The sequence below is a fragment of the Cryobacterium sp. Hz7 genome (assembly GCF_004402815.1).
In the GTDB taxonomy this organism is placed as follows: Bacteria; Actinomycetota; Actinomycetes; order Actinomycetales; family Microbacteriaceae; genus Cryobacterium; species Cryobacterium sandaracinum.
In genome coordinates this window covers 57,672-100,389 of sequence record NZ_SOFB01000045.1, presented here as the reverse complement: position 1 = coordinate 100,389, position 42,718 = coordinate 57,672, and the positions used below count along the sequence as shown (strand labels likewise).

Below are 42,718 nucleotides of genomic sequence, written 5' to 3'. Positions count from 1 at the left end.
AGGGCCTCCGTTGCATCGTGTTGAGTGTGGTAACCCAATCGATACCGGAGGTCCTCACCTTTTTAGCTCACGCCACGCTCACAACCTGTGTGGGAACAACAGCTAGATCACGTCGGCGTCGACCCAGTCCAGGGACTTGGTGACGGCCTTCTTCCAGTTGCGCAGCAGACGGTCGCGCTCGGCGATGTCCAGGCTCGGCTCCCAGCGGGCGTCCTCCTGCCAGTTGGACCGCAGCTCACCGAGGTTGTTCCAGAAACCGACCGCCAGGCCGGCCGCGTAGGCGGCACCCAGGGCGGTCGTCTCCGCCACCACCGGGCGCACGACAGACACGCCGAGGATGTCGGCCTGGAACTGCATCAGCAGGTCGTTGGCCGAGGCCCCGCCGTCGACCTTGAGCTCGGTCAACGGAACACCGGCGTCGGCGTTGACCGCGTCCAGCACCTCGCGGGTCTGGTACGCGATCGCCTCGAGGGCGGCGCGGGCGATGTGGCCCTTGTTCACGTAGCTGGTGAGGCCGACCAGGGCACCACGGGCATCCGCACGCCAGTACGGCGCGAACAGGCCGGAGAAGGCGGGCACGAAGTAGGCGCCGCCGTTGTCCTCGACCGACAGGGCGAGTGCCTCGATCTCCTCCGCAGAGTTGATGATGCCCAGGTTGTCCCGCAGCCACTGCACGAGCGAGCCGGTGACCGCGATCGAGCCCTCCAGGGCGTAGTGCGGTTCGGCGTCGCCGAGCTTGTAGCCGACCGTGGTGAGCAGACCGTTCTTGGAGTGGATGATTTCGGTGCCCGTATTGAAGATCAGGAAGTTACCGGTGCCATAAGTGTTCTTCGCCTCACCCTGGTCGAAGGCAGCCTGCCCGAACGTCGCGGCCTGCTGGTCACCCAGGATGCTCGCAATCGGGGTTTCGCGCAGCAGGCTGTGGCCGCTGGCGATGCCGTAGACCTCGGAGGAGGAACGGATCTCGGGCAGCATCGACTTGGGCACGTCGAACGCCGCGAGGATCTCGTCGTCCCACTGCAGGGTTTTCAGGTCCATGAACATGGTGCGGCTGGCGTTGGTGACGTCGGTTGCGTGCACACCGTCCTCGAGGCCGCCGGTCAGGTTCCAGAGAATCCAGGTGTCGGTCGTGCCGAACATGAGGTCGCCGGCCTCAGCCTTCTCTCGCGCCCCTTCGACGTTCTCGAGGATCCAGACGATTTTGGTGCCGGAGAAGTAAGTCGCCAGCGGCAGGCCGACCTGGGCCTTGAAACGATCAACACCGCCGTCGGCGGCGAGCCGGTCGACGATGGGCTGGGTGCGGGTGTCTTGCCAGACAATGGCGTTGTAGACGGGGATACCGGTGTGACGGTCCCAGACGACGGCGGTCTCGCGCTGGTTCGTGATGCCCACGGCCGCGATGTCGTGGCGGGTCAGGTTGGCCTTGGCCAGAGCCTGACCGATGACCTCACGGGTGTTGCTCCAGATCTCCAACGGGTCGTGTTCGACCCAGCCTGCCCGGGGAAAGATCTGTTCGTGTTCGAGCTGACCGGTCGAAATGATCGACCCGGCCTTGTCGAAAATGATCGCACGGGAACTGGTGGTTCCCTGGTCGATTGCGATGACGTACTGTGCCATTTTTAACTCCTTTGTCAATGCTGGGTACACGGGTATTCAGGAATGGAAAAAGAAGAAGCGAGCGGCGCCTACGCGAGGATCGGCAGGAGGAACGCGGAGGTCCAGCCGGCCAGCAGGCCACCGATGACGGGACCGACGACGGGCACCCACGAGTAGGCCCAGTCGGAGGAACGCTTGCCCTTGATCGGCAACAGGAAATGCGCGATGCGCGGGCCGAGGTCACGGGCGGGGTTGATCGCGTAGCCGGTCGGTCCACCCAGCGAGGTGCCAATCACGATCACGAGCAGGGCAACCGGAAGGGCGCCAAGGGCGGCCAGGCCGCCGCTCTCGCCCTGGCGCCCGCCGCCGAACGCGATGACGACGAAGACGAGCACGAAGGTGCCGATGATCTCGGTAATGAGGTTCCAGCCGTAGGAACGGATGGCCGGACCGGTCGCGAACACGCCGAGCTTGTTGGCCGGCTCCGGTTCCTGGTCGAAGTGCTGCTTGTAGGCGAGCCAGACGACGGTGGCACCCAGGATGGCACCAATCAACTGAGCCCCGATGTACGCCGCCACGGACACAGCATTGACCGGAACCCCCGAGCCGAACTCGGTTGCCCCGGACGACACGAGTCCCAAGGTGACGGCGGGGTTCAAGTGAGCGCCCGAGTTATAGGAGACGATCACGCCGGCGTACACCGCGAGGCCCCAGCCGATGGTGACCATCAGGAATCCGCCGCCGAAGCCCTTGTTCTTGGTCAGGGCGACGTTGGCGACCACCCCGCAGCCCAGCAGGATCAGGAGAGCGGTTCCCACCACTTCCGAGAGGAATACGATACCGAGATTGTCCACGTTGACATCCTTTTAGATTATTGAAATGAAGAAAGCGAAGGAAACGGATAGTAGAAAACCTAGCGACTCGAGACCGCCGGTGGTCCTGACCTTTCTGCACGTTTGTGCAGATCAGCCTTCAAGTCTGCGGGTACGGAGCCGGGCCGGAGGGCAGGCTGCGGGCAGGCGACCGCAGCGCCCGCCCGCCCGCAGGGCAGTCCCGAGCAGTCCCTAGACGGCCGGCACGGCCGGCGTTTCCGCCGGGGCCAGGTGCACGCCGTACATGTCGCGCAGTGTATGCACCGCGGTGTCGACCTCATGCGCGCTCCGGGCGGCGTCCCAGCCGAGGACTGGTGCGAGCACGCCGGCCAGCTCGGTGAGCAGCGGCAGAGTCACTTCGCCGCGGAAAGCGATGCTGGTGCGGCGCAGCAGCAGGTCCATCAGGTGCATGACCGATTCCGCCCGGGCGATGAGCTCGATTTCGCGCCGGGTGTAGCCGGGGTGCTGCATGAGCGGCGCGTCCGGTTCGGCGGTGAGCCAGGTGATCACCTCGGTGGCGCGCGTGCCGTACCGGGTCAGCAGCACATCGGCACGCTCGGCGCCGACCTTGTCGCCGTTGGCGGCAACCCAGACCCCGCGTGCGGCATCCGTCGCCGGGAAGTCTCGACCACCACCGATGGGCAGGCCGACCGTCGAGACGGTGCGCGGCAGGCCGAGCAGGGTCAGGATGTCGCCGCTCAGGTGTTCGGCCAGGGCGCGGAAGGTCGTCCACTTGCCGCCGACCAAGCTCAGCAGGGTGCCGTGCCGGGCGCCGAGCGGGCGCGATTCGATGCGGTAGTCGCGCGAGACGAAACCGGGCGCCTCGTCGTCGTGGCGGGGCAGCGGGCGCACGCCGGCGAACCGGAACACTATCTGCGACCGGTCGACGGCCACCTTTGGGAAAACGTGGTTGACGAGTTCGAAGAAGTAGTCAACCTCGGCCTCGGTGCAGCGCGCCGGCTGAGTCATGTCGTGCTCGAGGTCGGTCGTGCCGACGAGAACGCGGCCCGCAAGCGGGAAGATCAGCACGATGCGGCCGTCTTTGTGCTCGAAAAAGATCTCGCGACCGCCGGTCGCGGCGAGCAGTTCGGGGTTGTCGAGCACGACGTGCGACCCCTTGGTGCCGCCCATATAGGTGCTGGCCTGGCCGAGGGCCGTGTTCGTGAGGTCGGTCCACGGTCCGGACGTGTTGACCACGATGTCGGCCTCGAAGCTGAATTCGGCGCCGGAGACCGTGTTGCGCAGGCGCACACCCGCAGCATCCATGCCGACGGCCTCGATGTAGTTGGCGCTCCGGGCGTGGGTGCCGGCGGCCAGGCCGTCGGCCAGCACGTCGAGGGCGAGGCGCTCCGGGTCGTGCATGGAGGCGTCGTAGTAGGTGGCCGTGTACTTAAGACCCGGGTTTATCTGCGGCAGCACTTCGAGCGACGCCTTCTTGCCGAGAAATTCATGCCGGGGCACATTGCCGCCGTCGCGGGAGAAGGAATCGTAGAGCATCATGCCGATCTTGATCAGTAGAGCTCCGCGCTCCTGGGCCGCACCCTGTTTGTGGGTGAGGAACCGCATCGGCGCCGACATCACTCCGGAAAAGGTGGAGTAGATCGGAATGGTCGTCTTGAGCGGCTTGACGTAATGGGGGGCGATCTTGAGAAGGCTGTTGCGCTCCTCCACAGACTCCTTGACCAAGCGGAATTCGCCGTTCTCGAGGTAGCGCACACCGCCGTGGATCATGTGCGAGGAGGCCGAGGATGCGCCGGAAACGTAGTCGCCCTTGTCGACGATGGCGACGTCCACGCCCTGCAGGGCCAGATCGCGGAAGGTCGCGATGCCGTTGATGCCGGCTCCGATGATGAGAACTTGAGCGCGGGGGCGGTCCTGGATGGCGGCCTGGGCGGCGGCACCACTGGACTGTGACGGTGCGGAAGATGACTGATCGGGTGTGGACAGCACTGTTCGCTCACTTCTCTGTGGGTGGAGGGGAATTGCTTCTACCCTGCTAGGTTCGACACAAACGGTCAAGAGGTTTGAACATACGTGCAAGGAGTTAAAATGGCCCATCCAGACGATCCGTCCCTGTCGGACCGAACCAGTGACGCGCTCACGGCGGCCCACCTGTATTACATGCAGGACCTGACCATGGAGGCCATCGCGCGGGAACTGCACACCTCCCGCTCCTCGGTGTCCCGTCTGCTCAGCCAGGCCAGAACCAGCGGGTTGGTCGACATCCAGATCCGGTCCCCGCTCGACGCGACGAGCCGGGTGGAGAAGCTCATCCTGAACCGCTTCCAGGTCACCGCGCACGTCGTGCCGGTGCCCGACCACGCCAGCGACGTCGATCGGTTGGAGCGCGTGGCCCTCTCGGTTGCACGGATTCTCGGCGAGTTCTTCGACTCGAACATGATCATGGGCATCGCCTGGGGCTCCACGATGAATGCGGTCAGCCGCCACGTGACCCCTAAACGCACTCACAACGCACAGATCGTGCAGCTGAACGGCGCCGGCAACACACGCAGCACCGGCCTCGACTACGCCAACGAGATCCTGCAGCGGTTCAGCAACGCGTTCGGCGCCCGCCTGGAACAGTTCCCGGTTCCCACCTTCTTCGACGACCCGGCCACACGCACGGCGTACTGGCGGGAGCGCGGCTTGCGCCGGCTGTTGGAAATGCAGAGGAACATGGACGTCGCGCTCTTCAGCGTGGGTTCGCCCTTCTCCAACGTCCCCAGCCACGTCTACGTCGGAGGCTACCTGGACGACGACGAGCTCACCGCTCTTAGCGACGCCGGGGTCGTCGGCGACGTCGCGACAGTCTTCTACCGCGCGGACGGCTCGACCGATGGCATCCCGCTCAATGATCGCGGCACCGGCCCGGAACTGTCGGTGCTGCGCCGCACCCCCCGGCGCATCTGCGTCGTCTCGGGCCAGTCCAAGGTGGACAGTCTCCGCGGCGCGCTGGCCGCGAACCTGATCACCGACCTGTTCATCGACGAGAGCAGCGCCCGGGCACTGTGCGAGTGAGCAGACGGAGGCCCGCCGGCGGCCACTGAGGGTTCGTGGCGACCGGCGGGCCGATGGATCAATGCTTCTGCACGTACTTGACGGGAGCGGGCAGGCCGCGCGCCGCGCGCACGGACCGCGAGAGCCCCTCGATCGACTTGAGGGCGTCGAGAACGTCGTCTGCAGTGACCACGAACGGCATGTTGTGAATCGTCTCACCCGGCAGGGTTGACGCCGTGGCGATGGCCCTCAGCTCCTTCTCGTCGTCCAGGCTGAGACCGATCTCGGTCAGCGTGGTGGGCAATCCGACGAGAGTGGTGAACTCGATGAAGTCTTCCACCTCGGTCCGTGGCGCGCCCTCGAGGACCAGCTGGGTCAGCGAGCCGATGTTCACCTTCTGACCGTGGGTGAGACCGTGGGTCTGCGGGGCCGCGGTCAGGCCGTTGTGGATGGCGTGGGCGGCGGCCAGACCGCCCGACTCGAAACCGAGTCCGGACAGAAGCGTGTTCGCCTCCACCAGCTTCTCGAGAGCAGGTGTGACCAGGTTGTCACGCACGGCATCGAGGGCCGGAAGGGCGTTCTCCCAGATGACGTCCCACGACAACTTGGCCAGCGCGGTGCCGGTCTGGGTCGGCAGCCCCCCGGCCATCGTGGTCGCATGGGCAGCCGCCGTGGCCCGGGCTTCGAGCCAGGTCGCCAGCGCGTCGCCGACTCCGGCGATGAGGAACTCGACCGGCGCGTTGGCCACGATCTGGGTGTCGATCAGCACGAGGTCGGGGTTGCGCGGGAAGAAACGGTATTCGACAAACTCGCCCTCCTCCGTGTAGATCACCGAGAGCGCGGAGGTGGGAGCGTCGGTCGACGCCACGGTGGGCACGCTGACCCAACGAATTCCAGCCAGGAAGCCGGCGGCCTTAGCCGAGTCGATCGTGCTTCCGCCGCCCAAGCCGATGATCACGTCGGCCGTGGTTACGCGGATCTTCTCGACCAGCGCGTCGACCGCGGACGCAGTCGCAAAGCGGTCGAATTCGACCCGTTCGACGCGGAGGCCGGCAGCAGCGAAGCTCGCCGAGACCTGCTGCCCTGCGAAACCCCACACGACGTCATCAGCGACGATCAGGGGGGCGGAGCCGATCTGGGATACGAATTCGCCGAGGCGATCGATCGCTCCCTTGCCTTGGACGTAACGTCCGGGGCTCATGACTGTGCGGATTGAAGTGGTCATCGTGGAACTTCTTCCTGGTCGAACTGCGTCTACATCTTTGTGGGACGGTGGCGGTGAACCGGTCTTCCGGGGCACAGATTTCACATTACGCCCGCCGATTCGACCGACATCGGCTGCCCTGCAGCGGGCGACCGTGCGAGCGCACCCTCCGAGCGGTTTCCGGCACATCCGCCCAGTCTGATGTCACGGCTCAAAGATCGGATCTGACGCACAAACACGCGCTCTTGGCCAATTTTTTGAATGCTATTCAGGATTTACAGGAAATACGTCGCTGTTTCTGAAAGCCAGCGTTGCACATTTGTGCAGATCGGACGCCCGGGAGGGGCCGACACCGGCAGCTACGCCCGTGTCGGCTCCAGCAGGAGCGCGGCGGCGGATCGCGCCGCGCCGGCGCTGCCGGCGGCGACCGCGGCGAGTGCGGCATCCCGGCACTGGTCCACCGTCACGCCGCGTAGGAACTCGGCCACGCCGCCCAGGGCTCGCGGGGACATCGACAGGCTGGTCGCCCCGAGCCCCACCAGGATGGCGGCAAGCATCGGATCTGCCGCGGCCTCACCGCAGACCCCGACCGGCTTGCCGGCCGCCAGACCGGCCTGGCAGGCCTCCCGGATCATCCGCAAGACCGCCGGCTGCCAGGGGTCGTTGAGCAGGGCGAGCTCCCCCATCAGCCGATCGGCCGCCATGGTGTACTGGGCGAGGTCGTTGGTCCCCAGACTCGCGAAGTCCACCCGTTCGAGGATGGGGCCAGCCGTGATAGCGGCGGCGGGAGTCTCGATCATCACGCCCACGTTGTGCAGGCCGTGCGCGGCACAGCGGGCCGCGAAGTCCACGGACTCGTCGACGGTCGCGATCATCGGCGCCATGACGCCGACGTCGGCGTCTTCCGCGGCGGCCGCCGCTGCGATGGCCTGCAGCTGGGTGTCCAGCAGTTCCGGCCGCTGCCACGCTGTGCGATACCCCCGGATGCCCAGGGCAGGGTTGACTTCGTCGGCCGCCGTGACGAAGGCCAGCGGCTTGTCGGCTCCCGCATCCAGCGTTCGGATAGTGACCTTCTTCCCGGGGAATCCGGCGAACACCTGCCGGTACGCGGCGACCTGTTCGTCGAGTCCCGGAGCCTCGGCGTGGTCGAGGAAGCAGAATTCGGTGCGAAAGAGGCCGACACCCTCGGCGTTCGCCTCGATCGCGGCGGCAACGCTGTCAGGCGAAGCCACGTTCGCGAGGAGCTGCACGCGGTGCCCGTCCCTGGTCCTTCCCGTACCGTCGAAGGTGATCACCCGGCGGATCTGTTCCTCGGCTCGCAACACTTGGTCGTCGGTGGGGTCCACGACGATCTCACCGGTCGTGCCGTCAACGATCACCATGCTTCCCTCGGGCAGGTCCATCGCATCGCGGGCCGCCACCACGGCAGGCAAGCCAAGCGCCCGCGCGAGAATGGCCGTATGGGAGGTGGGCCCGCCCTCGACGGTGACGATCGCCCGACACACCGTGGGGTCGATCAGCGCCGTGTCGGCGGGGGCCAGGTCCCGGGCCACGAGCACATACGGCTCCACACGATCCGGCAGGCCCGGTGCCGGTCGGCCGAGCAACTCGGACACGATGCGGTTGCGCACGTCGTGCAGGTCCGAGACACGTTCGGCGAGGAGCCCACCCTGCTCCTTAAAAACCGCTGTGACCTCGCTCACAGCCGCCCAGACGGCACGCTCCGGAGTGTGGCCCCGCCCGGTCACTCGGGAAACGGCAGCATCGATCAGCCCGGGATCCGCCGCCATCAGCGCCGTTGCCTCCAGGATCCCACGCGCCGCTCCCGACACCCGGGCCGCCTTGTCCCGCAGGGCCAGGGCTACGGATGCCGCGGCGGCCACGATCCTCTCCGCGGCCGCCGCTCGCTCGCGCAGGGGGAGTGCGACTGCCGGCCCCGGCTCGTCCACCGGTTCCTGCATCCGCACGATCGGACCGACGGCGAAGCCGGGGCTCACGCCCAGAGGCCCGCTCGACGGCGCCCCGCCCTGCGGCCGCGCCTGCGACCGCGACGCGGAACGCGCCGGCCTGGGCGCGCGAGCGTGGGCGGCCGCGAGCTCGCCGAAGCCCTTCCCGACCAGTTCGCTCACGGCCTCGAGCGCCTCCACAGCCTGCCGCCCGGCCGCCGCGACGGAGATCGTGTCGCCCTTCCGGGCGCCGACGGTCAACAGGGCAGTCGGGCTGTTAGCCGGCACCGGGGGCCGGCCGGTGCGGAGGTTGGCGACCGTCACCGTCGCCTCAAAGGCGCTGATGGCGGTGACGAGCATCGAGACCGGTCTCGCGTGCAGGCCGTCGGGGTTCAGCAACGTCACCTCGATCGTGTGTTCCGCCGCCGGGCCGGAGTCGACCGGCAGGCCGGCCGGGTCCTCGTCGCCCAGGTGACTCTGCTTGGCGCGAAGAGCACCTCGGGCCTCACGTTCCACTTCGTCAAGGGTGGCGCCACCCGCCGCGCGCACCACTGCCGCCATCAGGCCCTCTACGAAGGGACCGCTGCTGAGCCGGACGGGCAGGTCGGGGTCGTCCGAGAACTCCAGCGCCATTTCCGCGCTCATCACAGCCGATCCCAGATCCATCATCACGAGCACGCCCTCGGGAGAGGAAACCTCGGCGATGGCCTCGGCGACTTTGGACGCGTCCGTTCCGATCACCCCTGCGCCGGCACCGGCTGCGATCGCGATGGCCGGGCCGTTGACCCCGACCATTTCCACTGCGAGGTCCACTGCTGCCTGCGCGAGCCGGGGGCTGTGCGATACCACTACGATTCCGATCACGATCTACTCCTTGTCGAGGATCTCGGCCAGAGCCTGGAAAAGCAGCGACGTCGACGCGGCTCCCGGGTCGATGTGGCCGATGCTGCGTTCCCCCAGGTAACTGGCCCTGCCCTTGCGGGCGATCAGGGGTGCGGTGGCATCCCGCCCCGCTTGTGCAGCGGAGTAGGCAGCACGGGCCGCCGAGGAGATATCGGAGAAAACGACGAGGTCGGCGTCGAACGCGTCGAGCGCGGGAGCGAGGACGTCGAACATGGTCTTATCCCCGGCCTCGGCCTTGCCGCGGGCAACGACGCCGCCCAGCCCTGCACGAAGCGCGGCCGCCAGGCCGGGCGCGTCCAGGGTGCTGACCGGTCCTGCCGAGGTACCGATCCGCAGGAAGAAGGTGCCGTACAGGGGGCCGCTGGCACCACCCACGGACGTCACCAGGGTCATGCCCACGCCCTTGAACAGTTCGTCGACGGCCACGACCGGTGAGGCCTGGATTTTCTCGAGGACCGCATCCATGCCGCGGGTCATGTTCGAGCCGTGGTCCGCGTCGCCGATGGCCGAATCCAGTTCGGTGAGGTAGGAGACCTGCTCGGTCACCAAGTCGCGAAAACGGGTGAGCCAGCCGGTGAGCTGGTCAAGGCTGATCGTGTCATTCGTCATGGTGCTAGATTCCCCAGCGCAGCCCGGCGGTGTTCACCGGCGCATCCCACAGATGAAGCAGGTCCTCGTCGGCCTTGAGGATCGTGACGGAGCAGCCCGCCATGTCCAGCGCGGTGATGTAGTTGCCCACGAGGGAGCGGGCAACCGTGATGCCGGCGGCGTCGAGGATCTTCCTGACTTCGGCATACATGACATAGAGCTCGATCAACGGGGTTCCGCCCAGCCCATTCACCATCACGATCGTCGGGGCGCCGGTGAAGTCCAGGTCGGCGAGGATCGGCTCGACGAGCAGACGGGCAACCTCGGCGGCCCCGGCCAGCGGCACCCGGCGGCGGCCCGGCTCCCCGTGAATGCCCACGCCGATCTCCATCTCGCCTTCGGCAAGTTCGAAGGTCGGTTTCCCGGCCGCGGGAACCGTGCAGCTGCTGAGGGCCACGCCCATGGAACGGCCGGACTCATTGACCTGGCGGGCCACCGCGGTGACGGCCGCGAGGTCGCGGCCTTCCTCGGCTGCCGCACCCGCGATCTTCTCGAGCAGGACAGTGGTTCCGACGCCCCGGCGGCCTGCGGTGAAGGTGGAATCCTCGACCGCGACGTCGTCGTTGACGACCACGACGGCAACCTCGATCCCGGTCTCAGCCGCGGCCAGTTCCGCGCCCATTTCGAAGTTCATCACGTCGCCCGTGTAGTTCTTGACGATGTGCAGCACGCCCGCTCCGCTGTCCACGACTTTCGTGGCCTCGAGCATCTGGTCGGGTGTCGGCGAGGTGAAGACCGCCCCGGCGCAGGCCGCGTCAAGCATTCCCACACCGACGAAACCGCCGTGGAGCGGCTCATGGCCGGTTCCCCCACCAGAGAGCAGGGCGACTTTGCCTGCTCTGGTCGGGTCTGTCCGGTAGATGATGCGGTTGACGTGGTCGACGCGAAGTTCCGGGTGTGCGGCCGCCACGCCGATGAGGGAATCGGCGAGAACCGTCTCCGGGGAATTGATTAGTTTCTTCATGTTGAGACCTCCAGGATTATCTTCATGTTTGCTCTCCGTTGAACTTTTCGAGCTGGATCCGCGAGACACTTTCCCTCGCGACTCAAAGAAATACAGAACGCAATTCGATAATGTCGAATATCCTCCAGAGAGTGGCCCAATGTCAACACGTCGCATGAAGACGCGTTGGTGACGCGGCATACTTAAGGAATCAACCGGAGGTGCAGCTGTGATTCAAGCCATCGATCGTGCGGCGAAAGTGCTGTCGACGTTGCAGGGCGCACGCCACCTCGGCATCACCGAACTCGCCACCGAACTCTGGTTGCCGGTCTCGACCGTGCACGGCATCGTCAAATCGCTGCAGGGCCACGGTCTTGTCGCGCAGGAGCCTGGCGGCACCCGGTACATGCTCGGCCCGGCCCTGCTCAAACTCTCGAATGTCTACCTCGACACGCTCGACGTGCGCGCGCGGGCCATGCGCTGGACCCTCGAACTCGCGCGCAGAACCGGACTGTCCACACGTCTGGGGGTGCAATTGTTCGACGAGGTCATCATCATTCACCACAACCAGCGGCCTGACGGCAGCCAGCAGATGCCCGAAACGGGCCTGTCCATCCCGGCCCACGCCTCGGCAATGGGCAAAGTCCTCCTCGCATACAGTCCGGAATACGCCTCCGGACTGCTGGGGAGGCCCCTGCGCAGTCTCACCGGCGCCACGATCACCGACCCGGCTCAGCTGGCCATCCAATTCGTGTCGATCGTGAGCGACGGCATCGCCACCGAAGAGGACGAGGCCGTGCTGGGCGAGTCGTCGATCGCGGCGCCCGTGGTCGACACCCGCGGCAATGTCATAGCCGCGGTCGCCGTTGTCGTACCGTCGAGCGAGTGGCCTCCCGACTCCAGCGTGCTGAACGGATTGCGTGAGACGGCCCGGAACATCTCCCGGGAACTCGGCGCCAGCACCTGGCCGCCGCGGGCCCTCCAACCGGCCGTCGCCGCGCATCCGCAGTCGTGAGCGCCCATCGCAGGCCGCACTCTCGAACGGGAATTTTTCTATGGCCGACGCGTTGGGATATAACTAGTAGTAGTTATATGAAACGTGCTCCGGGGTCGGTGTAAGTCCGAACCGGCGGTGAAAGTCCGCGACCCGTGCCGCTCCCAAAGCGGAACGGTTGAGCTGGTGAAATTCCAGCACCGACGGTTAAAGTCCGGATGAGAGGCGCACGAGTCGATGGACCATTCCGGTCGGTCGGCGGGTTTCGCAACCCACATGGTGTTCGCCGCACCGAAAACCCGGAGTTCGTTGCACCAACGGACAGGACGGGAATGACGGACCAAGCGGCGCTCGAGGCCACCATGCGGCGTGCGCTCGCGCTGGCCGCGAATGGGCCGGCCACAGGCCCGAACCCCCGCGTCGGCTGTGTTCTCCTCGACGATTCCGGGCAGGTCCTGGCCGAAGGCTGGCATCTCGGCGCCGGAACCCCCCACGCCGAGGTTGTCGCCCTGAGCCGGCTCGCCGCCGGCGCCGCCCGCGGTGCCACCGCCGTCGTCACCCTCGAACCCTGCAACCACACCGGCCGCACCGGCCCCTGCTCGCTCGCCCTGATCGACGCCGGCGTCCGCCGGGTCGTCTACGCCGTCGCCGACCCCGGCGTCGGCTCTTCGGGCGGGGCCGACCGGCTCCACGGCGCCGGAATCGACGTCACCGGCGGGCTGCTCGCCGACGAGGTCGAACCATTCCTCGCCGACTGGCTCGTCGCCGCCCGTCTCGGGCGCCCGTTCGTGACGCTCAAGTGGGCGTCGAGCCTCGACGGGCGCGCGGCGGCCGACGACGGGACCAGCCGCTGGATCACCGGACCGGAGGCCCGGCAGGACGTGCACCGGCGGCGCGCGGCAGCCGGCGCCATCCTCGTCGGCACCGGCACCGCGCTCGCCGACGACCCTGCCCTGACCGCCCGCGACGCCGCTGGAAAGCTTCTGCCCACGCAGCCGGTGCCGGTCGTGATCGGCACCCGCGGCATCCCCAACGACGCCGCCCTCCGCGCCCACCCGCATCCGCCCCTCTTCTTCGCCACCGACGATCTGCTGGCCGTGCTGCACGACCTGCACCGGCGCGGCATCCGTCACGCCTTCATCGAGGGTGGGCCCACTCTCGCCAGTGCGTTCGTCGCGGCCGGGCTGGTCGACGAGTACCTCGTGTACCTCGCGCCCACGCTGCTCGGCGGCGCCCGGCTCGCCCTGGGCGACATCGGGGTGGCCGGCATCACCGACCAGCGCCGCCTGGCCATCGACCATTACGACCGACTCGGCGACGACCTCCTCGTCGTCGCCCGGCCGAGATAGGACAATCATGTTCACCGGAATCATCGAGGAACTCGGCCAGGTCGAGAAGGTGGAGCGATCCACGGATGCCGCCCGCCTCACCATCCGCGGCCCTAGAGTCGTAGCCGACGCCGGCCACGGCGACTCGATCGCGGTCAACGGCGTCTGCCTCACCGTGGTGGAGCGGACCGGCGACACCTTCACCGCCGACGTGATGGCCCAGACCCTCCTCATGTCCACCCTCGATGCCGCCCGCGCCGGCAGCCCGGTCAACCTCGAGCGCGCCGCCCTCGTCGGCGACCGCCTGGGCGGCCACATCGTGCAGGGCCACATCGACGGCACCAGCACCCTGCTGGCCGTCACCCCCGGTGAGGCCTGGCGGGTGCTGCGGTTCAGCCTCTCCGCCGAACTCGCCCCGCTCGTGGTAGGCAAGGGCTCCATCGCCGTGGACGGCGTCTCGCTGACCGTCAGCAACATCAGCCCGGCGAGCGAACCGGACCAGTGGTTCGAAGTCTCTCTCATCCCCGAAACCCTCACCGTTACGACGCTGGGACAGCGCACGATCGGCGATCACGTCAACATCGAAACCGACATCCTGGCCCGCCACGTGGAGCGCATGCTCGCCCTGGCGGACGCCGGATCGAAAAGGAGCCACTCATGAGCCTCGCCGACATTCCTACCGCGCTGGATGCCCTCCGGCTCGGGAAACCGGTCATCGTCGCCGACGACGAGGGCCGTGAGAATGAGGGCGATGTGATCATCTCCGCCCAGATGGCCACGCAGGAGTGGATCGCCTGGACCGTGCGGTACTCCTCCGGCTTCATCTGCGCGCCGATGACCAACGACCTAGCCGACAAGCTCGATCTGCCGGTGATGGTGCCGAACAATGAGGACCCCCGCGGCACGAACTACACGGTGTCGGTCGACGCGGCCGACCGGCTCAGCACCGGGATCAGCGCGGCCGACCGCGCGCACACCCTGCGAGTGCTGGCCGATCCGGCCTCGACGCCGTCCAGCCTGCACCGGCCCGGCCACATCATGCCGCTGCGCGCGAGGGATGGCGGTGTGCGCGAGCGGGACGGCCACACGGAGGCGGCCGTCGACCTGATGAAACTGGCCGGCCTCGTACCGGTCGCCGGAATTTGCGAGATCGTCGCCGAAGACGGCGAGATGATGCGCCTGCCCGGGCTCCTCGCCCTCGGCGAGCGCGAGGGCGTGCTGGTGATCACCATCAAGGACCTGATCGCCTACCTGCAGGAGTTCCACACCGACACCGAGCTGCCCACAGTCAGCCCGATCCTCGAATCGCCGCGGGTGGACTTCGAAGTGGAGACCACGGTGCCCACCCGGCACGGCTACTTCCAGGTGCGCGCCTACCGGGACCGGATGACCGGCGCCGACCACGTGGCCATCGTCTCCGGCACCCCCGCCGACGGCGCGATCGTGCGGGTGCACTCCGAGTGTCTCACCGGTGAGGCGTTCGGCTCGCTCAAATGCGAGTGCGGGCCTCAACTGGATGCCGCCCTGGAGACCATTCAGGAGCTCGGCGGCGTCGTCGTCTACCTGCGCGGCCAGGAGGGCCGCGGCATCGGGCTGATCAACAAGCTGCGCGCCTACAAGCTGCAGGAGGACGGCCTGGACACCTTCGACGCCAACGTGGCGCTGGGCCTTCCCGCCGACTCCCGAGACTACGGCGCCGCCACGGCCATCCTGCACGACCTGGGCCTGTCCGCCGTGCGGCTGCTGACCAACAACCCGGAGAAGGTGCGCCAGCTCGAGGCGCACGGCATCACCGTGACCGAGCGAGTGCCGCTCGTCGTCGGCGTCGGCACGCACAATCAGGACTACCTGGCCGTCAAGCGCGACCGGATGGGCCACCACATCACAGAAGCAGACATGCTGAAAGGAATCGCACTATGAGCGGAGCAGGCTCCCCGGAGATCGAGATCGACGGAACCGGGCTGGACATCGTGATCGTCGCCGGACGCTGGCATGACGTGATCACCGACGGGCTGATCGCCGGTGCGACCCGGGTGCTCGAGGCATCCGGTGCCCGCTACTCGCTCGTGCGGGTTCCCGGCAGCTTCGAGCTGCCGGTTGCGTGCAAGGTGGCCCTCGACAACGGCGCCGACGCGGTTGTCGCGCTCGGCGTGATCATTCGTGGCGGCACCCCGCACTTCGAGTACGTGTCGTCGGCGGCAACGGATGGCCTCACCCGGGTGGCGCTGGACACCGGCAAGCCGGTGGGTTTCGGCGTGCTCACCCTCGACGACGAGCAGCAGGGCCTGGACCGGGCGGGCCTGCCCGGCTCGAAGGAGGACAAGGGCGAGGAGGCGGCCGCGGCGGCCATCGCGACCGCTCAGCTGCTGCAGAAGCTGCGCGAGTAAGACACGACCATAATGCGGCGGCATCCGTATCGTTTCCGGAGCGTGAGCCGAGGATTAGCGGAGCCGAGACTCCGGACGTAGCGTGCAAAGGCGGCTGTCACAAACGGCCGCCCTTCTCGACTTCCCGCACCTGTTCTCTCGACCGGAAACGAGACCACGGCGCTGCCGGCGTCGTTCGCCGTCTTCGGCGCGGCCATGGTGGCCCGCCCCATCGGCGCGCTGGTCTTCGGCCACTTCGGCGACAAGAGGGGCCGCAAGGCCACTCTCGTCGGGGCACTGCTGACCATGGGCATCGCGACCTTCCTGATCGGGGTGCTGCCCACCTACGCCATGATCGGCTGGCGCACGCCGGACCTGCTCGTGGTCCTGCGCCTCGCCCAGGGCTTCGCACTCGGCGGGGAGTGGTCCGGCGCCGCGCTGGTCGCGACCGAGAACGCCCCGGTCGGCAAGCGCGCCTGGTACGGCACGTTCCCGCAGGTCGGCGCCCCGCTCGGCTTCATCATCGCCAAGGGCCTGTTCCTGGCCATCGCACTGGCCCTGCCCGGTGATGACCCGACCCGCTGACGACCCGACCCGCCCCTCGGACGCGTTCCTCGAGTGGGCGTGGCGCATCCCGTTCCTCTTCTCCGCGGTGATGGTCGTCGTCGGCCTCTGGGTACGCCCGCGCCTGGTCGAATCCGACGCCTTCACGAAGGTCGTCGCCACCAAGCGTGTGGAGAAACTGCCGGTCGCGGCCGTGTTCCGGTCGCACTGGCGCCAGCTGATCCTCGGCACCTTCATCATGCTGGCCACTTACGTGCTGTTCTTCGGCGTGTTCACGTTGGCCTCCGGCCCCTGGGCTGACAGGCACGGGCGCCGCAAGACCCTGATCTTCGTGACCCTGGCGATCATCGGATTCGGCCTGCTCTTCGTGCCGCTGATGGGAATGACCTTCGGGCCGATGGGCGCGCTGCTGCCCGAATTGTTCCCGACCAGCGTGCGCTACACCGGCTCCGCTTTCGCGTACAACATGAGCTCGATCCTCGGGGCGGCGGTGGCTCCGTTCATCGCGATCTGGCTGTGGACCCTCGGCGAGGGCAGCCCGTTCTGGGTCGGCGTCTACCTCTCGGTGATGGCCGTGATCGCCCTGGTCGCCCTGCTGCTGAGCCGCGAGACCCGCGACATCGACATCGAGCACTGACCTGGCTCTCGGCCGGCTCTCGGCCAGCTCTCGACCAGCTCTCGACCACCGGTGGTCGAACCTGTCGAGACCCGGGTCAGTCGAGGAACAGGGTGCGCAGGCGCCGGGTCGTGAAGGCCAGGCCGAGCAGGATCATAGGTCTCGCCGGTGCGGGTCGAGACGGCGCCCAGCCTGCGCATGGTGGTGGACTTGCCGGCCCCGTTCGGGCCGAGCAGTCCGAAGGATTCGTCGGGCGCCACCTCGAAGGAGATGCCGTCCACGGCGGCGAAATCCTGGTGCCTCGTGACGAGATTCCGGGCCACGACGACGGGCTCCGACACGGTTCCCTGCTGGAGACCGCCGGGCCCATCCCAAGCGGGATGCGGTTAAGATCATTCAGTGAGTACCCCCAGCAACCCCCGTTCCGCCGCCCGCCCGCCCACCAGCACGGCCGGTCGCACGGCCGGTCGCGGTCGCCTCGGCCGGATGGGGCGCCGCGACGATGCCGGCGGACCCCGCGCGACGTTCAGCCAGTTGGTCCCGTATCTGCTCGAGCACAAGAAGGTGCTCGGCTTCGTCATCGTACTCAGCATCCTCGGCGCCCTCGCCAGCCTCGCCCAGCCGCTCCTGGTCAGCCAGGTCATCACCATCGTGCAGGAGGGTGACGCGCTCGGCAGCCTGGTGTGGGCGCTGGTCGCACTCGTCGTCATCTCCGCCCTGATCAGCGGCTACCAGCACTATCTGCTGCAGCGCACCGGTGAGGGCGTCGTGCTCTCCAGCCGCCGCAAACTGATCGAGCGGATGCTCCGCCTTCCGATCAGCGAATTCGACACCCGCCGCACCGGCGACCTGGTCTCCCGGGTGGGGTCGGACACCACGCTGCTGCGGGCCGTGCTCACCCAGGGTTTGGTCGAGGCGATCGGCGGGTCGCTCACGTTCGTCGGCGCGCTCATCGCCATGCTCGTGATCGATCCGGTGCTGCTCGGCCTGACGGTACTGGTGATCGCCGTGTCGGTGGTCACCGTCACACTGCTGTCGCAGCGCATCCGTGCCGCCAGCCTCGCCGCGCAGGCCAAGGTCGGCGACCTCGCCGCCAGTGTCGAGCGCGCCATCAGCGCGGTGCGCACCGTGCGTGCCTCGAACGCCACCGACCGGGAGATCGCCGCCGTCGAGGAGGACGCCAAGGGCGCCTGGCGGATGGGCATCCAGGTCGCGAGGATCTCGGCCCTCGTCGTGCCGATCGCCGGCATCGCCATGCAGGTGTCGTTCCTGGTCGTGCTGGGCGTGGGCGGCTTCCGCGTGGCCAGCGGCACCATCACGATCGCGGACCTGATCGCGTTCATCCTGTTCCTGTTTCTGATGATCGTGCCGCTCGGCCAGGCGTTCGGCGCGATCACCTCCGTGAACGCCGCGCTCGGCGCCCTCGGCCGCATCCAGGAGATCATCGACCTGCCCACCGAGGACCAGTTCGACCGCGACATCGCCCCTCTGGCCATCACGGTCGGCGCCGCCAACGAGTCCGTGCGGCCGGATGCCCCGGCGATCTCGTTCGAGAACGTGCAGTTCGGCTACCTGGTCGCCTCGGCAGCGACGGATGCCGCGGGTGCGGAGGCCGGGTCGCAGGCCGGGTCGCAGGCCGGTGCTGCCGGTGTCGGCCGTGTTGCCGGCGCCGCAGCCGGTGCGGGGACTATCGGCTCTGTTGCGGCCGCGTCGGCGGATTCCGCCGCTCTTTCCGGTGCCGGGCGTTCCGCTCACACGGCTTCCGATGCCGAGCTCGTCGCCGCCGAGAACGCGATGATCGAGACCGCCGTCGCGGCTCCGTTCGTGCTCGAGACCGCCATCGTGGTTCCGGCCGTGATGGAGGCCGTGCTGGCCGAACCCGACCTCGTCGAGGCAGATCTCGCGGCCGCTGACCGCTCCGCGGCCGCGGCCGACCGTGCTGCCGAGCAGGCGACCGAACGGGCGACCGAGCGCAGCGACGCCGACGCCGCCGGCAAGCCCCGCCCGGTGCTCCGCGGCGTCTCCTTCGACGCCCCGCGCGGCAAGCGCACCGCCCTGGTCGGCCCGTCCGGTGCCGGCAAGAGCACCATCCTGGCCCTGATCGAGCGCTTCTACGACCCGACCGGAGGCGTTGTGCGCATGGGGGGACTGGACATCCGCACCCTCGACCGCACCGCGCTGCGCTCGCAGATCGGCTACGTCGAACAGGACGCCCCCGTGCTGGCCGGTTCGCTGAGAGACAACCTGACCCTGTCCACGCCCGACGCCACCGACGAGGAGTGCATCGCCGTGCTGCACGCCGTGAACCTCTCCGAGGTGCTCGAGCGCGACCCGGCCGGGCTGGGCGCGGCGGTCGGCGAGTCCGGCGTGATGCTCTCCGGCGGCGAACGCCAGCGGCTGGCGATCGCGCGCGCCCTGCTGGCCGCGCCGCCCATCCTGCTGCTGGACGAGTCCACCTCGAGTCTCGACGGCGTCAACGAGCAGAAGATGCGGGCCGCGATCGACGCGGTCGCCGTGGACCGTACCCTGATCGTGATCGCGCACCGCTTGTCGACCGTGGTCGACTCCGACCAGATCGTGGTGCTCGACCACGGTCAGGTCATCGGCACCGGCACGCACTCCGAGCTGGTCGCCTCGACGCCGCTCTACCGCGAGCTCGCCAAGCACCAGCTACTCGTTTAGCCTGGACTGCCCGAACCAATTCGACGGAGAATTTAGTCGAAACCGCCAGTTTTGGGCCTGAAACACCCGATCTAGCCAAAATCTCCGTCGAATTCGTAAGGCGCATGTGGCCCTGTCAGCGCGCGGACAGCGGGTAGGTGGGCGGGTAACAGGGCGGGTAACAGGGCGGGTAACAGGGCGGGTAGTAGTGCGGCCGGGACCGCGGGCGGTCAGCGGCGCGCGAAGCGCAGGGTGACCAGTTGGAAGGGACGCAGCTCGAGCGTCAGCGCGGAGCCATCGGCGGCGAACGGAGCCCGCGGCGCGGTCAGGGGGCGTTCCAGCAGGTCGGTTTCGGTGGCATCCGTCGCGGCGAAGTGACGGATGACCCGCACCCGCACCCGCGACCCGTGCGCCTCGTAGAGCCGCACGATCAGATCCCCGCTGCGGTCCTCGGCCAGCTTGACCGCCTCGACCATGACGGCCGGGTGGTCGACCTCGATCAACGGATCCACGCGGGCCGCTCTCACCCCGGTCACCGAACAAAGCGGCAGGTTCAGTCGGTACCCCTCCGCGACCGCCTCGGGGATACCGGCGCCGGCCCGCAGCGACACGGATGCCCGGTGCACCGCCGGGCGCAGCCGCGCCCGCACGAACCGGTCGATGCGTTTCTCCACGAGTCCGCCGTCGTGTTGCACCGCACCTGCGACTTCCCGCCGGGCACCGCCGCCCGACTGGCAGCATCGTACGACCGCCCCCGGCCCCGCACGTCCGCCACTGCGGGCGCTCGTGAACCAATTCGACGGAGATTTTCGGATTTGAAGCGGTTCACACACCCGAAACAGCCCCACGGGAGCAAAATCTCCGTCGAATTCGTCAGGCAACGGATGCCGCAGTGCACGAGCGGCGCCGAGCTCCGCTACGCGTTTCGGAGGTTGTAGCGCACGCTCGCGAGCTCGGAGAGCAGCGCCGGCGGCACCCGGTCGCCGAACTTGGCGAAGTACTCCTCGGTGAGGTCGCACTCGGCCAGCCAGGAGGCCGGGTCGATCGCGAAGAGCTGCTCGACATCCGCGTCGGCCAGGTCCAGACCCTTCAGGTCGAGGCCACCCTGGACCGGGAGGTGTCCGATCGGGGTGTCCACGGCATCCGCGAAGCCTTCGACGCGGCGCACGATCCACTCGATCACGCGGGAGTTCTCGCCGAAACCGGGCCAGAGGAAGCTTCCGTCCGCGCCCTTGCGGAACCAGTTCACCTGGAAGATCTCCGGCGCCTTGCCGCCGAGACCACGGCCAACCTTGAGCCAGTGCGCCCAGTAGTCCGCCATGTTGTAGCCGCAAAAGGGGAGCATCGCGAACGGGTCGCGGCGCAACTCGCCGACGGTGCCCTCGGCGGCCGCGGTCTTCTCCGAGGAGATGGTCGCGCCCATGAACACGCCGTGCTTCCAGCTGCGGGCCTGGGCCACCAGCGGCACGTTCGTCGCGCGGCGTCCGCCGAAGAGGATGGCGTCGATCGGCACGCCGCCGAAGGCCTCCCAGTCGTCGGCGATCGACGGGCACTGCGCCGCAGCAACCGTGAAGCGGGAGTTGGGGTGGGCGGCCGGGCGGCCGGAGGCGGGCGTCCAATCCTTGCCCTCCCAGTCGATCAGGTGGCTGGGAGTGGTCTCGGTCAGACCCTCCCACCACACGTCGCCGTCGTCGCGCAGTGCGACGTTCGTGAAGATCGTGTTGCCCCAGACGGTGGCCACGGCGGTCGGGTTGGTGACCTCGCCGGTTCCGGGGGCCACACCGAAGAAGCCGGCCTCCGGGTTGATCGCGTACAGCCTCCCGTCGGGCCCGGGGCGCAGCCAGGCGATGTCGTCGCCAATGGTCTCGACCTTCCACCCGGGGATGGTCGGACGCAGCATCGACAGGTTCGTCTTGCCGCAGGCCGACGGGAACGCCGCGGCCAGGTGCGAGACGCCGCCCTCCGGGGAGGTGACCTTGATCAGGAGCATGTGCTCGGCCAGCCAGCCCTCGTCGCGGGCCATGACGGATGCGATCCGCAGCGCGAACGACTTCTTCGAGAGCAGCGCGTTGCCGCCGTAGCCCGAGCCGAAGGACCACACCTCGCGGGTCTCCGGGAACTGCACGATGTACTTGGTGTCGTTGCACGGCCAGGAGACGTCCCCACGGCGGCGCCCCTCGGCGTCGACCAGCGGGTAGCCCACGCTGTGCACGGTGTGCACCCAGGGGGCTCCGGCCTCGATCATGTGCAGCACCTTCTGGCCCATGCGCGTCATGATGCCCATGTTCAGCACCACGTAGGGCGAGTCGGTGATCTCCACGCCGAGCTGGGAGATGGGGCCGCCAAGCGGGCCCATCGAGAACGGCACGATGTACATCGTGCGCCCGCGCATGCTGCCCGCGAAGACTCCCTGCAGCTCGCCCCGCATCGCGTTCGGGTCGGCCCAGTTGTTGGTGGGGCCGGCATCGCCCGGGTCGACCGAGCAGATGAAGGTGCGGTCCTCGACGCGCGCCACGTCCGACGGGCTCGTGCGGGCCAGGTAGCTGTTGGGGCGCCACTCCGGGTTCAGGTGGATGAGCTTGCCCTCGGCTACGAGCTGTTTCGCGAGCACATCGGCTTCGCGCAACGATCCGTCGCACCAGACGACGGCGTCGGGCTGGGTCAGCCGGGCAATTTCGTCCACCCAGGCCTGAAGGTTGGGGTCGGTGGTGCCGGCGACGTAGCGGGACTCGCCCCCGCCGGTCTCAAGTCGGGAATTCGCGATTGTCATCTCCTGGCCTTTCGTGGTCAATCCGGCGTGAACCAGTGGTCTGCAGTCGTGGGGGGACGCAAATACGCCCGCTCTCTCCACAATGATCCACCGATGCCACCGGTGCCGGAAGTGCTCAGGTTAAGAACAGCGAATCTTTCGTTATCGTTAAGGAATGTCGACACGTGCCGCTGATCTGATCACCCTGGGACTCCGTGTCCGTCATTTCCGGGCCGAGCGCGGCTTCACGCTCGACCAGCTCGGCGAGCAGGTCGGCATGGCCGGGAGCCAGCTCTCCCTGATCGAGAACGGCCGCCGCTCCCCCAAGCTGTCGACGTTGCAGGACATTGCCACCGCCGTCGACGTGGAGCTCACCGACCTGCTCAAAAACGAAGCGCCGAACACGCGGGCCGCACTCGAGATCGAGCTGGAGCGCGCGCAGCGCAATCCGCTCTACGGCGCCCTCGGCCTGCCGCGGGTGAAGATGACCAAGGGCATGCCGATGGCGGCGCTCGAGTCCCTTCTCGGTCTGCACCGCGAACTCGCTCGCCGCGCCAGCGAAGCCATCGCCACGCCGGAAGAGGCCCGCCGCGCGAACACGGAACTGCGCGAACAGATGCGCGAACAAGATAATTTCATGCCCGACATCGAGCAGCTCGCCGAAGACCGAGTGCGGGCATCCGGGCATGTGTCGGGCGCCCTCACCCACCGGGAGGTCAGCGTGATGGCCGAGCAGCTCGGCTTCAACCTCATCTACGTCAATGACCTGCCCGGCTCGACCCGGTCGGTCACCGACCTGGTCAATCACCGCATCTACCTGCCGCCGGCGTCGATCCCCGGCGGTCACGGCTTGCGCTCGATGGCGCTGCAGGCCATGGGGCACCGGCTGCTCGGCCACGAGCGGCCGGGCAGCTACGCCGAGTTCCTCTGGCAGAGGCTGCAGATCAACTACTTCGCGGCCGCCTGCCTGATGCCGCAGGCGGCATCAGTCGCGTTCCTCTCCCACGCCAAGCGCGAACGCGAGCTCTCGGTCGAGGACTTCCGCGACGCCTTCGGGGTGACCCACGAGGCCGCGGCGCTACGACTGACGAACCTGGCCACCTCGCACCTGGACATGCCGCTGCACTTCCTGCGCGTCACCGGCGACGGCGCCCTGCAGAAGGGCTACGAGAACGACGACCTTCCCCTGCCGGCCGACGTGACCGGCTCGATCGAGGGCCAGTTCGTCTGCAAGCAGTGGAGCGCCCGCAGCGCCTTCACCCACACCAACCGCACCACCGAGTTCTACCAGTACACCGACACGCCGGCCGGCACCTTCTGGTGCGCCACCCAGACCGGGGCGACGGATGCCGGCGAGTTCTCGATCAGCGTCGGCGTGCCCTTCGTGCAGGCCAAGTGGTTCCGCGGCCGGGAGACCACGCAGCGGGCGGTGTCCCGCTGCCCGGACGAGTCCTGCTGTCGCCGCCCGGCCTCCGAGGTCTCCTCGCGCTGGGCCGGCAAGGCCTGGCCGAGCGCCCGGCTGCACGCGCACGTGCTGTCGCCGCTGCCCAGCGGCACCTTCCCCGGCGTCGACGACACCGAGGTCTACGAGTTCCTCGAGGCGCACGCCGCGGAGTAGTGGGGATCCTGGCACTGAGCCACTTACGTCGTCGGGTCATTCGTCGACGAAGACGACTTCGTCTCCGTCTCCGTCTCCGTCTCCGTCTCCGTCGAACGAATTCGACGGAGATTTTGCCAGAAACGGTCCCGAACGCTCCGAAACTGCTTCTTTTTGCGAGAATCTCCGTCGAATTGGTTCGATACCGGACACGGCGCTCCATCTGTGATGAACAGCGTACGCTCGGCGCGGACAGGAGACGACGGGCGGCTCGGCGCGGACAGGGCACGACGGAGCGGCCCGACGGGCGGCAGGGCGAGGGTCAGGGGCGGGCGGCGAACGCGGTGGCGGTGCCACGGGCGGTGAGGCTGACCCGGCTGCCCACGACGGTGCCCATCGTGCCGTGCTGCCTTACGTGCACCAGCGTCCCGGGGCTCTGCGTCCCTGGGCTCTGGGGGAAGCCGGACGCCGGGGCGCCCACGCAGAACAGGCGCACCGCCAGCTGCACCTCGGGCCCGTAGAAATCGACCGCTTCGACCTGGCCGGTACAGGAGGCGGCGGCATCCGACCCTCCGGACTCGCAGTGCTCGACCATGATCTGCTCCGGGCGCAGCATGATGCAGGCGTCGCCGCGCAGGCTGGTGGGGGCGACCGCGACTGTGCCCAGCGCGCAGGCGGCGAAACCGTCCGAGATGGTGGCCGGTAGCACGACCGCGTCGCCGAGGAACCGGGCCGTGAACAGGTCGACGGGGCGCCAGTAGACCTCGCGCGGCGGCCCGACCTGGCAGAGGTTGCCGTCGCGGAGCACCGCGAGCTGGTGGGCGAAGCTCATCGCCTCCGCCTGGTCGTGGGTGACGAGCACCGTGGTGATGCCGGCGCGCTCCAGCGTTTCGGCGACGATGTCGCGGGTTGCCGCCCGCAGTCCGGCATCGAGGGAGGAGAACGGTTCGTCGAGGAGCATCACCCGCGGCTGGCGGGCGAGGGCCCGCGCCAGGGCCACGCGCTGCTGCTGGCCGCCGGACAGTTCGTCGGGGCGGCGGGCGGCGAAGTCGGGCCTCAGCGACACCATCTCGAGCAGCTCGCTCACGGCGCGGGCGCGTTGCTTGCGGGTGCCGCCGCGGAGCGCCGGGCCGAGGCCGAACGCGATGTTCTGCCCCACGGTGAGGTGCGGGAACAGGGCGCCGTCCTGCGCGACGAAGCCGATCCCGCGCCGATGCGCGGCCACGGCCGCGCCCGGGGCGGCCACGGTTCGACCGAGCACGCTGATGGTGCCCGAGTCGGGCAGCTCGAAGCCGCTGATCAGGCGCAGCAGGGTGGTCTTGCCCGACCCGGACGAGCCGACCACGACCGTGCGGCTACCCTCCGGCACCGAGAGGGCGATGTCCTCGAGGATACGGGTGCTGCCGAAGCTCTTGTTGACCCCGGACAGTTCGACGGCGGCGGTCATGACACGCTCGTCAGCCGGGAGCGGGCGAACAGCAGGTAGGTGACCGGCAGGCTCAGCACGATCATCATCAGGGCGTAGGGCGCGGCGCCGACGTAGTTGATGTCGTTCACCTTCGACCAGAACTGGATCGCGAGGGTGCGGGTGCCGCTCGGGGCCAGCAGCAGCGTAGCGGTCAGCTCGGTGACGATGCCAAGGAACACGAGCGCCCCCGCGGCCAGGGCCGAGGGCGCGAAGAAGCGGGTGGTGACACTCAGGAACGCGGCGAACGGATGCTTGCCGAGCGACCGGGCCGCCTCCTCCAGTCCGACCGGAACCTGTGCGAGCCCGGCCCGGAGGTTCACCAGCGCGCGCGGCAGGAACATCAGCAAGTACGTCACGATCACCAGCACGGTGGTCTGGTAGAGCGGCTGCACGAAACGGATGCTGATGGTCACCAACGCGAGGGCCGTGACGATCCCAGGGAGGGAACTGGTGAGGTAGTTGACCGATTCGAGGCCGCGGGACAGCCGGCTCGGGTAGCGCACCGCGAGGAACGCGATCGGGAACGCGAGTACACAGGTGACCGCGGCGCCGACGAGGCCGTAGCCCACGGTCTGCAGCAGGGCCTGGACCAGCACGGCATCGGTCCACACGATTGCGCCGCCCTGGTAGAGCCAGCGGATGACGCTCCAGAACGGGACTCCGATCGCGAGTGCGAACAGCCCACCGAGGAACAGGTAGCCGACCGGCGTGAAGGCGCGGAGGGAGCGCCGCGGCGTGACCCGGGCCACACCCGAGCCAATGCGGGCGTACCGGGAACGTCCGCGGGCACCGGACTCCCCGATCAACAGGAACAGGCACAGCAGCACGAGAACGCCGGCGAGGGCGTTGGCCGCGGGGCCGTTGAACGTGGACCGGTACTGCTCCACGATGGCGGTGGTGAAGGTGTCAAAGCGGATCATCGCGAACGCGCCGTATTCGGAGAGCAGGTGCAGCCCTACCAGCAGGGCGCCGCCGAGGATCGGCAGCCGCAACTGGGGCAGGATGACGCGGAAGAAGACGCCCCAGGCACCGCTGCCGAGCGACTCTGCTGCCTCTTCGACCGTGGGGTCCAGCCGACGGAGCGCGGCGACGCAGGGCAGGTAGACCAACGGGAAGTACGACAGGGTGGCGATCAGAACCCCGGACCAGAGCCCGTTCAAGGAGGGTACGGCGCTTACCCAGCCGTAGCTGTTGACGAAGGCCGGCACCGCGAGCGGCGTCGCCAGGAGCACGGCGAACACCCGGTGGCCGCGCAGGGAGGTGCGGCCGACCAGCCACGCGGCGGCCACCCCGATCGCCGCGGTCAGCGGCACCGTGATCACGACCAGCCCGATCGTGTTCAGTAGCAGTTCGCCGACCCGCGGCCGGAACACGAGCGCCGAGAGGGTCGGCCAACCGGTCAGGATACCGGTGACGATGACGTAGCCCAGCGGCAGCAGCCCGAGCACGGACACGGTGACGGCGGCCGCCACGATGAATGGTGACGGTCGTTTGCCGACCCGGCCGGCGGCATCCGTGCGCCCCGCAAGCCCCGTTGCGCCGGTTTCGGCGACGGCTCCGCGACCGGTGTCCGACGGGTCGGGCGCCGGTTTCGCGGTCGGGGGGGCTGCAGGTATCACCAGTTTCAGCCTAGAGGAAACCGGCCTCGGTCATCAGATCGGTGACCTTGGTGCTGTTGAGTTTGGACGGGTCGATGACGGGGGCGTCGAGTTCGCGAAGCGGCACCATCGCGGGGTTCGCGTCGACCGCGTCGGAAACGGGGTACTCGAACGAGGTGCCGGTCTTCAGGATTTCCTGGCCGGCCTTGCCGGTGATGAAAGCGAGGAACGCCTGAGCGGCCACGGGGTTCGCGCTGGTCTCAAGCACTCCGCCGCCGGAGACGCTGACGAACGCACCGGGATCCTGGTTCTTGAAGTAGTGCATCTGGGTGCTGGAGCTGTTCTCGCCCGTACCGGCCTGGTCTGCGAACCAGTAGTAGTGGTAGATCACGCCGCCGGGGATCTCACCCGCGTTGACGGCCTTCATCACGGTGCTGTTGCCTTTATAGACGACCGCGTTCTCCTTCATGGCCGCGAGCCAGTCGCTCGTTGCGGCTTCGCCCTTGAGCTCGAGGAGCGCACTGACGATGGCTTGGAAGTCGGCGCCGGAGGGCGACGCGGCCCAGCGGCCGGCCCAGGCCGGGTCGGCGAGGTCGAGCAGCGAGGCCGGCAGTTCGCCCGCGCTGATCATGCTCGGGTTGTAGGCGAACACGGTCGAGCGGGCGGCAATGCCGGTCCAGGTGCCGGTGGACGGCTGGAACTGCTTGGGAACTTGGGCCAGCGTGGCGTCGTCGACCGGGGCGAACAGGCCGGCCTTGTCGACGAGGCTGATCGCAGGCGAGTTCTCGGTGAGGAACACGTCGGCCTTCGACGCGGCGCCTTCCTGCACGAGCTGGTTGCCGAGTTCCGAGTCGTCGCCGTTGCGGAGCGTGACGGTGACGCCGGTCTCCGCGGTGAATTCGTCGGCCCAGGCCTGGGTCAGTTCCTCGTGCTGGGCGTTGTAGACCGTGATCGAACCCGACGGGGTGGACGCGTCGGTAGCACCAGGACTGGATTCCTCAGGTGCGCTGCACCCGGTCACCCCGAGCAGGGCCACCGTTCCGATAGCGGTAAGCAGTGCCCAGCGGCGTGTCAAGATCATCGTGTTGCGTCCCTACTGTCGTGCGGGCATGACCCGCAGTGCTTTTAGGTAAGCCTACCCTAAAGAAATTGGCGTCGTCGGGGCCGCAGGGGAATACACAGGCTCGGCCCCGGTCAGCGGGGCGGCATCCGGATGGCGCCGTCGAGCCGGATGGTGTCGCCGTTAAGCATCGGGTTCTCGACGATGTGCCGCACGAGCGCGGCGAACGCGGCCGGGTTGCCGAGCCGGGAAGGGTGTGGAACCTGCGCCGCGAGGGACTCGCGCACGTTCTCGGGGAGCCCCTGAAGCAGCGGGGTGTCGAAGATGCCGGGCGCGATCGCCACCACCCGGATCAACGATCGGGCGAATTCGCGGGCGAGCGGCAGGGTCATCGCGGCGACGCCGCCCTTCGAGGCGGCATAGGCCGCCTGACCGATCTGCCCGTCGAAGGCTGCGACGGATGCCGTGTTCACGATCACACCGCGCTCCGGGACGGTGCCTGCCGTCTGGTCGATCGTGCCGGGAGTGCCGTCCGTGCCGTTCGTCCCGGGGGCTCCGTCCGTGCCGCCGACCGGGTCGGTAGCCTGCATGGCGGCCGCGGCCAGCCGGATCACGTTATACGTGCCGACGAGGTTGATGCGAATGACCCGGTCGAAGTCGTCCAGCGGCAGCGGGGCCCCGGTGCGGTCGACGGTGCGCTCGCCGGGGGCGATGCCGGCACAGTTGACCACGATGCGCAGCGGGGCGATCGCGGCGGCGGCGTCGACGGCGGCCTGCACGTCCTCGGTGCGGGTGACGTCACCCGGCACGAAACACGCCCGGCCGCCGATCACGACCGCCGCCTGCTCCCCTCTGGTGCCGGGCAGGTCGAGCAGCACGACCGCTGCCCCAGCGTGGGCTAGGGCGGTGGCGGTGGCCAGCCCGAGGCCGGAGGCGGCTCCGGTGACGAGGGCGGAGCATCCGTCGACGCGCATCTCAGAGCCGTTCGATGATGGTGGCGTTGGCCATGCCGCCGCCCTCGCACATGGTCTGCAGGCCCCAGCGGCCGCCGGTCAGTTCGAGGTGGTTGAGCAGGGTGCCGAGGAGCCGGGTGCCCGAGGAGCCGAGCGCGTGGCCGAGCGCGATGGCCCCGCCGCGCGGATTGAGCAGGGCCGGGTCGGCGCCGAGTTCGCGCAGCCAGACCAGCGGCACGGTGGCGAACGCCTCGTTGACCTCGTAGGCGTCGAGGTCGTCGATGCTGAGACCGGAGCGCTCCAGGATGCGCCGGGTCGCCGGGATCACGCCCGTGAGCATCAAGAGCGGGTCGCTTCCGGTCACCGCGAAGCTGTGGAACCGGGCGCGCGGGTTGAGGCCGAGCTGGGCGGCGCGTTTGGCGCTCATGATCAGAGCCGCGGAGGCGCCGTCGGTGAGCGGCGACGAGTTGCCGGCGGTGATGTGCCAGTCGAGTTTTGGGAAGCGGGCGGCGAGGGCGTCGGTGCGGAACGCCGGCGGCAGGGCGGCCAGGGAATCGAGGGTAGTGCCGGGGCGGATGGTCTCGTCGGCGGCCACGACCCGGCCGTCCCGCAGAGTCGTCGGCCGCAGTTCGCCGTCGAAATCGCCGCGTTCGGCGGCGGCCGCGGCGAGCCGGTGCGAGCGGGCGGCGAAGGCATCCAGTTCGCCGCGGCCCAGTTTCCACTTCTGGTTCATCAGCTCGGCCGAGACGCCCTGGTTGACGAGCCCGTCAGGGTAGCGGTCGCGCATCAGCGTGCCGTGCGGATTCGGGATCTGTACACTCTGCTGGTTCTGGTGGCTCTGCCCGCCTTGCTGGTTCAGCGGGCTCTGCCCGCCTTGCTGGTTCTGCGGGCTCTGCCCGCCTTGCTGGTTCTGCGGGCTCTGCCCGCCTTGCTGGTTCTGCGGGCTCTGCCCGCCTTGCTGGTTCTGCGGGCTCTGGGCCGTGCCGAGCGACGAGCCCAGCGGCACGCGGCTCATCGATTCGACGCCGCAGGCGATGACGATGTCGTAGCTGCCGGCCATCACGCCCTGCGCGGCGAACGTGGCCGCCTGCTGGCTGGATCCGCACTGCCGGTCGATGGTCGCGCCGGGCACCGAGTCGGGAAAACCCGCGCTGAGCAGGGCGGTGCGGGTCAGGTTGTAGCCCTGCTCGCCGACCTGGCTGACGCAGCCGCCGATCACGTCGTCGACGAGCGCGGGATCGAGCCCGTTGCGGGTGACCAGTTCGCTCAGCACCCCGGCCAGCAGGTCCGCGGGGTGCACGCCCGAGAGGGCGCCGCCCGGTTTGCCTCGACCCGACGCGGTGCGCACGACATCGACAATGACAGCCTCGTTGCTCATGACCTCAGCCTAGGCTTCTGGTGCCACCGCGGCGCGGAGCGGGGAGCGCGTGTGGGCTGCAGGCTGCAGGCTGCGGGCTGCGGGCTGCAGGCTGCGGGCTGCAGGCTGCGGGCTGCGGGCTGCGGGCTGCGGGCTGCGCGTGTGATTCGGGCTGCGCATCTGGTACGGGCTGCGCATCTGGTACGGGCTGCGCGTGTGATTCGGGCTGCGCATGGGGTACGGGCTGCGCATGGGGTACGGGCTGCGCATCTGGTACGGGCTGCGCATCTGGTACGGGCTGCGCGTGTGATTCGGGCTGCGCATGGGGTACGGGCTGCGCATGGGGTACGGGCTGCGCATGGGGTACGGGCTGCGCGTGGGGCTAACTCAGGAGATCCGGTGGGGAAGCCGTCGTCCGGCGGGTTCCGCCGCACTGGTCCGGGGGCTAACAGAACGCGGCCGACGTATCTCCTGAGTTGGCCACAAACGCGGCAGGACAGGGACGTGCGGGTGTGGCGTGCGGGTGTGGCGCGCGGGTGTGGCGCGCGGGTGTGGCGTGCGGCGGTGAGCCGTGCAGGTGCGGGTGTGACGTACGGATGTGGCGCGCGGGTGTGGCGCGCGGGTGTGGCGTGCGGCGGTGAGCCGTGCAGGTTCGGGTGTGGCAGGCGGGGCGTCAGCCCGAGAACGCCCACATCGCGACGGCGCTGGCGGCGGCCACGTTGAGGGAGTCGATGCCGTGCTTCATCGGGATCTGCACCACGGTGTCGGAGGCCGCCAATGCGTCCGGGGTGAGCCCCTCACCCTCCGCGCCGAGCAGCAGCGCCAGCCGCTCGTGCTCGTGCCCGGGGAAGTCGCGCAGGCTCACGGCATCCGTTGTCAGGGCGAGCGCGGCGAGGTGGAAACCGTGCCGAGTGAGCAGCGCGCGGGTACTCGGCCAGTCGCCGACGCGGGTCCAGGGCACCTGCAGCACGGTGCCCATCGAGACGCGGATGGCGCGACGGTAGAAGGGGTCGGAGCAGCGCGGTGTGACCAGGATCGCGTCGGCGCCGATGGCCCCGGCGGAGCGGAAGATCGCGCCGACGTTCGTGGGGTCGGACACATTCTCGAGGATCACGATGCGGCGGGCGCCGGCGAGTAGCGACTCCGGGTCGGGCAGCTCGGGCCGGTGCATCGAGGCGATCACGCCGCGGTGCAGCACGTAGCCGGTGAGCTCGGCGAGAAGCGCCCCCGGGCCGACGAAGACCGGCACGTCCTCGCCGACGAGGGCGCCGGCCTCCGGGGCGGTGTTGCCGAGTGTGAGCACCGACCGCGGCCGGTGTCCGGCGCGCAGGGCCCGCTCGAGAACCAATGCCGATTCGGCTATATACAGGCCGTGTTCGGTACCGCGCGCCTTTTTCAGTGCCACATCGGTGAGATGGGCGTAGTCCACAAGCCGCGGATCGCTGAGGTCGCTGATCTCGATGACGGGCATCCGATCAGTCTAATCGCGAGGCGGGGGCGGGTGGCGGGATGCGGGGCGCCTCGGGGCTAACTCAGGAGATCCGGGCGGCGGATGGCAGCCGGCACCCGGACCAGTGCGGCGATCCCACGGATGCCGCGGCGCGTCTCCGGAGTTAGCCGCACCTTTCATCCGCCCGTCGGGCACGGACAGCCTGGGTGCCCCGGCGCCCGAGTGGCCCCGCCGGCAGCGGATTCACGGCCCCCGGAGCACAGGCAACGGCTTCGGCCGGGCTACGATTTGCAGGAGTTATGTACCGGTAAGGGTTGCGCCCTGGGGCTAACTCAGGAGATCCGGGCGGGGGACGGCAGCCGGCACCCGGACCAGTGCGGCGATCCAACGGATGCGGCGGCGCATCTCCTGAGTTAGCCGCACCGCTCGACGTGTCGGCACGGTCCCGTGTGACCGGTCCTGGGTGATCGGTCCTGGCGGCACTGTGCTGTCGGCCGGGTCGTGTGATGGTGAGATCATGGCTGCGGATTCCTCCCGGCCAGGGGGGTGCCCGGCATCCGTCAGCAACCGGTCAGCGGCAGGAACATCCCCGCGGCCATCAACGTCATCGTCAGCGCCATACTCAGGTGCTGGGCCGACTCCAGTCGGAGCGTGGCCGGCTCGACCCCCGACCCGGTCGGGCGGCGCGCCGACCGCACGGCGCTGGCCGCGGGGGCAACGGATGCCGCAGCCAGCAGCACCACAAGCCAGGCCGGCAGCGTTCCGCCGTCGGTGATCGCCGGCGCGTGCCCGGCATGGGCGCCGTTTCCCACAGCGGTCCCGGCGGCAACGGGCGCAGCGGCAACGGGCGCAGCGGCAGCCGTGGCACTAGCCGTGGCACTGGTTCCGGCGCCAGCGCCGGCCACCGCGACCGAGCCAACCGAGCGGACCACCGCGACCGAGCCGACCGAAGCCGCCGTAGCCTCAGTCGACGCCGCCGGCAGCATCGCGACCCACATTACGGACATCAGTAGCAGCGATACGGCGTGATGCGCGGCGGGCATGCGGTGCCGCCGGTCAAGTAGGGACAGCAGCGCCGCCCCGACCAGGAGCCCCGCCCAGGAGCCCCGCCCAGGCCAAGGAGCCGAGCAGCTTCATGCCCGGCAGCACCATGTCGGAGCACGAGACGGTCATGACGACCATGGTGGGAGCCGCGACCAGGGCGCGGCCCGGCATCCGGAGCCCGGTGAGCGCACACGCCGCTCCCAGGCCGGACGCCGCGACGGCAGCGACCAGGCACACGGACACCCAGATCGCGGTCATTTCGGCTCACGATAGGCCGGTCTCCCCCGTGGGTCTTGCCTGTCAGCGCACGGATGCGCGCAGCGAGGCGACAGCGCTCCGTGTGGCTAACTCAGGAGATTCACCGCGGCGAAACCACCATCCCGCACCTGTGGCGCACGGGTCCGCACTGGCCCGTGCCGAATCGGCCGCCCCGATCCCGGAACTCCTGAGTTAGCCTCCGCGAACCCGGCATGACTTCTGCACGCTGGTGGGGGCGCCGGCCCGGGCCGCCGAAAGACCCGGACGGGGGCGCGATGCGGCCCCCCACAATTTGCAGGAGATATGCACGAGGAGGATTCGGACCCGAGGACCGGGAACCCTCGCGCGCGGGCGCGCCGTCACGGTGGTGTGGCCAACTCAGGAGACGCGCCGCACCACCCCCTCGCTCCCCGCACTGGTCCGGGCGACAGATGCCGCGCGGCACCCGAGTCTCCTGAGTTGGCCACACACACGCACACACGCACACACGCACACACACGCACGCACACTCCGAGTGCATAGCTCCTGGGGCGACCGCGGGCCCTGAACCACGAATGCGAGAATGGCACCGTGTCGACGTCAATGAGCGGGGTAACGGGATGAGCGAGCAGAGGAAGCCCAGCGGGCCCAGTGCCAACGGCCCGAACGGTGCGCCGCATTCGCAGACCCTGTCGCGCGGCATCCGCGTGCTCGAGATTCTCGCCGACGCCGACGAGGCCCTGACCATTGCCGACGTGGCCGCCGCCCTCGGCGTGCACCGCTCGATCGCCTACCGAATATTACGCACGTTGGAGGACCATGGGGTCGTGATCCGGGATGCCGCGGGCGCCGTACGCCTCGGCCCACGGATGGCCGCGCTCGCCCGCGGCGTCTCCCGCGGTCTGCAGGCCGCGGCGCTGCCCGAGCTGACGAGCGTCGCGAACGAGTTGGGGATGACAGCCTTCGTGACCGTGCTGGACCGGGCGGAGGTCGTCACTCTGGTCAGCGTGGAACCGCGGCAGGCGCACGCCACGGTCGCGCAGCGCCCCGGCACGCGGCATCCGCTCGGCCGGGGTGCACCCGGGATCGCCATCCAGTCCCTGCTCACGGCGACCCAGTGGGTGAACCTCGGCGAGGGAGCCCGCCGAGGCGAGGCCGCCGACGTGCGCGCACGCGGCTTCGCCACCAGTCATGACGAGGTCATTCCGGGGCTGGCCTCCGTGGCGGTGCCGCTGATCGTGCCCGGCGAGGCACCGGCGGCTCTGGCGGTCGTCTACCTCGGCACCGGGCAGAGTGACGCCGCGATCGGCGCGCGCCTTGTGACGGCCGCGGCCGTGATTGCAGCCGACCTGCGCTAATTGCCGCCACACCGGGCCAGACGCGGGCGCTTTGACCGGGCGCCGCCGACCGGGCGCCGGCAGCCGGCCCGGCGCACGGCGGCATCCGGACCACGAGACGGCGGCACCATCCAGGCCCCCCGGACGACCCCGTTCCTAGCCCTGTAGATAATATACGATCTGTGATACCGTTTCGAGATCGCACGATTCCAGCACCACACAGGGAAATACAAAGGGGTATTCCATGGCATTGACGACCGACCGAGCGAGCGCCGCGAAAGCGACCGCCGCGAAACGACACGAGGAACGCCGGGTCCTCGCAGGCACCATGGTGGGCACCACCATCGAGTGGTACGACTTCTTCATCTACGCGCAGGCCGCCGGCCTCGTGCTGGCCGGGCTGTACTTCGCCCCGCTCGCCAACGACAACGCCGGTCTGGCGCAGCTCGTGGCCTGGGCCTCCCTCGGCATCAGCTTCCTCTTCCGCCCGCTGGGCGCGGTCGTGGCCGGCCACCTCGGTGACCGCCTCGGCCGCAAGGCCATGCTCGTGCTGACCCTCGTCATCATGGGCGCGGCCACGGCACTGATCGGCCTCCTGCCGACCTTCGAGCAGATCGGCGTCTGGGCGCCGATCCTGCTGATCGTGCTGCGCATCCTGCAGGGCTTCTCGGCCGGCGGGGAATGGGGCGGTGCCGCCCTGATGTCGGTTGAGCACGCCCCGGTCAACAAGCGCGGATTCTTCGGCGCGTACCCGCAGATCGGCGTGCCGACCGGGCTCATCCTCGCCACCGGCGTCATGCTCCTGGTGACCAGCACGATGAGCGAGGAGGCCTTCCTCGCCTGGGGCTGGCGCATCCCGTTCCTCGTCTCGGTGCTGCTTATCGTGGTCGGCTTCATCATTCGCCGCTCGGTCGACGAGAGCCCCGTCTTCAAGGAGATGCAGGATCGCAAGAAGGAATCGGCCGCCCCCCTCCGCCAGCTCTTCCGCGGCCACTGGCGCCAGGTCATCCTGACCGCCCTGATCTTCATCGCCAACAACGCCGCCGGCTACCTGTTGATCGCGTTCTTCTCCTCCTACGCCACCAAGCCGGTCGAGGCCGGCGGCCTGGGCATGGAACGCTCCCCCGTGCTGCTGGCCAGCACCATCGCCGCCGCGTTCTGGCTCGCGTCGACGATGATCGGCGGCATCCTCTCCGACAAGATCGGGCGCATCCGCACGTTCCAGTTCGGCTACGCCTGGCTGTTCCTCTGGGCCATCCCGATGTTCCTGCTGATCGACACCGGCGAGATCCTCTGGTTCACGGTGGCGCTCGTCGTGCTGGCCAGCGGGCTCGGCTTCTCGTACGGTCCACAGGCGGCGCTCTACGCGGAGATGTTCCCGGCTCAGGTACGCTACTCGGGCGTGTCCATCGGCTACGCCATGGGTGCCATCCTCGGTGGGGCGTTCGCTCCCCTGATCGCGCAGCTGCTGCTGGACGAGACCGCCTGGTCACCGTCGATCGGCATCTACATCATGGTGCTGGCCACGATCTCCTTCGTCGCGGTCTCCGTGGTGAAGGAAACCCGTGGAGTCCCGCTCGGCATTTCCCAGCACGACTAGAAAGCCGCAAAACATGCCGAACTCGACCTCCGTGGGCGCCGCCGACGTCACCGCAAGCAACAGCGCAAGCACCAGCGCGACCGGCAGCGCAAGCAACAGCGCGGGTATCAGCGTCACCGCCACCACCGATCTCGCCACACCGGGCAAGATCATTGCGGTGCACCTCAACTACCCGAGCCGGGCCGCCCAGCGCGGCCGCACGCCGGAGCAGCCGTCGTACTTCCTCAAGCCGGCGTCGTCGCGGAGTTCCAGCGGCACGCCGGTGGAACGGCCCGACGGATGCGAGCTGCTGGTGTTCGAGGGCGAGATCGCGCTGGTGATCGGGCGCCGCACCCGCGGCGTCTCGCCCGAGGAGGGCTGGGCGGCGGTCTCGCACGTGACCTGTGCCAACGACTTCGGCGTGTACGACCTGCGCTACGCCGACAAGGGCTCGAACCTGCGCTCGAAGGGCGCCGACGGCTTCACCCCCGTCGGGCCGACACTGCTGCCGGCGGCCGGCCTCGACCCGGCAGCGCTGCGCATCCGCACCTGGGTCAACGGCACGCTCGTACAGGAGGACACGACCGCCGACCTGCTCTTCGGGTTCGGCCGGCTCGTCGCCGACCTCTCGCAGCTGCTCACGCTCGAGCCCGGCGACCTGATCCTCACCGGCACGCCGGCCGGATCGTCGGTCGTCGTGCCCGGCGACATCGTCGAGGTCGAAGTGGATGCCCCAGGAGCCCCGGGCGCACCCCGCACCGGCCGCCTCGTCAGCCCGATTCGGCAGGGCACGGTGCCGTTCGGCGCGTTCGGGGCCGGCCCGCGGGTCGACGATCTGCAGCGCACCGAGGCGTGGGGTTCGGCGGAGGCGGCCGGGCTCGCACCGACATCCGTCACCGCACCCACAGCGGAGCAGACGCCCCCGCCGTTCGCCCTCACCCCCGAGCTGAAGGCCCGGATCAACAGTGTGGGCACCGCCACCCTCAGCGCCCAGTTGCGCAAGCGCGGGCTCAACTCGGTGTCGATCGACGGCCTCGGCTCGACCCGGCCGGGCGCCCGTCTCGTCGGCCGGGCCCGCACACTCCGGTACATTCCGGCGCGGGAGGACCTGTTCGAGTCGCACGGCGGCGGCTACAACGCCCAGAAGCGCGCCTTCGACTCGCTCGGACAGGGCGACGTGCTCGTGATCGAGGCCCGCGGCGAGCGCGGCACGGGCACGGTCGGCGACATCCTCGCCCTGCGCGCCCAGATGCGCGGCGCGGCCGGCATCGTGACGGATGGCGGTGTGCGCGATCTCGCGGCCGTCACCGCCCTGGAGATCCCGACCTACCACGCCGGACCGCACCCTGCCGTGCTCGGACGCCGGCACGTGCCGTGGGACACGGACCTGACCGTGGCCTGCGGCGGGGCATCCGTGCAGCCCGGCGACGTGATCGTCGGGGACGCCGACGGGCTGATCGTGATCCCGCCGCACCTGGTTGAGGAGGTGGTCGCCGCAGCCATCGTGCAGGAGCGCGAGGAGACCTTCATCGCCGCCATGGTCACGGCCGGGCACGGCGTCGACGGGCTCTACCCGATGAACGCCGAGTGGAAGGCCCGTTATCGGGTCTGGCTGGAGGAGCAGGCATGACGGCCTCGGTCTCGACAGGATCGACTGGATCGACAGGCTCGGCGGGCTCGACTGGCGTTGCGACTGGCTCGACCACCGGCGGCTCGACCACCGGCGCGGAGGCGTCGCTGAGCAAGGCGCAGCTCGCCCACCGGTGGATCCGGGCCCGCATCTCCGACGGCAGCTTCAGCCCGGGCTACCGCCTGGTGCTCGGGCAGATCGCCCGGGAGATCGGTGTCAGCACCGTGCCGGTGCGGGAGGCCATCCGCCTGCTGGAGGCAGAGGGTCTGGTCACGTTCGAGCGCAACGTCGGCGCCCAGGTGGCCATGCTCGACGTCACCGAGTACACCCACACGATGCAGACGCTGGCCCTCGTCGAGGGCTACGCCACCGCCCTGTCGGCGCCGCGGCTCGACCCGGAGACGCTGCTGCGCGCCCGGGAGATCAACCTGGAGATGGACGAGTGCCTGCACCACTTCGACCCGGTGCGTTTCACCAGCCTGAACCGCGAGTTCCACTCGGCCCTGTTCGAGGCCTGCAGCAATGCGCATATCCTCGACCTGGTGCAGCGGGGCTGGAGCCGGCTCGGCACCCTTCGCGAATCCACGTTCAGCTTCGTGCCCGGTCGGGCGCACGAGTCCGTCGCCGAGCACACCGCGCTGCTCGACCTGATCAAGGACGGCGCCGATCCCCTGCAGATCGAACTGGCCGCGCGCGACCACCGGCTCGGCACCCTGAACGCCTTCCTCGCCCAGCAGCACACCGCCCCCACCGCCTCCACCCCCTGACAGCCAATCCCGCAACTGTTCCCGTAGCGGACGACTGTTGCCCGCACACCGGGAACATTCGTCCGATTCGGCAACAGTCGCGGACGCATCCGTTGCCCTCGAAAGGAAGAACAATGAAGTTCCGCACCGACCCGAGTCAGATCACAGGCTCTATCGCGCCCCTGATGAGCCCGTTCACGGCCGACGGCGCCGTCGACCACGCCGGCCTCACCAACCTCGTGAACTGGCAGCTCGCCTCCGGCACGCACGGGATCTCGCTCGGCGGCTCCACCGGCGAGCCGAGCTCGCAGACCATCATCGAACGTGCCAGCGCGATCCGCACCGTGGCCGCCGCGGTCGGCGACCGGGTGCCGTTCATGCCCGGCACCGGCTCGGCCAAGCTCGACGAGACCCTCGAGCTCACCGCCGCGGCCCAGGACGCCGGCGTCGACGCCGCCCTGATCATCACCCCCTACTACGCCCGCCCCACCCAGGAAGCCCTCTACTTCTGGTACAAGACCGTGGCCGAGGAATTTCCGGACCTGCCCATCGTCGCCTACAACGTGCCCAGCCGCACCGCCGTGGACATCGCACCGGAGACCATCGCCCGCCTCTACCGCGATTTCGACAACTTCGTCGGCGTCAAGGAGACCACCAAGGACTTCGAGCACTTCTCCCGGGTGCTGCAGCTCTGCGGCCCCGAACTGCTGGTCTGGAGCGGCATCGAACTGCTCTGCCTGCCTCTGCTGGCCCTCGGCGGCGTGGGATACATCAGCGCCACGAGCAACATCGCCCCGGTCGCGCACGTCGAGATGTACAACGCGTGGATGGCCGGCGACATCGAGACGGCCCGGCGCATCCACTACGGCCTGCACCCACTCGTCGACCTGCTTTTCGTCGAGACGAACCCGGCCCCGGGCAAATGGGTGCTCGAGCAGCGCGGCCTGATCGAGAGCGGCTTCGTGCGCCCGCCGCTGATCACCCCGACGGATGCGGGCATCGCCAAAATGCAGGCGCTCCTGGCCGCCGGCGAGCAGTACCTCTCCCCCGTCGACGGCTTCACTGTCGCCGGCTTCACCCCGAAAGCAGCCTGAGCCATGACCGACACCACCATGACCGAGACCACCGTGACCGACACCACCACCACGAGAACCCGCGCGCAGCATGTGCCCGAGAACCTGCCGACCCGCATCCAGCACTTCATCGGCGGCCGGTTCGTCGACAGCGTCTCCGGCGCGACCTTCAACGTGCTCGACCCGGTGTCGAACCAGACCTACGCCACCGCCGCAGCCGGCCAGAAGGAAGACGTGGACCTCGCCGTCGCCGCCGCGACCGACGCCTTCGTGGCCGGGCCGTGGCCGAGGATGAAGCCGCGCGAACGCTCCCGCATCCTGAACAAGATCGCCGACGCCGTCGAGGCCCAGGATGCCCGCCTCGCCGAACTCGAGACGTTCGACACCGGCCTGCCGATCACCCAGGCCCTCGGCCAGGCCAAGCGGGCGGCCGAGAACTTCCGCTTCTTCGCCGACCTGATCGTGGCGCAGACCGACGACACCTACCAGGTGCCAGGCAGCCAGATCAACTACGTCTTCCGCAAACCGGTCGGCGTGGCCGGGCTGATCACCCCGTGGAACACCCCGTTCATGCTGGAGAGCTGGAAGCTCGCCCCCGCACTGGCCGCCGGCTGCACGGTCGTGCTCAAGCCGGCCGAGTTCACGCCGCTGTCGGCGAGCCTGTGGGCGGAGATCTTCCGCTCCGCCGGGCTGCCCGACGGGGTCTTCAACCTGGTCAACGGGCTGGGTGAGGAGGCCGGGGACGCGCTGGTCAAGCATCCGGATGTCCCCCTCATCTCGTTCACGGGCGAGACCACCACGGGCCAGACCATCTACCGCAACTGCGCCGCGAACCTCAAGGGCATGTCGATGGAGCTCGGCGGCAAGTCCCCCGCCGTGGTCTTCGCCGACGCCGACCTCGAGGCCGCGCTCGACTCGACCCTGTTCGGGGTGTTCTCGCTCAACGGCGAGCGCTGCACCGCCAGCAGCCGCATCCTGGTGGAACGCCCGATCTACGACGACTTCTGCGCCCGCTATGCGGCCCGGGCACAGAACATCGTCGTCGGCGACCCACACGACCCTGCCACCGAGGTCGGCGCGCTCGTGCACCCCGAGCACTACGCCAAGGTGATGAGCTACGTCGAGATCGGCAAGAGCGAGGGCCGCCTGCTCGCCGGCGGCGGCCGCCCCCAGAACCTGCCAGAGGGCAACTACGTGTCCCCGACCGTGTTCGCGGATGTCGCCCCGACGGCCCGCATCTTCCAGGAGGAGATCTTCGGACCGGTCGTGGCGATCACGCCGTTCGACACCGACGAAGAAGCCCTCGAGCTGGCCAACGGCGTCAAGTATGGCCTGGCCGCATACATCTGGACCAGCAACCTCACCCGGGCGCACACCTTCGCGCAGTCGATCGAGGCGGGCATGGTCTGGCTCAACTCACACAACGTGCGGGACCTGCGCACCCCGTTCGGAGGGGTCAAGGCCTCGGGCCTCGGCCACGAGGGCGGCTACCGCTCGATCGACTTCTACACCGAGCAGCAGGCCGTGCACGTTTCCCTCGGGCCTGTGCACACCGCCCGCTTCGGCGCCCACTGATCTCGGGTCCCCGGTCCCGGGTCCCGACACGCTCGACCACCGACACGCTCGACCACCGCGACATCTCAATGAGGAGGATTCCATGACCACCACCCCCATCCCCACGCCGACCGCGACCCCGCCGGACATCCTGCGCTGCGCCTACATGGACATCGTCGTCACCGACCTGGCCCGTTCGCGCGCGTTCTACGTCGACGTGCTCGGCCTCGTCGTGACCGAGGAGAGCGACACCGAGATCTACCTGCGCAGCTTCGAGGAGTTCATCCACCACAACCTGGTGCTGCGCCAGGGCCCGGTCGCCGCAGTCGCCGCGATGGCCTTCCGGGTGCGCGCCCCCGAAGACGTGGGTCTGGCCGAGGCCTGGTATCAGGAGCTCGGCTGCCGCACCGAACGCCGCATCAACGGGTTCGTGAAGGGTGTCGGTGACTCCGTGCGCGTCGAAGACCCGCTCGGCTTCCCCTACGAGTTCTTCTACTCGGTCGACCACGTCGAACGCCTGGCCTGGCGCTACGACTTGCAGGGTCCCGGCGCCCTCGTGCGCCTGGACCACTTCAACCAGGTCACCCCCGACGTGGGACTCGGCCGCGGCTACCTCGAGGACCTCGGCTTCCGCGTCACCGAGGACATCCAGGACGAAGACGGCGTCACCTACGCTGCCTGGATGCGCCGCAAGGACACCGTGCACGACACCGCCCTGACCGGCGGCGACGGCCCGCGGATGCACCACATCGCCTTCTCCACGCACGAGAAGCACAACATCATCTACATCTGCGACAAGCTCGGCGCCCTGCGGATGTCGGACGTCATCGAGCGCGGCCCCGGCCGCCACGGCGTCTCGAACGCGTTCTACCTCTACCTGCGCGACCCCGACGGCCACCGGGTCGAGATCTACACCCAGGACTACTACACCGGCGACCCCGACAACCCCGTCGTCACCTGGGACGTGCACGACAATCAGCGCCGCGACTGGTGGGGCAACGCGGTCGTGCCGAGCTGGTACACGGATGCCTCACTGGTGCTCGATCTGGACGGCAACCCCCAGCCGGTCATGGCCCGCACCGAGTCCAGCGAGATGGCCGTCACGGTCGGCGCCGACGGGTTCTCGTACACCCGCAAGAACGACGTGGAGCACGGCTTCAAGCTCGGCAATACGCTCTGACACTCACGTGCGGGTGGTGTCAGGCCGTACGCAGTTCCCCGCGCAGGATCGACTCGCCGGAGTGCTGCGGGTCGCCGTCGTCGGGTTCCGCGGAGACGTCGACCAGCGGGTACTGCGACAGGTCGACGCCGTCGGGGATGGCGAAGCGCCCGGACTCACCGTCGAGCAGTCCGATGCTGATCAGCCCGGACGCATCCGCCTTGATCAGCCACACCTCGCGCAGATCGGTGTCGGCGCTCACCCCGGTGACGTCGAGCACGACCTCCCGGTGGCCGTCGGCCGTCTTCGCGACGTAGGCGCTGCCGGCGGCGTCCCAGCCGGGGTACGGGTCCAGCTGGGCCTCGGCGAGTAGCACCGGCGCGGGTTCCTGCTGCTGTGCGGGCTGCCACCAGATGCCGCCGCCGAGGCCGCCGAGCAGTCCGGCGATGCCGGCGGCCACGGCCATCGGCATCCAGTTGCGGCGTCGTG

Annotated in this window: 35 protein-coding genes, 2 pseudogenes and 1 riboswitch (1 of these 38 running past the window's edge); of the genes and pseudogenes, 16 read left to right on the top strand and 21 right to left on the bottom strand. The window is 68.9% G+C overall.

The window, feature by feature from the left end; genetic code table 11:
- Positions 1 to 102: 102 nt before the first annotated feature.
- From glpK to E3N86_RS09570, 3 genes are all read right to left on the bottom strand, one after another.
- On the bottom strand, positions 103 to 1,617 hold the full coding sequence (glpK, locus tag E3N86_RS09580; RefSeq protein WP_104100354.1) for a glycerol kinase GlpK: 1,515 nt from the start codon (positions 1,615 to 1,617) through the stop codon (positions 103 to 105).
- 68 nt (positions 1,618 to 1,685) lie between these two features.
- Positions 1,686 to 2,450 (bottom strand): MIP/aquaporin family protein, encoded by a 765-nt coding sequence (locus E3N86_RS09575; RefSeq protein ID WP_134401231.1) that lies wholly within the window; start codon positions 2,448 to 2,450, stop codon positions 1,686 to 1,688.
- A gap of 210 nt (positions 2,451 to 2,660) precedes the next feature.
- Positions 2,661 to 4,349, bottom strand: coding sequence for a glycerol-3-phosphate dehydrogenase/oxidase (locus E3N86_RS09570; RefSeq protein ID WP_241986009.1), 1,689 nt, complete (start codon positions 4,347 to 4,349; stop codon positions 2,661 to 2,663).
- A 168-nt stretch (positions 4,350 to 4,517) separates the two neighbouring features.
- On the opposite strand from E3N86_RS09570, the gene E3N86_RS09565 reads away from it, so the two are divergent.
- Positions 4,518 to 5,486, top strand: a complete 969-nt coding sequence (locus E3N86_RS09565; protein WP_104100381.1) for a sugar-binding transcriptional regulator — start codon at positions 4,518 to 4,520, stop codon at positions 5,484 to 5,486.
- A gap of 58 nt (positions 5,487 to 5,544) precedes the next feature.
- On the opposite strand, the gene E3N86_RS09560 is transcribed toward E3N86_RS09565, so the two are convergent.
- From E3N86_RS09560 to dhaK, 4 genes are all read right to left on the bottom strand, one after another.
- Complete coding sequence (locus E3N86_RS09560; RefSeq protein ID WP_104100357.1) at positions 5,545 to 6,690, bottom strand: glycerol dehydrogenase; 1,146 nt, start codon at positions 6,688 to 6,690, stop codon at positions 5,545 to 5,547.
- Between the two features lie 338 nt (positions 6,691 to 7,028).
- A complete protein-coding gene (ptsP, locus tag E3N86_RS09555) occupies positions 7,029 to 9,479 on the bottom strand; it encodes a phosphoenolpyruvate--protein phosphotransferase (RefSeq protein WP_134511848.1) in 2,451 nt (816 codons plus the stop codon).
- Between the two features lie 3 nt (positions 9,480 to 9,482).
- Positions 9,483 to 10,127, bottom strand: a complete 645-nt coding sequence (gene dhaL, locus E3N86_RS09550; RefSeq protein WP_104100359.1) for a dihydroxyacetone kinase subunit DhaL — start codon at positions 10,125 to 10,127, stop codon at positions 9,483 to 9,485.
- A gap of 4 nt (positions 10,128 to 10,131) precedes the next feature.
- Positions 10,132 to 11,130, bottom strand: a complete 999-nt coding sequence (gene dhaK, locus E3N86_RS09545) for a dihydroxyacetone kinase subunit DhaK (RefSeq protein WP_134342677.1) — start codon at positions 11,128 to 11,130, stop codon at positions 10,132 to 10,134.
- Positions 11,131 to 11,338: 208 nt separating this feature from the next.
- Here dhaK and E3N86_RS09540 point away from each other — a divergent pair, with 208 nt between their 5' ends.
- The 6 genes and pseudogenes from E3N86_RS09540 (at position 11,339) to E3N86_RS09515 (ending at position 16,998) form a co-directional block, all read left to right on the top strand.
- Positions 11,339 to 12,124, top strand: coding sequence for an IclR family transcriptional regulator (locus tag E3N86_RS09540; RefSeq protein WP_104100361.1), 786 nt, complete (start codon positions 11,339 to 11,341; stop codon positions 12,122 to 12,124).
- 81 nt (positions 12,125 to 12,205) lie between these two features.
- Positions 12,206 to 12,337: riboswitch (FMN riboswitch) on the top strand.
- A gap of 98 nt (positions 12,338 to 12,435) precedes the next feature.
- Complete coding sequence (gene ribD, locus E3N86_RS09535) at positions 12,436 to 13,452, top strand: bifunctional diaminohydroxyphosphoribosylaminopyrimidine deaminase/5-amino-6-(5-phosphoribosylamino)uracil reductase RibD (protein ID WP_104100362.1); 1,017 nt, start codon at positions 12,436 to 12,438, stop codon at positions 13,450 to 13,452.
- A 7-nt stretch (positions 13,453 to 13,459) separates the two neighbouring features.
- Positions 13,460 to 14,092, top strand: a complete 633-nt coding sequence (locus E3N86_RS09530; RefSeq protein WP_104100363.1) for a riboflavin synthase — start codon at positions 13,460 to 13,462, stop codon at positions 14,090 to 14,092.
- Positions 14,089 to 15,351 (top strand): 3,4-dihydroxy-2-butanone-4-phosphate synthase, encoded by a 1,263-nt coding sequence (ribB, locus tag E3N86_RS09525; protein WP_104100364.1) that lies wholly within the window; start codon positions 14,089 to 14,091, stop codon positions 15,349 to 15,351. Before E3N86_RS09530 ends, ribB begins: the two co-directional genes overlap by 4 nt.
- The gene (gene ribH, locus E3N86_RS09520; protein WP_104100365.1) at positions 15,348 to 15,818 is read left to right on the top strand and encodes a 6,7-dimethyl-8-ribityllumazine synthase; all 471 of its coding nucleotides are present in this window, start codon (positions 15,348 to 15,350) and stop codon (positions 15,816 to 15,818) included. The genes ribB and ribH overlap by 4 nt, the downstream gene beginning before the upstream one ends.
- A 94-nt stretch (positions 15,819 to 15,912) precedes the next feature.
- Positions 15,913 to 16,998, top strand: a pseudogene (locus E3N86_RS09515) (MFS transporter).
- A gap of 143 nt (positions 16,999 to 17,141) precedes the next feature.
- Here the strand turns inward: E3N86_RS09515 and E3N86_RS09510 are convergent.
- A pseudogene (locus tag E3N86_RS09510) lies at positions 17,142 to 17,318 on the bottom strand (ATP-binding cassette domain-containing protein); the annotation flags it as partial.
- A 145-nt stretch (positions 17,319 to 17,463) separates the two neighbouring features.
- Between E3N86_RS09510 and E3N86_RS09505 the strand changes: the two are divergent.
- The gene (locus E3N86_RS09505; RefSeq protein WP_134511857.1) at positions 17,464 to 19,659 is read left to right on the top strand and encodes an ABC transporter ATP-binding protein; all 2,196 of its coding nucleotides are present in this window, start codon (positions 17,464 to 17,466) and stop codon (positions 19,657 to 19,659) included.
- Between the two features lie 209 nt (positions 19,660 to 19,868).
- On the opposite strand, the gene E3N86_RS17130 is transcribed toward E3N86_RS09505, so the two are convergent.
- Both E3N86_RS17130 and E3N86_RS09495 read right to left on the bottom strand, forming a co-directional pair.
- Positions 19,869 to 20,312, bottom strand: a complete 444-nt coding sequence (locus E3N86_RS17130; protein ID WP_198412903.1) for a glycosyl hydrolase-related protein — start codon at positions 20,310 to 20,312, stop codon at positions 19,869 to 19,871.
- A gap of 242 nt (positions 20,313 to 20,554) precedes the next feature.
- Entirely contained in the window at positions 20,555 to 22,408 is a 1,854-nt protein-coding gene (locus E3N86_RS09495) for a phosphoenolpyruvate carboxykinase (GTP) (protein ID WP_134511846.1), read from the bottom strand.
- 154 nt (positions 22,409 to 22,562) lie between these two features.
- On the opposite strand from E3N86_RS09495, the gene E3N86_RS09490 reads away from it, so the two are divergent.
- Positions 22,563 to 24,005 carry a helix-turn-helix domain-containing protein gene (locus E3N86_RS09490; RefSeq protein WP_104099202.1) on the top strand — a complete coding sequence of 481 codons (1,443 nt, stop codon included), beginning with the start codon at positions 22,563 to 22,565 and terminating at the stop codon, positions 24,003 to 24,005.
- Positions 24,006 to 24,306: 301 nt separating this feature from the next.
- On the opposite strand, the gene E3N86_RS09485 is transcribed toward E3N86_RS09490, so the two are convergent.
- From E3N86_RS09485 to E3N86_RS09440, 10 genes are all read right to left on the bottom strand, one after another.
- Complete coding sequence (locus E3N86_RS09485) at positions 24,307 to 25,431, bottom strand: ABC transporter ATP-binding protein (protein WP_134511845.1); 1,125 nt, start codon at positions 25,429 to 25,431, stop codon at positions 24,307 to 24,309.
- On the bottom strand, positions 25,428 to 26,924 hold the full coding sequence (locus tag E3N86_RS09480; RefSeq protein WP_370295405.1) for an ABC transporter permease: 1,497 nt from the start codon (positions 26,922 to 26,924) through the stop codon (positions 25,428 to 25,430). The genes E3N86_RS09485 and E3N86_RS09480 overlap by 4 nt, the downstream gene beginning before the upstream one ends.
- A gap of 157 nt (positions 26,925 to 27,081) precedes the next feature.
- Positions 27,082 to 28,131, bottom strand: coding sequence for an iron ABC transporter substrate-binding protein (locus tag E3N86_RS09475; RefSeq protein WP_104099200.1), 1,050 nt, complete (start codon positions 28,129 to 28,131; stop codon positions 27,082 to 27,084).
- A gap of 113 nt (positions 28,132 to 28,244) precedes the next feature.
- Positions 28,245 to 29,084: an SDR family NAD(P)-dependent oxidoreductase gene (locus tag E3N86_RS09470; RefSeq protein WP_134511844.1), complete on the bottom strand. Its 840-nt coding sequence runs from the start codon at positions 29,082 to 29,084 to the stop codon at positions 28,245 to 28,247.
- 1 nt (position 29,085) lies between these two features.
- A complete protein-coding gene (locus tag E3N86_RS09465) occupies positions 29,086 to 30,441 on the bottom strand; it encodes a thiolase family protein (RefSeq protein ID WP_134511843.1) in 1,356 nt (451 codons plus the stop codon).
- 9 nt (positions 30,442 to 30,450) lie between these two features.
- Positions 30,451 to 30,780, bottom strand: a complete 330-nt coding sequence (locus tag E3N86_RS16840) for a DUF2457 domain-containing protein (RefSeq protein ID WP_166785068.1) — start codon at positions 30,778 to 30,780, stop codon at positions 30,451 to 30,453.
- 313 nt (positions 30,781 to 31,093) lie between these two features.
- Positions 31,094 to 31,891, bottom strand: a complete 798-nt coding sequence (locus E3N86_RS09455) for an RNA methyltransferase (protein WP_134371439.1) — start codon at positions 31,889 to 31,891, stop codon at positions 31,094 to 31,096.
- Between the two features lie 306 nt (positions 31,892 to 32,197).
- The gene (locus tag E3N86_RS09450) at positions 32,198 to 32,389 is read right to left on the bottom strand and encodes a hypothetical protein (RefSeq protein ID WP_134511841.1); all 192 of its coding nucleotides are present in this window, start codon (positions 32,387 to 32,389) and stop codon (positions 32,198 to 32,200) included.
- A 41-nt stretch (positions 32,390 to 32,430) separates the two neighbouring features.
- The gene (locus E3N86_RS09445; RefSeq protein WP_134511840.1) at positions 32,431 to 32,877 is read right to left on the bottom strand and encodes a hypothetical protein; all 447 of its coding nucleotides are present in this window, start codon (positions 32,875 to 32,877) and stop codon (positions 32,431 to 32,433) included.
- A 49-nt stretch (positions 32,878 to 32,926) separates the two neighbouring features.
- Positions 32,927 to 33,172, bottom strand: a complete 246-nt coding sequence (locus E3N86_RS09440) for a hypothetical protein (RefSeq protein WP_134511839.1) — start codon at positions 33,170 to 33,172, stop codon at positions 32,927 to 32,929.
- Between the two features lie 599 nt (positions 33,173 to 33,771).
- Here E3N86_RS09440 and E3N86_RS09435 point away from each other — a divergent pair.
- From E3N86_RS09435 to hpaD, 7 genes are all read left to right on the top strand, one after another.
- A complete protein-coding gene (locus E3N86_RS09435) occupies positions 33,772 to 34,509 on the top strand; it encodes an IclR family transcriptional regulator (RefSeq protein ID WP_134511838.1) in 738 nt (245 codons plus the stop codon).
- A gap of 223 nt (positions 34,510 to 34,732) precedes the next feature.
- A complete protein-coding gene (locus E3N86_RS09430; RefSeq protein ID WP_104099416.1) occupies positions 34,733 to 36,088 on the top strand; it encodes an MFS transporter in 1,356 nt (451 codons plus the stop codon).
- A gap of 13 nt (positions 36,089 to 36,101) precedes the next feature.
- Complete coding sequence (locus tag E3N86_RS09425; protein ID WP_134511837.1) at positions 36,102 to 37,697, top strand: fumarylacetoacetate hydrolase family protein; 1,596 nt, start codon at positions 36,102 to 36,104, stop codon at positions 37,695 to 37,697.
- On the top strand, positions 37,694 to 38,464 hold the full coding sequence (locus E3N86_RS09420; RefSeq protein WP_134511836.1) for a GntR family transcriptional regulator: 771 nt from the start codon (positions 37,694 to 37,696) through the stop codon (positions 38,462 to 38,464). Before E3N86_RS09425 ends, E3N86_RS09420 begins: the two co-directional genes overlap by 4 nt.
- Before the next feature lie 113 nt (positions 38,465 to 38,577).
- Positions 38,578 to 39,537 (top strand): 4-hydroxy-tetrahydrodipicolinate synthase, encoded by a 960-nt coding sequence (dapA, locus tag E3N86_RS09415; RefSeq protein ID WP_134401245.1) that lies wholly within the window; start codon positions 38,578 to 38,580, stop codon positions 39,535 to 39,537.
- A gap of 18 nt (positions 39,538 to 39,555) precedes the next feature.
- On the top strand, positions 39,556 to 41,091 hold the full coding sequence (gene hpaE / locus E3N86_RS09410) for a 5-carboxymethyl-2-hydroxymuconate semialdehyde dehydrogenase (RefSeq protein WP_134511856.1): 1,536 nt from the start codon (positions 39,556 to 39,558) through the stop codon (positions 41,089 to 41,091).
- A gap of 82 nt (positions 41,092 to 41,173) precedes the next feature.
- Positions 41,174 to 42,250, top strand: coding sequence for a 3,4-dihydroxyphenylacetate 2,3-dioxygenase (gene hpaD / locus E3N86_RS09405; protein ID WP_104194199.1), 1,077 nt, complete (start codon positions 41,174 to 41,176; stop codon positions 42,248 to 42,250).
- 19 nt (positions 42,251 to 42,269) lie between these two features.
- Here the strand turns inward: hpaD and E3N86_RS09400 are convergent, their stop codons facing one another.
- Positions 42,270 to 42,718, bottom strand: partial view of an anti-sigma factor domain-containing protein gene (locus tag E3N86_RS09400; protein WP_134511835.1) — the 3' portion only. 376 nt of this gene lie beyond the right edge of the window; only the last 449 of its 825 coding nucleotides appear in the window; its start codon lies beyond the right edge, outside the window; the stop codon is at positions 42,270 to 42,272.

Bases quoted from the DNA above. Each gene is read 5' to 3' on its own strand.
- ribB (WP_104100364.1), top strand. From the start codon at position 14,089: ATGAGCCTCGCCGACATTCCTACCGCGCTGGATGCCCTCCGGCTCGGG.
- dhaL (WP_104100359.1), bottom strand. From the start codon at position 10,127: ATGACGAATGACACGATCAGCCTTGACCAGCTCACCGGCTGGCTCACC.
- E3N86_RS09560 (WP_104100357.1), bottom strand. From the start codon at position 6,690: ATGACCACTTCAATCCGCACAGTCATGAGCCCCGGACGTTACGTCCAA.
- E3N86_RS09505 (WP_134511857.1), top strand. From the start codon at position 17,464: ATGGGGCGCCGCGACGATGCCGGCGGACCCCGCGCGACGTTCAGCCAG.
- E3N86_RS09420 (WP_134511836.1), top strand. From the start codon at position 37,694: ATGACGGCCTCGGTCTCGACAGGATCGACTGGATCGACAGGCTCGGCG.
- E3N86_RS09455 (WP_134371439.1), bottom strand. From the start codon at position 31,891: ATGCCCGTCATCGAGATCAGCGACCTCAGCGATCCGCGGCTTGTGGAC.
- ribD (WP_104100362.1), top strand. From the start codon at position 12,436: ATGACGGACCAAGCGGCGCTCGAGGCCACCATGCGGCGTGCGCTCGCG.
- E3N86_RS09565 (WP_104100381.1), top strand. From the start codon at position 4,518: ATGGCCCATCCAGACGATCCGTCCCTGTCGGACCGAACCAGTGACGCG.
- E3N86_RS09450 (WP_134511841.1), bottom strand. From the start codon at position 32,389: ATGATCTCACCATCACACGACCCGGCCGACAGCACAGTGCCGCCAGGA.
- hpaE (WP_134511856.1), top strand. From the start codon at position 39,556: ATGACCGAGACCACCGTGACCGACACCACCACCACGAGAACCCGCGCG.
- E3N86_RS09440 (WP_134511839.1), bottom strand. From the start codon at position 33,172: ATGACCGCGATCTGGGTGTCCGTGTGCCTGGTCGCTGCCGTCGCGGCG.
- E3N86_RS09490 (WP_104099202.1), top strand. From the start codon at position 22,563: ATGTCGACACGTGCCGCTGATCTGATCACCCTGGGACTCCGTGTCCGT.
- E3N86_RS09435 (WP_134511838.1), top strand. From the start codon at position 33,772: ATGAGCGAGCAGAGGAAGCCCAGCGGGCCCAGTGCCAACGGCCCGAAC.
- ribH (WP_104100365.1), top strand. From the start codon at position 15,348: ATGAGCGGAGCAGGCTCCCCGGAGATCGAGATCGACGGAACCGGGCTG.
- dapA (WP_134401245.1), top strand. From the start codon at position 38,578: ATGAAGTTCCGCACCGACCCGAGTCAGATCACAGGCTCTATCGCGCCC.
- E3N86_RS09475 (WP_104099200.1), bottom strand. From the start codon at position 28,131: ATGATCTTGACACGCCGCTGGGCACTGCTTACCGCTATCGGAACGGTG.
- E3N86_RS09485 (WP_134511845.1), bottom strand. From the start codon at position 25,431: ATGACCGCCGCCGTCGAACTGTCCGGGGTCAACAAGAGCTTCGGCAGC.
- E3N86_RS09430 (WP_104099416.1), top strand. From the start codon at position 34,733: ATGGCATTGACGACCGACCGAGCGAGCGCCGCGAAAGCGACCGCCGCG.
- E3N86_RS09465 (WP_134511843.1), bottom strand. From the start codon at position 30,441: ATGAGCAACGAGGCTGTCATTGTCGATGTCGTGCGCACCGCGTCGGGT.
- glpK (WP_104100354.1), bottom strand. From the start codon at position 1,617: ATGGCACAGTACGTCATCGCAATCGACCAGGGAACCACCAGTTCCCGT.
- E3N86_RS09495 (WP_134511846.1), bottom strand. From the start codon at position 22,408: ATGACAATCGCGAATTCCCGACTTGAGACCGGCGGGGGCGAGTCCCGC.
- E3N86_RS09425 (WP_134511837.1), top strand. From the start codon at position 36,102: ATGCCGAACTCGACCTCCGTGGGCGCCGCCGACGTCACCGCAAGCAAC.
- E3N86_RS09445 (WP_134511840.1), bottom strand. From the start codon at position 32,877: ATGTCCGTAATGTGGGTCGCGATGCTGCCGGCGGCGTCGACTGAGGCT.
- dhaK (WP_134342677.1), bottom strand. From the start codon at position 11,130: ATGAAGAAACTAATCAATTCCCCGGAGACGGTTCTCGCCGATTCCCTC.
- E3N86_RS09470 (WP_134511844.1), bottom strand. From the start codon at position 29,084: ATGCGCGTCGACGGATGCTCCGCCCTCGTCACCGGAGCCGCCTCCGGC.
- E3N86_RS09530 (WP_104100363.1), top strand. From the start codon at position 13,460: ATGTTCACCGGAATCATCGAGGAACTCGGCCAGGTCGAGAAGGTGGAG.
- hpaD (WP_104194199.1), top strand. From the start codon at position 41,174: ATGACCACCACCCCCATCCCCACGCCGACCGCGACCCCGCCGGACATC.
- E3N86_RS16840 (WP_166785068.1), bottom strand. From the start codon at position 30,780: ATGCGCAGCCCGTACCCCATGCGCAGCCCGTACCCCATGCGCAGCCCG.